The 47,340-nt window shown below is 36.5% G+C and carries 45 protein-coding genes and 1 pseudogene (1 of these 46 cut by a window edge); 30 read left to right on the top strand and 16 right to left on the bottom strand.

The genetic code is table 11. The features are described from left to right. The first annotated feature begins 307 nt into the window (after positions 1-307). Positions 308-526: a hypothetical protein gene (locus tag GJU39_RS12675; protein ID WP_154281167.1), complete on the top strand. Its 219-nt coding sequence runs from the start codon at positions 308-310 to the stop codon at positions 524-526. 103 nt (positions 527-629) lie between these two features. After that, a complete protein-coding gene (locus tag GJU39_RS23580; protein ID WP_209437637.1) occupies positions 630-1,214 on the top strand; it encodes a hypothetical protein in 585 nt (194 codons plus the stop codon). Positions 1,215-1,432: 218 nt separating this feature from the next. On the opposite strand, the gene GJU39_RS12665 is transcribed toward GJU39_RS23580, so the two are convergent. Beyond that, positions 1,433-1,735, bottom strand: a complete 303-nt coding sequence (locus GJU39_RS12665; protein ID WP_154281166.1) for a HigA family addiction module antitoxin — start codon at positions 1,733-1,735, stop codon at positions 1,433-1,435. Positions 1,736-1,810: 75 nt separating this feature from the next. After that, positions 1,811-2,116, bottom strand: coding sequence for a type II toxin-antitoxin system RelE/ParE family toxin (locus GJU39_RS12660; protein WP_154281165.1), 306 nt, complete (start codon positions 2,114-2,116; stop codon positions 1,811-1,813). Positions 2,117-2,447: 331 nt separating this feature from the next. Between GJU39_RS12660 and GJU39_RS12655 the strand changes: the two genes are divergently transcribed. The 3 genes from GJU39_RS12655 (at position 2,448) to GJU39_RS12645 (ending at position 5,412) form a co-directional block, all read left to right on the top strand. Further along, positions 2,448-2,750, top strand: a complete 303-nt coding sequence (locus tag GJU39_RS12655) for an ArsR/SmtB family transcription factor (RefSeq protein WP_154281164.1) — start codon at positions 2,448-2,450, stop codon at positions 2,748-2,750. Between the two features lie 12 nt (positions 2,751-2,762). Continuing rightward, entirely contained in the window at positions 2,763-3,863 is a 1,101-nt protein-coding gene (locus GJU39_RS12650) for an NADH:flavin oxidoreductase (protein WP_154281163.1), read from the top strand. Between the two features lie 658 nt (positions 3,864-4,521). Continuing rightward, entirely contained in the window at positions 4,522-5,412 is an 891-nt protein-coding gene (locus GJU39_RS12645; RefSeq protein ID WP_154281162.1) for a pirin family protein, read from the top strand. 137 nt (positions 5,413-5,549) lie between these two features. Here the strand turns inward: GJU39_RS12645 and GJU39_RS12640 are convergent, their stop codons facing one another. Beyond that, a complete protein-coding gene (locus GJU39_RS12640) occupies positions 5,550-5,948 on the bottom strand; it encodes an HIT family protein (RefSeq protein ID WP_154281161.1) in 399 nt (132 codons plus the stop codon). An 86-nt stretch (positions 5,949-6,034) separates the two neighbouring features. Continuing rightward, complete coding sequence (greA, locus tag GJU39_RS12635) at positions 6,035-6,508, bottom strand: transcription elongation factor GreA (RefSeq protein ID WP_154281160.1); 474 nt, start codon at positions 6,506-6,508, stop codon at positions 6,035-6,037. 269 nt (positions 6,509-6,777) lie between these two features. Here greA and GJU39_RS12630 point away from each other — a divergent pair, with 269 nt between their 5' ends. After that, complete coding sequence (locus GJU39_RS12630) at positions 6,778-8,661, top strand: M1 family metallopeptidase (protein WP_154281159.1); 1,884 nt, start codon at positions 6,778-6,780, stop codon at positions 8,659-8,661. 127 nt (positions 8,662-8,788) lie between these two features. Here GJU39_RS12630 and GJU39_RS12625 read toward each other — a convergent pair whose 3' ends face one another. Together GJU39_RS12625 and GJU39_RS12620 are read right to left on the bottom strand one after the other, a co-directional pair. Beyond that, positions 8,789-9,265, bottom strand: coding sequence for an OsmC family protein (locus tag GJU39_RS12625; RefSeq protein ID WP_154281158.1), 477 nt, complete (start codon positions 9,263-9,265; stop codon positions 8,789-8,791). 142 nt (positions 9,266-9,407) lie between these two features. Then, complete coding sequence (locus GJU39_RS12620; protein ID WP_154281157.1) at positions 9,408-10,331, bottom strand: NAD(P)-dependent oxidoreductase; 924 nt, start codon at positions 10,329-10,331, stop codon at positions 9,408-9,410. A gap of 193 nt (positions 10,332-10,524) precedes the next feature. On the opposite strand from GJU39_RS12620, the gene GJU39_RS12615 reads away from it, so the two are divergent. The 3 genes from GJU39_RS12615 to GJU39_RS12605 all read left to right on the top strand — a co-directional run bounded on the left by GJU39_RS12615 (position 10,525) and on the right by GJU39_RS12605 (position 14,430). Then, positions 10,525-13,011 carry an outer membrane beta-barrel family protein gene (locus GJU39_RS12615; protein WP_154281156.1) on the top strand — a complete coding sequence of 829 codons (2,487 nt, stop codon included), beginning with the start codon at positions 10,525-10,527 and terminating at the stop codon, positions 13,009-13,011. Between the two features lie 80 nt (positions 13,012-13,091). Further along, a complete protein-coding gene (locus tag GJU39_RS12610) occupies positions 13,092-13,646 on the top strand; it encodes an NUDIX domain-containing protein (protein WP_154281155.1) in 555 nt (184 codons plus the stop codon). Positions 13,647-13,677: 31 nt separating this feature from the next. Continuing rightward, complete coding sequence (locus GJU39_RS12605) at positions 13,678-14,430, top strand: lysophospholipid acyltransferase family protein (RefSeq protein WP_154281154.1); 753 nt, start codon at positions 13,678-13,680, stop codon at positions 14,428-14,430. A 97-nt stretch (positions 14,431-14,527) separates the two neighbouring features. On the opposite strand, the gene GJU39_RS12600 is transcribed toward GJU39_RS12605, so the two are convergent. Then, complete coding sequence (locus GJU39_RS12600; protein ID WP_154281153.1) at positions 14,528-15,277, bottom strand: LytR/AlgR family response regulator transcription factor; 750 nt, start codon at positions 15,275-15,277, stop codon at positions 14,528-14,530. A 60-nt stretch (positions 15,278-15,337) separates the two neighbouring features. Then, on the bottom strand, positions 15,338-16,369 hold the full coding sequence (locus tag GJU39_RS12595; RefSeq protein ID WP_154281152.1) for a sensor histidine kinase: 1,032 nt from the start codon (positions 16,367-16,369) through the stop codon (positions 15,338-15,340). A gap of 242 nt (positions 16,370-16,611) precedes the next feature. Here GJU39_RS12595 and GJU39_RS12590 point away from each other — a divergent pair, with 242 nt between their 5' ends. From GJU39_RS12590 to GJU39_RS12575, 4 genes are all read left to right on the top strand, one after another. Beyond that, positions 16,612-16,869: a hypothetical protein gene (locus tag GJU39_RS12590; RefSeq protein ID WP_154281151.1), complete on the top strand. Its 258-nt coding sequence runs from the start codon at positions 16,612-16,614 to the stop codon at positions 16,867-16,869. A 4-nt stretch (positions 16,870-16,873) separates the two neighbouring features. Then, entirely contained in the window at positions 16,874-17,782 is a 909-nt protein-coding gene (locus GJU39_RS12585; protein ID WP_154281150.1) for an ABC transporter ATP-binding protein, read from the top strand. Between the two features lies 1 nt (position 17,783). Continuing rightward, positions 17,784-18,584, top strand: coding sequence for an ABC transporter permease (locus tag GJU39_RS12580; protein WP_154281149.1), 801 nt, complete (start codon positions 17,784-17,786; stop codon positions 18,582-18,584). Between the two features lie 155 nt (positions 18,585-18,739). Then, the gene (locus GJU39_RS12575; RefSeq protein ID WP_154281148.1) at positions 18,740-20,308 is read left to right on the top strand and encodes a M28 family metallopeptidase; all 1,569 of its coding nucleotides are present in this window, start codon (positions 18,740-18,742) and stop codon (positions 20,306-20,308) included. A 105-nt stretch (positions 20,309-20,413) separates the two neighbouring features. Here GJU39_RS12575 and GJU39_RS12570 read toward each other — a convergent pair whose 3' ends face one another. Then, the gene (locus GJU39_RS12570) at positions 20,414-20,644 is read right to left on the bottom strand and encodes a response regulator transcription factor (RefSeq protein ID WP_154281147.1); all 231 of its coding nucleotides are present in this window, start codon (positions 20,642-20,644) and stop codon (positions 20,414-20,416) included. Between the two features lie 180 nt (positions 20,645-20,824). Between GJU39_RS12570 and GJU39_RS12565 the strand changes: the two genes are divergently transcribed. The 8 genes from GJU39_RS12565 to GJU39_RS12530 all read left to right on the top strand — a co-directional run bounded on the left by GJU39_RS12565 (position 20,825) and on the right by GJU39_RS12530 (position 27,149). Next, positions 20,825-21,214, top strand: coding sequence for a hypothetical protein (locus tag GJU39_RS12565; RefSeq protein WP_154281146.1), 390 nt, complete (start codon positions 20,825-20,827; stop codon positions 21,212-21,214). A 3-nt stretch (positions 21,215-21,217) separates the two neighbouring features. Further along, on the top strand, positions 21,218-21,877 hold the full coding sequence (locus GJU39_RS12560) for a hypothetical protein (protein WP_154281145.1): 660 nt from the start codon (positions 21,218-21,220) through the stop codon (positions 21,875-21,877). Between the two features lie 89 nt (positions 21,878-21,966). Beyond that, the gene (locus GJU39_RS12555; RefSeq protein WP_167515683.1) at positions 21,967-22,635 is read left to right on the top strand and encodes a sensor histidine kinase; all 669 of its coding nucleotides are present in this window, start codon (positions 21,967-21,969) and stop codon (positions 22,633-22,635) included. A 3-nt stretch (positions 22,636-22,638) separates the two neighbouring features. Then, positions 22,639-23,280 (top strand): response regulator transcription factor, encoded by a 642-nt coding sequence (locus GJU39_RS12550; protein WP_154281143.1) that lies wholly within the window; start codon positions 22,639-22,641, stop codon positions 23,278-23,280. 112 nt (positions 23,281-23,392) lie between these two features. Further along, a complete protein-coding gene (locus GJU39_RS12545) occupies positions 23,393-23,770 on the top strand; it encodes a BlaI/MecI/CopY family transcriptional regulator (protein ID WP_154281142.1) in 378 nt (125 codons plus the stop codon). Next, complete coding sequence (locus GJU39_RS12540; protein ID WP_154281141.1) at positions 23,767-25,764, top strand: M56 family metallopeptidase; 1,998 nt, start codon at positions 23,767-23,769, stop codon at positions 25,762-25,764. The genes GJU39_RS12545 and GJU39_RS12540 overlap by 4 nt, the downstream gene beginning before the upstream one ends. A gap of 15 nt (positions 25,765-25,779) precedes the next feature. Beyond that, the gene (locus GJU39_RS12535) at positions 25,780-26,400 is read left to right on the top strand and encodes a TonB-dependent receptor plug domain-containing protein (RefSeq protein WP_154281140.1); all 621 of its coding nucleotides are present in this window, start codon (positions 25,780-25,782) and stop codon (positions 26,398-26,400) included. Between the two features lie 29 nt (positions 26,401-26,429). Beyond that, the gene (locus GJU39_RS12530) at positions 26,430-27,149 is read left to right on the top strand and encodes an energy transducer TonB (protein WP_154281139.1); all 720 of its coding nucleotides are present in this window, start codon (positions 26,430-26,432) and stop codon (positions 27,147-27,149) included. Between the two features lie 424 nt (positions 27,150-27,573). Here GJU39_RS12530 and GJU39_RS12525 read toward each other — a convergent pair whose 3' ends face one another. From GJU39_RS12525 to GJU39_RS12515, 3 genes are all read right to left on the bottom strand, one after another. Next, positions 27,574-28,344 (bottom strand): succinate dehydrogenase/fumarate reductase iron-sulfur subunit, encoded by a 771-nt coding sequence (locus tag GJU39_RS12525; RefSeq protein ID WP_154281138.1) that lies wholly within the window; start codon positions 28,342-28,344, stop codon positions 27,574-27,576. A 66-nt stretch (positions 28,345-28,410) separates the two neighbouring features. Then, entirely contained in the window at positions 28,411-30,390 is a 1,980-nt protein-coding gene (locus tag GJU39_RS12520; RefSeq protein WP_154281137.1) for a fumarate reductase/succinate dehydrogenase flavoprotein subunit, read from the bottom strand. Positions 30,391-30,408: 18 nt separating this feature from the next. Next, positions 30,409-31,089 (bottom strand): succinate dehydrogenase cytochrome b subunit, encoded by a 681-nt coding sequence (locus GJU39_RS12515; RefSeq protein WP_154281136.1) that lies wholly within the window; start codon positions 31,087-31,089, stop codon positions 30,409-30,411. 1,199 nt (positions 31,090-32,288) lie between these two features. On the opposite strand from GJU39_RS12515, the pseudogene GJU39_RS24290 reads away from it, so the two are divergent. Next, positions 32,289-32,692 (top strand): annotated as a pseudogene (locus GJU39_RS24290) (GxxExxY protein). A gap of 82 nt (positions 32,693-32,774) precedes the next feature. Here GJU39_RS24290 and GJU39_RS12505 read toward each other — a convergent pair. Together GJU39_RS12505 and meaB are read right to left on the bottom strand one after the other, a co-directional pair. Next, positions 32,775-32,966, bottom strand: coding sequence for a cold-shock protein (locus tag GJU39_RS12505; protein ID WP_010599638.1), 192 nt, complete (start codon positions 32,964-32,966; stop codon positions 32,775-32,777). A 252-nt stretch (positions 32,967-33,218) separates the two neighbouring features. Continuing rightward, positions 33,219-34,136 carry a methylmalonyl Co-A mutase-associated GTPase MeaB gene (gene meaB, locus GJU39_RS12500; RefSeq protein ID WP_154281135.1) on the bottom strand — a complete coding sequence of 306 codons (918 nt, stop codon included), beginning with the start codon at positions 34,134-34,136 and terminating at the stop codon, positions 33,219-33,221. A 153-nt stretch (positions 34,137-34,289) separates the two neighbouring features. Here meaB and GJU39_RS12495 point away from each other — a divergent pair, with 153 nt between their 5' ends. The 8 genes from GJU39_RS12495 to GJU39_RS24285 all read left to right on the top strand — a co-directional run bounded on the left by GJU39_RS12495 (position 34,290) and on the right by GJU39_RS24285 (position 43,431). Next, positions 34,290-35,168, top strand: coding sequence for a glycosyltransferase family protein (locus GJU39_RS12495; RefSeq protein WP_154281134.1), 879 nt, complete (start codon positions 34,290-34,292; stop codon positions 35,166-35,168). Positions 35,169-35,241: 73 nt separating this feature from the next. Next, positions 35,242-36,300, top strand: coding sequence for a glycosyltransferase family 4 protein (locus tag GJU39_RS12490; RefSeq protein ID WP_154281133.1), 1,059 nt, complete (start codon positions 35,242-35,244; stop codon positions 36,298-36,300). 237 nt (positions 36,301-36,537) lie between these two features. After that, entirely contained in the window at positions 36,538-38,370 is a 1,833-nt protein-coding gene (locus tag GJU39_RS12485; RefSeq protein ID WP_154281132.1) for an ABC transporter ATP-binding protein, read from the top strand. Between the two features lie 9 nt (positions 38,371-38,379). Then, positions 38,380-39,543, top strand: a complete 1,164-nt coding sequence (locus tag GJU39_RS12480) for a glycosyltransferase (protein WP_154281131.1) — start codon at positions 38,380-38,382, stop codon at positions 39,541-39,543. Continuing rightward, positions 39,540-40,496: a glycosyltransferase family protein gene (locus tag GJU39_RS12475; protein ID WP_154281130.1), complete on the top strand. Its 957-nt coding sequence runs from the start codon at positions 39,540-39,542 to the stop codon at positions 40,494-40,496. The genes GJU39_RS12480 and GJU39_RS12475 overlap by 4 nt, the downstream gene beginning before the upstream one ends. Positions 40,497-40,912: 416 nt before the next feature. Then, a complete protein-coding gene (locus GJU39_RS12470) occupies positions 40,913-41,845 on the top strand; it encodes a glycosyltransferase family 2 protein (RefSeq protein ID WP_154281129.1) in 933 nt (310 codons plus the stop codon). 7 nt (positions 41,846-41,852) lie between these two features. Beyond that, entirely contained in the window at positions 41,853-43,070 is a 1,218-nt protein-coding gene (locus GJU39_RS12465) for an acyltransferase family protein (protein ID WP_154281128.1), read from the top strand. Between the two features lie 115 nt (positions 43,071-43,185). Continuing rightward, complete coding sequence (locus GJU39_RS24285; RefSeq protein WP_154281169.1) at positions 43,186-43,431, top strand: helix-turn-helix transcriptional regulator; 246 nt, start codon at positions 43,186-43,188, stop codon at positions 43,429-43,431. 30 nt (positions 43,432-43,461) lie between these two features. On the opposite strand, the gene infB is transcribed toward GJU39_RS24285, so the two are convergent. Together infB and nusA are read right to left on the bottom strand one after the other, a co-directional pair. Beyond that, positions 43,462-46,560 (bottom strand): translation initiation factor IF-2, encoded by a 3,099-nt coding sequence (gene infB, locus GJU39_RS12455; protein WP_154281127.1) that lies wholly within the window; start codon positions 46,558-46,560, stop codon positions 43,462-43,464. Between the two features lie 60 nt (positions 46,561-46,620). Further along, a protein-coding gene (gene nusA, locus GJU39_RS12450) for a transcription termination factor NusA (protein ID WP_154281126.1) crosses the window boundary here: on the bottom strand, positions 46,621-47,340 show its 3' portion. The gene runs 525 nt beyond the window's last position; only the last 720 of its 1,245 coding nucleotides appear in the window; the start codon falls outside the window, past its right edge; its stop codon occupies positions 46,621-46,623.

Genomic DNA, 47,340 nt, shown 5'->3' with positions numbered 1-47,340 from the left:
CAAAAAAGGGAGCAGAAAACATAGTTTCTAACTCCCTTTTTTAAACAATTTTATGGGTGGACTTTTTCAGTGCCCTCGGGTGAAATCACCCTTTTTTTAAAGGTGATTTACTTCATCCGGAAATTTTGCATCTGATATAAAAGGTAATTTCAAAAGTGGTTTACAAGTACACTAACCAGTCGTTCATATACTCTATCTTTCAAATGTAGGTCTGGCGATACATTCATGATCAACAATTAAGTTTATGCTTATCAGTTTCGCGAACATTTCTTCATAAACCATGGTTATCATTATAAATTGAAGTATTATGGCAAAAGAGAAAAAGAAAAAAGTGACCAAGAAAAAAGGTGGCAAGAAGAAAGATAAAAAGAAGAAGGGAAGTTCGAAGAAGAACAAGCTTGGCGTAAAAAATTCGCTGGTTAATAATATCAATGCCCGGAAAAAGAAGGGTAAATCCCGCTCAAAAAAGAAATCCAAAGTAAGCAAGAAGGCTTATAAGAAAATGAAAAAAGGCTGGAAAAAATAGCGCATTAAGCTTCCTATAATTTTTAAATCTTCTCTCCGGAGCATGCAAAAACGGTAAAAGTGAAAATCATTATTTTAGGCTATCTTTACACAAAATAAAATCGATGGCGGTATTACATAAAAAAGAAGAAAAAATTCAGGCAGTGCTGGGTAGGTTGCCTAAAAAATATACAGATGAGCAATTTGTTGAAATGTTTATCAGACTTTACTCTAAAGATTGGGGGAAGATTAAATCAGCTTACATCAAACAATCTCAGGATAAAGAACCAGGCTCTATCATTAACATGCCTAAGCCAGAGATCTATTTAAAACAAGTTTTATCCAATTACCTGCAAAATGCAGATGCTCCTAGAGCTATTGAAGTGAAGGAAGAAGTAGTAAAGGTGCCTGAAACTAAAGCAGAAGAGCCAAAAGTACCAGCGAAAAAAGAGGCTAAGGCAAAAGAAGATACTGCTGAACCTAAAAAAACAAAAGCGCCAGCCAGGAAGAAAGCTGGAGCTACAGAAGAGCCAGCTGCAGAAGTAAAGAAAACAAAAGCAGCAAAGAAGAAAGAGGAAACCACGGAAGAGCCGGTTGCTGAAGTAAAAAAAACGAAGGCACCTGCAAAAAAGAAAGCGGAGACGGCAAAGGATTCAGCTGAAATGGAGAAGCCCAAAGCTGCTGCAAAAAAGCCTGCTGCAAAAAAATAAAAATATTTTCACCTCTATATAATAAATCACCCTTTTGGCTGTTTATATAGATGAGAGCGTTAATTTAGATGACGGGGATAGGTCGGTATGATTTATCCCCGTTCTTTTTTACAGGATTTTTGGCATCAGTCATAATCCTCTACAATTAGAAGATATTCTAACCCATTACTCGTATACAGCTACCTTGATTGAATATTTGAGAAAAGTCACTTGCGATATTATGCAAATTCCTTTTCATTTTCTTCCAATTTAGCCTTTTGTAAATCAAAAGCTGTCTGCATCCCGTACCAGTATTCTGCACTGGTTTCTAAAATTTTGCCAATTTTTATGGCAAGTTGTGCGGAAATGTTTCTTTTGCCAACAAAAATCTGGCTTAAGTTATTAGGAAGAATTTCTAAAGCTTTCGCAAAATCTTTCTTTAAGATTTGCCTTGCTTCAATTTCTTCTAATAAAAACTCTCCAGGATGGAAAGCTTCAATCTCAATTTCAGCACCTTTAGAATTAAAGACCTGATTGTTCATATCTCTTAGTATGTTAAACCGCTATGCCCAATGCATAGCGGATTAGTAGTATATTAATCCGTTATACGGATAGTATTAGCTATAATGGTTACTGATTTCCTCAACTTCCATTATTTCAAGACGTTCATCTTTCTTTATTATAAATATAAGCCTGTAAGCTATATTTATCCTGATTGAATACTTACCTAAATATCTTTTTTCTTTAAGCTTTTCGAAGTGTAAAGATTTGATTGCTCTTAAATCTGAAGTACCTTTCGCTTGCTTAATCTGGGCGATGCGTTTTCTGAATGCAATTTCAACATCCTCAGGATACTTTTTCTTCCCAGTGCTTTTGTTCTGTGCAAGTATGGCTAGATATTCATCAACAAACTTAACTTCCATAAATTAAAATTTTCTTTCATATTCATAATTTCGATCTTACTCATTAAGATTTGGTTCATTCCAAAATCTGACACAATCTTAAACATTATTTATTTATGATCAAAATATGATCATTATCTTTTTTTTATAACTATCACGAAATGATAATAATTTGACTTACTTTTCGGCTTCCAAGATACTTATACAGCTATGTATGTTCTTCATCTTTAAACGATCATCATCAACGATGCTTTTCTTATAAATGAGTAGCAAACCAAAATTGTAGAACATCAAATTGTAAACTTAAAAGCTTTAATTGACATATCGGGAAAAGTCGATATATATTTGTGCCATGGATCATGTTGAAATCTTTAAAGCGCTGTCGAACAAAACCCGATTACAAATTTTAAACTGGCTTAAAGAACCTGCTACAAACTTTCCTGAACAACTTAACCCCGATTTCGAAAATGTTGGTGTATGCGTTGGTCAGATTCAAATCAAGGCTGGTTTATCTCAAAGCACCATCTCCGAATACCTTTCTATTCTACAGCGGGCCAATTTGGTCTGTGCTACCCGCGTAGGTCAGTGGACTTACTATAAACGCAGCGAAGAAGGATTGAAACTGCTAAATCAAATTATAAACACAGAATTATAAATACAAAAATATATGAACACAGATAGCTTATTTAAGCCTTTCAGCTTAAAAACATTAAATACAAAAAATAGAATTGTAATGGCACCAATGACGAGATCTTTTTCTCCGGGTGGCGTTCCAACGGATGCTGTTGCTGAATATTATGCAAAAAGAGCAGCCGGACAAGTTGGGCTAATTTTATCTGAAGGCACAGTAATTAACCGTCCGTCTTCCTCTGCTGATCCAAACATTCCACACTTTTATGGTGATCAGGCATTGGCTGGATGGCAAAAAGTAATTAACGATGTTCATGCTGCCGGGGCACAAATGGGTCCGCAGATCTGGCACCAGGGGGTAATGGAAAATCATGCTTCGGGTTGGTTACCTGCTACACCTTTCGAAGGTCCATCTGCTTTACAAAGACCAGGTTTTGAAAACGGCATACCCATGACGGATGCAGCTATTGCTGATACCATTGCAGCTTTTGGACAGGCTGCGGCAGATGCAAAAGCATTAGGCTACGATACGGTAGAAATTCATGGTGCTCACCAATACCTGATTGATCAGTTTTTCTGGGATGCAACCAATACCCGTACAGACATTTACGGTGGCAAAACCTTGTCTGAGCGGACCCGTTTCGCGGTAGAAGTGATTAAAGAAGTTCGTAAACGTGTGGGCGAAGATTTTGCTTTAATTATTCGTTTATCACAATTTAAACCTGCAGCTTACGATTTTAAACTGGCTAAAAATGAATCTGAAATGGAGCAATGGTTAACGCCACTGGTAGATGCAGGCATTGATATTTTACACTGTTCGCAACGCCGTTTCTGGGAACCTGAGTTTGAAGGTTCTGATTTGAACTTTGCAGGCTGGGCGAAGAAAATTACCGGTAAAGCCACAATCACAGTTGGATCTGTTGGCCTGGATGGCGATTTCTTCGGCGCATTCGCCGGGCAAAGTTCTCAACCCAGTTCTTTAGAAGAACTGGTTCGCAGAATGGATCGTGGCGATTTTGATTTAGTTGCAGTTGGCCGTCCGTTATTATCTGATGCAAACTGGGTAGAAAAAATTAAAAATAACCATTTAGATGAGTTGAAAGGTTTCAGCAAAGAAGCCTTAGCCGAACTCGTATAACTCCAATTCTTTGATAATCTTAAAAGCATCTCGATAGAGGTGCTTTTTTAGTATAAGTCCAGTTCACAATAAATTAGATTTTATTTTGATCTGCACTGGCATGCATTCGTTTGCCAACAAACCGATAGTATGAGGATACATCAATATTATCAGCCAAAAATGGCCTCTTTTATTGTGCCAGCTGCATTTATCACTTATCGTATTATTGCGGAACAATTTCGACTGTAAAGAATGGTGCATCGGTTAAGACCAGACAGTTCGGCTTTTAATTCATTCCCTTCAGGCCATACCGCTACAGCCTTTGCAGCTGCGGAGTTTTTAAAGCAGGAATACAAAGATTTATCACCCTGATAGGGTTATGCCGGCTATATGGTTGCCATTGCAACAGGCAATTTGCGCATGTACAATAACAAAAATTGGTTTAGCGATGTTATTGCAGGAGCTGGAATTGGCATTAGCATCCACTAAACTTTCTTATTTGATTTATCCGAAAATAAAAAAACTCTCTAAACCATCTAAACACTTTAATTTAATGGTTATGCCGACATACAATGATAAATTATGTGTCTTTACCTATTCAGCGCGCTTCTAATCATCATATTTTAAGCTATTTTCTAAAATAGAATCCATAATTTCACGGTACTAAATAAGAAACGTCATGTCTAACATTTCACTAATCATCGAAGAAAGACCTGCCAACATTGGCAATTTTATGGTGGGTAGATTACTGCCATTCCGAGAGAAACGAATGGTTGGCCCCTTTACATTTATAGACCACATGGGCCCCGCGGCCCTGAGCGATCATGAGAATTTAGATGTTCCGCCACACCCACACATTGGCTTATCTACACTTACTTTTCTCTTTGAAGGTGAAATTGAACATCGGGATAGTATGGGTACGGATGTAATCATTAAACCTGGCCAGGTAAACTGGATGACATCTGGAAGTGGCATTGTCCACTCAGAACGCACTCCAGCATATTTACGCCAAACCGATAAAATGCTTCACGGACTTCAGATCTGGGTAGCTTTGCCTAAAGCATTGGAACAAATGGAACCCGAATTTTTCCATTTGGAAGAAAGTGATATTCCAAGTTGGGAGCAAGATGGTGTAAGCATCAAATTAATTGCCGGAGAAGCGTTTGGTAAGAAGTCGCCGGTTCCTGTTTACTGCCCGCTTTATTTTATTGAAATAAAAAGCACCAAAAGGCAAAAGCTTAATATTGGTAATGATCTATTTGGCGAAAGTGCCTTGTATATTTTAGAAGGAGGCATTGAAAGCGATGGCCACTTGTTTGAGCCCCGTTTAATTTTAATTGCCAATGATGCCAAACTATGTGAATTTACGATGTTGGAAAACACTACGGTTTACATTTTTGGCGGTGAACCATTTCCGGAAGAAAGATTTATTTACTGGAATTTTGTAGCGTCAGATCAGGCTTTAATCGATACGGCTAAACAAAATTGGCTAGATCAAAAATTTAAACCTGTGCCAGGAGAAACAGAATTTGTGCCTTTGCCAAATCAAAACCCTTATTTAAAGAAATAATATTAGACAATTCCTGAAGCAATTATGATAGTTAATCCTTTTTGAAGATTCACATGAGCCTGTCGAATTGTTTTCTGTAAGTATTATTAAGCGTCCTTCGGCAGGCACAGAATGATAATCTCTTATGGGATGTATAATTATACTTCCAGCAAAGCTTGCTTAATTTTTTCTGCGGCCTCTGCTAATTCTTGCTGGGTAGGGCTCAGTTTCTCTTTGCTAAAGTTCATATCACTTACTGTATTCATTGGAATTAAGTGGATATGCGCGTGTGGCACTTCTAATCCAATTACAGCCACGCCTACTTTTTTACAGGGAAAAGCTATTTTAACGCCAGTCGCCACAATTTTGGCAAACATCCATAGGCCAACGAATAAATCTTCGTCCATATCGAAAATATAATCAACTTCGATTTTTGGAATTACTAAAACGTGGCCAGCGGTTAAAGGCTGAACATCTAAAAAAGCTAAATATTCTACTGTTTCAGCTACAACATGTGCGCTAATTTCTCCGGCAACGATTTTTGAAAATATAGTCATAAAAAAGGTAGAAGGTTAAAAGGTTTGGGTATAAAGTATTGGAAGTGGAAAATAAAGCCTTATGCCCTCTACCTTCCACCTTTACCTTATCTGGAGATTTCTAAAACCTCAAATTGCATTTTACCTGCAGGCACTTCAATCTCCGCGAATTCGCCAACCGATTTACCCAATAAACCTTGTGCAATCGGAGATTTTACAGAGATTTTTCCGGTTTTCAAATCTGCTTCGGTTTCTGCTACCAACTGGTAAGTCATGGTAGCGCCGTTTTTAACATTTTTTATCTTTACGATAGATAATGCCAATACTTTTGATAGATCCATTTTAGATTCATCAATTAAGCGGGCATTCGCTAATGTATTTTTTAATTTTGAGATTTTTGCCTCATGCAAACCCTGTGCTTCTTTTGCCGCATCATATTCTGCATTCTCTGATAAATCACCTTTATCTCTGGCTTCAGCAATTGCTTTAGATATTAGCTGACGCCCTGTGGTTGTTAGATAATGAACTTCCTCTCTTAATTTATCTAATCCCTCTTGTGTATAGTACGTTACCTCTGTCATTGCTCTATTAATTTTTTTTCAAACGCTATAAAAAACAAACAAGACTACATAGTTGGTTCCTACATAGTCTTGCTTCAATTATAACGAAGATAAAATCTGGAAATTACAAAAGCAAATAAAAGATTAAGATTTACCAGATTTTGAAATTTCATCAGGCATTGCTGATTATATTATATCTGAGAAGACACAAAATTAATAGCCAGTAACCAAACACCTCGACCTTCTTAATTCATTCATTATTTATATTTTTAGCAAAATTATTCAGAAAAATGAAAAAATTATTTTCCATCGCCCTGCTCATTGGCCTGGGTGGTTATGCTGTTTCAGCGCAAGAGCTTTATATGCCACGAAATATCAAAGCAGCTTACGAAAAAGGAACGCGATCCATGAGTGGCCAGCCGGGCCCAAATTATTGGCAAAACCATGGAAAGTACAACATGGATATTACGGTAAATGCTGAAACTAAAGTGGTAAGCGGACAAGAAGAAATTATTTACAGTAACAATAGTAACGATACCCTAAAAACACTAGCCATTCGTTTCGTAAATAACTTACATAAGCCAACTGCTCCGCGTAGTGGTTCGGTGAGTGAAGATTTCCTATCAAGTGGTTTAAATATTTCGTCATTTTCTGTGGATGGTGACACTTATAAAATCGACAGCAAAGATTGGGGCACAGTAGAAGGTATCAAATTAAAAAAACCTTTAAAGCCGAAATCAAAAATTACTGTAAAAATTGATTGGGATTACCCATTGTCTAAACAAAGTGGCCGCGAAGGGCAAATTGATCCAAATTCTTTTTTTGTTGCCTACAGCTATCCGAGAATTTCTGTTTATGACGATTATAATGGATGGGATCGCATTCCACATACCGATAGAGCCGAATTTTATAACGACTTTAACGATTATATTTTCTCTGTTAAAGCACCAAAAAATTATGTGGTTTATGCCACTGGTGATTTTTTAAATCCAGATGAAGTTTTACAGCCGGAGATCGCTGCCCGTTTAAAAAAATCATACGATACGGATGAAATTGTTCATATTGCTACAGCAGACGAATTGAAAAACGGAAAAGTAACTACGCAAAAAGACTGGAATACCTGGAAATTTAAAGTAGATCATATTACTGATGTGACTTTTGCCTTAAGCAATCACTATGTCTGGGATGGCGGAAGTGTAGTGGTCGATTCAAAAACCGGCCGGAGGGCAAGTGCACAAGCCGCTTACAGTGCGAGTACCGGAAAGGATTTTCTCAATTCTGTTAAGTACAATATCAACGCTTTATCCTGGTTTTCGAATAACTGGCCAGGCATTCCTTACCCTTATGTAAAAACGATTGCTTTTCAGGGTTTTGCAGATATGGAATATCCAATGATGGTGAACGATTCCAACTTCGGAGATCCTGTTTTTGCACAGTTGGTGCAAGATCATGAAGTGGCACACACTTACTTTCCCTTCTATATGGGCATCAACGAAACGCGTTATGCTTACATGGATGAGGGTTGGGCGACTACATTCGAATATTTAATCGGCATTGCCGAAAATGGCAAAAAAGCTGCAGATGATTTTTATAAAAAATTTCGCGTAGATAAGTACATCAAAGATAAATCTACAGAAGAAGATCAACCTGTTATTTCAATGTCTGATCAGGTTTCTGGTGCGGGTTATGGAAATAATGCTTACGGGAAAGCATCTTTATCTTATCTGGCTTTAAAAGATATGCTGGGCGATGCAACCTTCAAAAAAGCATTGCATCATTACATGAATACCTGGAACGGTAAACATCCTATTCCGTGGGACTATTTTAATTCCATGAATACCGGTTCAGGGCAAAATTTAAACTGGTTTTTCCAGAATTGGTTTTTCACCAATAACTATATCGATTTAAAACTGGAATATAAACGCAGTAAAATGGCCAATGCTCCTGTAGTGGTGAAGAATGTTGGTGGTTTCGCTATTCCGTTTGATTTGGTAATTACCTATCAGGATGGAAAAGAAAATCGCATTCACTATACACCAGAGGTGTGGAAAAACAATCAGAAATCTGCTTCTGTAGTGGTTAAAAACAACGGTAAAGCCATAAAAAGTATTGCGCTGGATGGCGGCATTTTTATGGATGCAACACCAGCAGATAATATGGCTGTTGTAAATTAACACCATTTTAGTTGGCAGTTCAATCAGAACGGCCAACTAAAAACTAAAATTTAACTTGAAGCGCCAACCGTACACTGCTAACTGTAAATTGAAAACCGTACACTGCCAACTGTAAAATTGAAAACTGTTAACTGTTCTCTGCTGTAAAAACGGGTTCATGCTTAACTGGAAAATTCAATGAATTTGCAATGAAACACATTTTATTCGCTTCTGTATGTAATGATTCAGCCAAATCAAGATGTGCTTTATCGGCAATTAAAACTTTAGGATGTAAAGTAACTTCTCTAAATTTCCCGCTACCATCCCCCCGTTCTTCCATTATACCTACCGCTTCATCTTTATAATCAATTACCACAATATTATTTGTAGAACACAGGTGCAAATACCAAAGCATGTGGCAACTGGAGATGGATGACAATAATAAATCCTCTGGATTATACTTAGATTTATCGCCTAAAAAAGCAGAATCTGATGAGCCATTGATATCCGCTTTTCCATTTACAGAAATTACGTAATCGCGATCGTATGAGCGGTAATCCATTGTACCAGAGCCTTTATTGCCCGTCCAGGTAACTGTTGTTGAATATAAATGATCTTTCGGCATGATAAATTTAGTTAGATTTTGTAACCCAATTTAGGAAATTAGGTTTGAATTCTAAGCGGTAACTGCAACTGTTTTTAATTTAGAATGAGAACAGAAATAAATACAATCAGAACTTAATTCTTCAGTCCTAATTCAACAGCAACTACAAAAACCTTTGTAATTTATCGGCCAGTACCTCTGAAATTTTCCGGTACGAATCGAATGTCCAGCCGCCAACATGTGGGGTTAAAATCACCTGATCATTATTCTTCAGTTCATTATACCAAGCTTGTTCGCCCAATGCAGGAAACTTCTCCGTTTGCAGAACATCTAAGCCAGCTCCTAAGATTTTCCCAGCATTGATGCCGTTTAACACCGCCCGGATACTCACAATCTCCCCTCTTGCAGTGTTAATAAAGAAAATAGGTTTCTTAAAATGAAAGAAATATTCATCATCTACCATTAGTTTTGTTTCAGCGGTTAAAGGAACATGTAAACTCAATACATCGCTGTGTTTAACAATTTCCTCCATGCTTACTTCGCGCGCAAAAGCATCGCTAAAACCGGTTTTATACTTATCATAGGCCATTACATCTACCTCAAAGCCCGCAAGTTTTTTAGCAAAACTTTGCCCCATGAAACCGTAGCCAATAATGCCTACTTTTTTACCTTTCAATTCATAACCGCGGTTTCCTTCACGATTCCATATCCCGTTTCTAATCTGCTGATCTGCCTGGCGGAAATTATTCATCAATGATAAAAGCAAGCCGGTAGCGTGTTCACCAACGGCATCACAATTACCTTCCGGCGCATTCATCAGTACAATATTTCTTTCAAGGGCAATCTTGTCATCTATATTATCCAGGCCCGCACCAGCTCTGGCTACAAACTTTAAATTCGGAGCAGCAGCAAAAATTTCAGCGTCGATTCTAAACTTAGTTCGCACGGCAATTCCTACATAATCCTTAATCCTTTCCAGCGTTTGCTGGCGCGTAATCTGAGGTTCGTCATCAACTATATAGCCCATTTCAATAGCCCGTTCTTTAAAAACAGGATGTAGATCATCAACAATTAATATTTTCTTCATGATGAACAAAAGTAACATTTTAATGAAAGGCTTAGACTGCAAACCAGTAATATTTTCAGGCTATTGCCCCTCGAGAGGCTCACAAAAATATTACGCTAAAACGGCTGTAATAAAATAGTTACGCCACTCTAATTAAACTAAGTTGCCGTTACTTTGTCTCCCTTTACAAAACACACACAAATTTTAATTTTTAATGAGACTTTTACAATCACGAACAATACCAATAGTCCTCCTCCTCTTAAGTTTAACTTTTAATCTTTTTGCCCAAACTGGTAACAAAGCGAAAATAACCGGCACGCTGAAAGATGCTAAAACACAAGAAACCATTCCTTTTGCAACTGCCGTTTTAATAGACAAAGCTACTGCTAAGAACGTTGAAATAGCACAAACCGATTTGAACGGGGCATTTGTAATGGCTGATTTACCAAAGGGAAACTTCACTTTTAAAATCAGTTTTGTTGGCTACCAAACCATGGTAAGAGATAACATCGCAATTACCGCAGCAACCGGAACTTTGAATTTTGGCGATATTAAAATGAATGCCGCTAAAGGAAATATTTTAAGTGAAGTAACGGTAACCGGCCAAAAGCAGGGTATGCAAATGGGCATTGACAAAAAAATATTTTCTGTGGATCAAAGTGTAATTAGTGAAGGTGGCTCGGCAACCGATTTATTGCAGAATGTACCTTCAGTTTCTACCGATATGGATGGCAATGTGAGTTTACGCGGTTCTTCGGGCGTTAGGGTTTTAATTGATGGTAAACCTTCCTTAATTGCCGGAGGAAACGTAGCACAGATTTTAGCTTCAATCCCTGCAAGCTCTATTGAAAGTGTGGAAGTCATCACCAATCCATCATCAAAATATGATGCGGAAGGTCAATCGGGAATTATCAACATTGTACTAAAGAAAAATACTAAACTAGGTTTTAATGGTTCAGCAGCGATTACAGCCGGTAACCGCGACAATTATAATGCAAACACCAATTTAAGTTTTCAAAATAGCAAAGTAAATATTTATGGAAACTATAGCTACCGCTATGGAAACCGTGTTGGCGGAGGTTTTCAGGACATCACTTACAAGGCTGACAGTATTATCGGCTTTACTAACCAGGCTACCAGGTCTACTTCTTTAGAAAAAGGGCATAATGCAAAAGCAGGTTTAGATTATTACCTGGCGCCTAAAAGCGTAATCAGCTTTTCGGGTGGTTTTAATTCCAGAGAAAATGAAAGGGATGAGGTGATCAACATTATGCAAACCGGCAAAACACAAAACCCGCTTTTGCAAAGTAACCAAACCAATAAAAATGATGGTTATGGAAATAGCTATGATTTAAACTTAGATTACGTACAGAAATTTAGCAAGCCAAAAGAAGAATTATCGTTCAATTTTGGTTACGCTTATGGTACTAATAACAATGATCAGAATTACATAACCAATACCACCAGTCGTAATGGGGTAGATATTAATGAAACATTGGGGCAACAACGCGTTTTTAATACCGGCGATAATACCAATTATAATATCCAAACGGATTATACCCTTCCTGTAGGCAAAGCAGGTAAAATTGAAGCGGGCTACCGCAGCCAGATCCGCCTGGGAGATAACAATCAGTATGCTGATTTTATTCCTACCAACACCCAGGTTTATATTCAGGACAATAGGCTGATCAATGATTTTAACAGCAAAGATCAGGTACACGCACTTTATTTAAACTATCAAAACCAGATTAAAGATTTTGGGTACCAGGTTGGATTAAGAGGTGAAGATGCACGTTTGGATACTTACTTACAAGGATATACCAATAATGTATTAACAAATAGTGAAGGTAACATTCACTACAAAAGATTGTACCCAAGTATTTTTTTAACACAAAAGTTAAAAGGTGATAATCAGGTGCAATTGAGTTACACACGCCGTGTAAACCGCCCACGACCATGGGATACGAATCCATTTCTGGATGTTTCTGATCCATATAACTACAGAGGTGGTAACCCGAACCTGTTACCTGAAGATGTTCACTCCTTTGAATTGGGTTATAGCAAATACTGGAAAAAAGTAACTTTAACTTCCAGTTTGTATTTCCGCCAAACCAATGATGTTATCCAACGGGTAAGAAGTTCACCAGTTAACGGCATTATTACCTCAACACCTCAAAATTTATCACGTCAGATTAATAGTGGTTTAGAATTAATTGGCCGTTTTGATTTGGTAAAGGCACTTAATTTCACCACCAACGTAAACCTTTACCAGGCTAAATTTGATGGTGATGAAAGATTTAATATTCCTAATAGTAGCGGCTTTAGCTGGAATGCGAACTTGACGGCAAACTTAACCGTGGTAAAAAACCTATCAGTACAGGTTCGTGGAGATTACCGTGCACCCGAAGTTATGGCACAGGGTAAACGGAATGCCATGTATGGAATTGATGGTGGTGCGAAATACGACTTCCCTAATAAAAAAGCATCATTGAGTTTTAATGTGAGGGATATGTTTAACACCAGAAGATGGAGCATGACAACAGAAGATAATTTTACAATTGTTGATTTTGAACGCCAGATGCAGGGAACGATGGGTAATTTAACTTTCTCTTACCGCTTCGGAAAAACAACCTTCAATAATGTGAAGAAACCGAAAAAAGACGATCAGCAGGATAATCGTCCTGATGAAGGATCATTCTAAATAAAAAGGCTTCGAAAAATTCGAAGCCTTTTTTGTTTGCCACTTATTCCATCAGAAAATGATATTCATTATCTTGCGCCATGGAAGATCAAAACCCCTGGAAAACGCTCGAAAGTGAAGTTAAATATGATAATAACTGGATTCGGGTTACCGAGCATCAAGTGATTAATCCATCTGGTGGCACCGGGATATATGGGGAAGTTCATTTCAAAAATTTCGCCATTGGCATTTTACCACTCGATGAAGCGCAAAACACCTGGTTGGTTGGTCAATATCGTTTTCCTTTAAAAGCTTATAGCTGGGAAATTCCCGAAGGCGGTGGTCCCTTTCATGAAGCCCCATTGGACAGCGCCAGACGAGAATTACTGGAAGAAACCGGCCTGAGTGCTAAAAACTGGAAAGAAATTCAGCGCATGCACCTCTCCAATTCGGTAAGCGATGAGCTGAATATTATTTACTTAGCTACAGACCTGATCCAGGGAATAGCAATGCCCGAGGAGACTGAGCAACTTGTGGTTAAAAAATTACCTTTCGAGGATGCTTATCAAATGGTATTAAATGGCGAAATTACCGACTCAGTGAGCGTTGCTGCCATTATGAAAGTAAAGCTGATGATTTTAAACGGCGACATCTAATGATTACCTTTGCTGCATTAATTTTAATCAAATGAGCAAGCTTACCGGATATATTTTAAGTCCTGTTTTTTATTTTTTCTTTGCCTTAACGTTGTGTATTTTCCACCCGATACAATGGGTTTGCTATAGGTTTTTTGGCTACAAAGCACATAAGGTTTCGGTTGATATCCTTAATTTCTTTCTAACCTATTGTCAGGTCTTTTTACTGAATTCGGTTACTTTTAAAAACGACTTCAATCTTCCAACAGACAGGCCAATTATTTTTGCAGCAAATCACCAGAGCATGTATGATATTCCATCACTAATCTGGTTTTTAAGAAAGCACAGTGCAAAGTTTATTTCTAAAATAGAGCTTACCAAGGGCATCCCATCCATCTCTATAAATTTAAGATTAGGCGGTGGCGCAAACATCAACAGAAAAGACAATAAACAAGCAATTTCTGAAATTATTAAGCTTGGTCGCCGGATGAAAGAAAATAATTGGAGTACTGTTATTTTCCCTGAAGGTACCAGAGCAAAAGACGGAAAGGTTAAGACATTTCAGTTTGGTGGAATTGCTACAATATTAAAGGCTGTTCCAAATGCATTGATTGTACCTATTGCAATAGAAAATTCCTGGAAAATTGTTCGTTTTGGAATGTTCCCACTCACCACTGGCCACGCATTAAAATGGACGGTGCTACAACCCATAGAACCTGGCGATAAAACGGCTAACGAAATCACAATAGAAGTGGAAGCCGAAATCAGAAAAGTACTGGAACAGGAAACGGGGAATCTGGGTTAGCGCCACATTGATCAGGATTGGAGTATCAGCTGTCAAGATCAATTACTAGTCTAAACTCCGAACTACAGACTTAAGACTGGAGACTATCGACTAAGGACTAAATATTCTTATTCCCGATTACCCTGAAAAATTCATCACGATAGGTATCTCCAACCGGAATAATTTTCTGATTAATGGTGATTCTGCTTCGTTCAATGCTTTCAATTTTGTCTACCGCTATAATGTAAGATTTGTGCACCCGGATAAACTGACTTTGCGGCAAGGCTTCTTCCATTTTCTTCATACTTTGAAGGGTAATTACGCGTTCAGCTTTCGTAAAAATAGAGATATAGTCTTTTAATCCTTCAATAAAAAGGATATCGTGTAAGTAAATCTTTTGGATTTTATGTTCCGTTTTTACAAAAATATAATCCTGAATGGGGTTTACCGGAGCCGAAAACGGTGCAGGAGTAACAATAGGTTGCGCCACACTTGCCGGTGCTTCAACCGGTTTAAATTGATTGTGAACTTTTTCTACTGCTTTATAAAAACGATCGAAGGCAATTGGCTTCAAAAGATAATCAGAGACATTGAGATCGTAGCTTTCTAAAGCATATTGCGGGTAAGCAGTTGTTAATATATAATGGCACTTGTTACCTGCAATTTTCAAAAACTGGATTCCGGTAAGCTCTGGCATCTGAATATCCAGAAAAACCAGATCAATCCCCCCGGCCTGAACAATCTGCAGAGCTTCTATTGGGTTTTCGCACCTTTTAACGAAGTTTAAGAAAGGTACTTTAGAAATATAATCTTGCAGAATATCGAGCGCTAAAGGCTCATCATCAACAACAATACAGTTTAAGTTCATTTTAAGTTTATAGTTTTAATCAATGATTTTTAAAAAATCCGCTGGTGTTTGGTTCCCGAATTAAATGTCAATCATCAGTTCGCAGGTGTAATGAGTAGCCGAATTTACAACATTTAATTTATATCTCTCCGGATAAACTAACTGTAATCTTCTTTCTACATTGGTGAGGCCCACCCCACCCTGTGCATCTTTATTCTGGTTATTCTTCTTATTAATTACACTGAAATGAAGTATTTTCTGATTGGCAATGATGTTTATTTTAACAGGATGCTCCGGATCATTTACTACACCATGCTTGAAAGCGTTCTCCACAAATGAGATCAACATCAAAGGAACAATCTTTTGATCATCTATCTCGCCGTTTAAAGTAAGTTCAATGTAGGCACCATCTTTAAATCTGATTTTTTGTAACTCAATGTAATTTGTAAGGTAATCAACTTCTTTACTCAACGCAACTGTCGGCGTATTGCTTTCATAAATCATGTAACGCATAATCTCCGAAAGCTTCATAATTGCATCTGCAGTTTTATCTGATTTTTGATAAGCAAGTGAATAAATATTGTTTAATGAATTAAAAAGGAAGTGAGGGTTTAACTGAGACTTTAAAAACTGGAGTTCCATTTCCCGTCGTTCACTTTCCAGGTTACGCTGAATGCGTTCATTTGCAAACCAATCTGCAGCAATTTTGATCAGGCAACTGGAAACAAGAAAAAAACCACATAGAAATAATTGTGCGAAGAAATATTGGTCAGCAGTAATAGTTTTTCGCTTCCCTTCCATCATATACTCCATCATTTCTTTCGGATTCAAAACTGCAATTGCAGTTTTGATAAATGCCGTTACGCCTAGAAGGATGATAAAAATGAAGATATAAAGAAAGTATTTCTTCTTCTTTTTAATAAATTGAGGAATGAGAATCAGGTAATTAATGTAAAAAAGTGAAACATTAATGATTCCGAATAACACAAGCGACAATAGAAAGTGCTTTATATTCTTGGTATCAGAATCAAAAAAGACACTTACTGCAATGATGATTAATATAACTGCCCAGTACAATGCGTGCAATATAATCGGGCCTTTGCTTTTTGTCATTATTCTTCGCTTATCACAAATCGTATTATCCTTCGATTTGTGCATCCAAAGTAAATAAACTTTCCTTTTTAACCCAACACAATCTACCAACTGGCTTTTTTTTTCTACGAACGGTCCAAATGCCAAAATTTATCGACCAACGCCAAAATTACCCGTTGATCTATAATCTTGAACACTTGGTATAATAGATTTTAGCAGCTTGCTTTTCTTCAGTTTCTTTGAATCATCAAAACAAAACAACCATGAAAAATTCATCAGCAATCAACTTCACAAATCAAACAGTAATTACTGATGATGCTTTCACCACCTCTCAAATTAAACTAACTGTTATGAAAAAATTAGCCAATACCTCGCCATTCTTACTTTTATTATTACCGGTTTTTATGATGATCATCTTAACGCTTACCGTTAACACGAATCAAAATGATACGGAGATTGTGGTAAAGCCAGCTAAAACTTCTACTGCTATTGTGAAACAGGCTACAGCTATTTTCAAATAGAATAATGAGCAATTTCGCAATAGAAACCGTCGGTCTAAATTTTAATTTCGGTCGGCAGGCCATTGTTAAAGACCTCTCTCTACAGGTTCCAAAGGGAAGCATTTATGGCTTTCTTGGCCCGAATGGAGCTGGAAAAACCACCACCATAAAAATTCTGCTAAACCTGTTGAAATCGCCTGCCGATCGGGTTTTCATTTTCGGGAAAGAAATTAACAGTAACCGGATCGCCATCCTTAAACGAATCGGGTCCTTAGTAGAGCAACCTGCAATTTATGGTCACCTTAGTGGTAAGGAAAACCTGATTAACCGTTGCTTGCTTCTGGGCATAAAAAAAAGCAAAGCTGATGAAATGTTGGCCTTAGTTGGCTTAACTGACGCAGCAGATAAAAAATCAAGTAAATATTCTCTGGGGATGAAACAACGCCTGGGTATTGGCCTGGCTTTGGTTTCTGATCCTAAATTACTCCTTTTAGATGAACCTACAAATGGTTTAGATCCAAACGGTATCATTGAGATCAGGAACCTGATGATCGAACTCACAACGAAACACAATAAAACAATTTTGGTGTCAAGCCATCTTTTGGCTGAGATAGAAAGAACCGCCACGCATGTTGGCATCATCAACAAAGGGCAATTGCTCTTTCAGGGTACCATTCAGGAGCTTCAGTTACTGAACAAACCTTTGCTTGAAATTGAAGTAAACAACGTAGCGGGCGCTTCAATACTAATTCAGGAAAAAGGATATGAAATTGTGACTAAAACTGATTCAAAAATTAGTGTTCCGTTCGTATCTAAAACAGAAAGCGGCACAATTAATACGTTCCTTATACAAAACGGCTTTACCGTAACCAGCCTTTCACAACAGCGAAAAGATCTGGAAAACCTCTTCCTGGACATTACCAAAACTAATTAACATGCGCTCATTATACATCTCACTTTTATCCGAATTTTATAAATCAAGGAAAACACTCGCCTTTTGGGCTTCTATACTCTTACCGCTCATTATCTGCGGATTAATCAGTTCAGGTTTTTACGGTGGTTCAGAAAAAATCATTAATCAGCATTACCCGTCAATGTTACTTTGGTTACATTATATTGGCGCTGCTTTGGGGGTAATGGGCGTATTAATTCTGCCTTTTTATGTAATTTTTATGGCCTTTTCCGTAAACAACATCGAACATAAAAATGATACCTGGAAAACACTTTTTGCACAGCCTCTGCATAAATTTTCCATTTACGCTGCCAAGTATTTATTTGCGCTGATGCTGATATTTGTATGTCTGCTGTTATTTGGCACCCTCACTTTTGCCTTCGGCCATTTATTGCAATTCCTGATACCTAAATACAATTTTAATCAGTTTGATCCGTCATTGCTTCTGGCAAAGTTTTACCTTAAACTTTTCTTATCCTCATTAGGGATTTTATCCATTCAATTTATATTGAGCCTAATCTGGGGCGACTTTTTAAAGCCCATGGGCATTGGTTTTATTGGTACAATTATGGGTATTATTACAGGCAATGTTGGATGGAAATATGCTTACCTGATTCCTTATAGCCATCCATCACTGGTTTTAAACAGCAGTAAGGCAGTTAAAAAATTAACTAATCTCTCAGATTTTCCAATTTTTACACAAGAGATCTATACCAGTTTGGTTTATGCAGCAGTGCTTTTTATTTTAGGCTATTTCATTGTGATTAAGAAAAGCATCAAATAACCAGATCCTGCACTATTAATGTTGCTCCAGGCCAGTAGAACCAAAACAGCTCACTGTCTATTCTGGCCGAAAGTAGCCGTGTAAAAATATCATGGCAAATAAATAAGCATTGCGATAAAACGTATTTTTAAGCTAAATCAACCAACCTTAAAAATATGATCAAAAGATTTACAACTACGGCAATCGCCATTGGGCTTTGCTTTGCCGGTTTCGCACAAGATACCCCGGATGCAGCCATAGTACAAAAAATAAGAAAAGAAGGGCTTGAGAACTCAAAAGCAATGGACATAGCCTTCAACCTGACAGATGTTGCAGGCCCTCGCCTATCTAACTCACCAGGCTTAAAAAGAGCACAAAACTGGGCCATCAAGCAGCTAAGTGATTGGGGATTGAAGAATGCGCATCTCGAAGCCTGGGGAACTTTCGGTAAGGGCTGGCAAATAGACAAATATTATGCGGCAACAACCCTTCCCTTCTACCACGCCATTATTGCTTCTCCCAAAGCATGGACACCTGGCACCAATGGCCCTATCAGGTCTGAAGTAATTTTAATCAAAGCAGACAGCGTTGCCGATCTGGCAAAATATAAAGGTAAGTTAGCCGGTAAAATTGTGATGATGGATCGAGGAACTGCCTTAACCAGCGGAACGAAAGCAGATTTTTCCAGATATGCGGATAGCACACTAGCACAAATGGCGGCCGCCACTCCAACTGCAAACGCTGGCAGACAACGCCCGGCTGGCGGACCAATGGCCGATCGGATGGCACAGATGATGAAATTACGCCAGGCCCAGGCGGCAATCAGTGCGGCACTTTTAGAAGAAAAAGTTGGTTTAATTTTAACTTATGCCCGAGGCGGACAAGGTACTTTTTTCACCAGTAATGGTGCATCTTATGCATTAGATGCAAAGCCGGTATCTCCGGAATTAGAAGTTGCGGCAGAAGACTACCTGCATATTTTACGCTTATTGCGTGCAGGTAAACCGGTGGAAGTAGAAGCAGATATAAAAACTTCATTCTACGATCAGGATCCTCAGGGTTATAATGTAATTGCAGAAATCCCGGGTACAGATAAAAAATTAAAAGAAGAGGTAGTGATGATTGGCGGTCACTTTGATTCATGGCATGCAGCCACCGGCGCTACTGATAACGCGGCAGGCTCTGCAGTAATGATGGAAGCCGTACGCATTTTAAAAGCGATAGATTTTAAACCAAAACGTACCATTAGAATTGCACTTTGGAGTTCAGAAGAGCAGGGTTTATTCGGATCAAGAGGTTATGTTTCAAAACACTATGGCGATCCTAAAACAATGGTATTAACACCAGATCAAAAGAAAATTTCTGCTTACTATAATTTAGACAACGGAACCGGAAAAATTCGAGGTATCTATCTACAGGGAAATGAAGCCGCCGCACCGGTTTTTAAAAGCTGGTTAACTCCTTTTAATGATTTAGGTGCCACTACCGTAACCATCAATAATACTGGTGGTACGGATCACCAGGCATTTGATGCAGTGGGAATTCCTGGTTTTCAGTTTATACAAGATCCTGCTGATTATAACACCAGAACACACCACAGTAATATGGATACTTATGATCGTTTGGTTGAAGATGATTTAAAGCAATCTTCTACTATTGTTGCTGCTTTTGTTTACCAAACTTCGCAACGCGGTGCACAGATTCCGAGAAAGGAATTACCAAGCCCGCAACCTGCAAGACCTTAAAAAATGCTTCTTTAAACAAAAGCCTGCTTTTTTGATCATTTCTAATCAAAAGGCAGGCTTTGCTGTTTAGTGAGAGATGCGTTAAAGGGAGAGCGTTACTTTTTATTAAAAGGGCAAAATTCTTTGCTTGAAGGCCCATACAATGAGCTGATAGGAATTGCGTAAATCAAGCTTTCTTACCATGTTTCTTCTATGTGTATTTACGGTATGTTCGCTGATAAAGAGCATATCGCCAATTTCTTTACTGTTATAACCGTTCGATAAAAGACGCACAATTTCTACTTCCCGATCAGTGATCAAACTACTGTTTTCCTGAATTGAAATGTTGCTTATCATATCGTTAATTATGTTGTACGGCTTCTATAATTCAAAAGTAACTACCTGTACTGATTTATGAGTAGCATAAATCACCCTAAATAAAAAGGTGTTTTTACGGTATTGAAAATTAGGAAATGCTCTTGCCTGCCAACATCTAAATCACGACTTTAGAGACTTAAATCATATACCACAATTAAAATGGGAGAATTAGACAAATCGACGCCTATCGATAAAGTAATAGCGCAAGAAATGGTTAGTGCTTATGGGGTAGACGCCAAAAGCATCAATGACCAGGCATATACTAAAGCAGTTTGGTTTCCTGCAGACCAAATTCTGGAAATTGCGCAAAAAATTAACGATGGCAAACACGATGGCTTAAGAATATACTTTGCAAAATATATCACTGCATCTGAAGATGAAATACCAGTAAGCCATAGAGGCAGAAATACCGTATTATTAGTGCCTACTTTTGGCGCAAACCAAACCAATAGACTGGGCGCACTCACGGAACTTCATGAAGATGATACAGAGGATATCCAAAATAGAGGAACGCTTTGTCCAACTATGTGTGACGGAGTAGAATTATAATCTATGTTTCTTTTACAACCTATTGTTATTGCCGAAATAATCTGCCTGATTGCAGCAATATTCTTTCTTCTCAAGGACAAGATTTCGTTCTGGAAGGTGAATATTGCCTATCTGGCTATTGCATTATCTGCTGAAGCAAGCGGATCATATCTGTACGCTCAACGGCATCATAACTTATGGTTGTATAATACTTTCGTATTGTTTGAAATTGCGTTTATTTCCTACGGAATGTATTATTGTTTAAAAAAATATATTGATCCAAGGCCAATAATCTATACCGGCCTTGGAATCAGTTACACCGTCTTCGCTATTTTTGCCTTTAAAAATGGTATTCACGCATATAACGATATTTTTAATGACAACACTGTTAGCGTAATGTCTGTAACATTTGTCTTATATTGCCTTTATTATTACTACAAGCTTTTAAATGATGAAGAAACGCTCGATCTCAAATATCATCCTGAATTTTGGTGGGTAAACGGGGTGCTGTTTTATTATTTCGGCGGTACGGCAACAAATCTTTTCTATGGCCTTTTTAATGTTAAGGTATTTGAGCATATTCCACTTCGCCTGTTTATTTACTACATTACCAATATTATCCTTTATAGTAACTGGATTTACAGCTACATATGCAGAGCCAAACAACGCAAATTGCAGTCTTAATTGCAATTACGACACTCATATTTTTATTGATGCCGCTATTTCTGATTCTTTACATCAGGTCGTACGCAAGGCATAAGAAAAATCATAGCTTGGAAAAACAGCACATGCAGCAAAAGTTCGAATCAGAAATTTTGCAAGCCCGGATTGAAGTGCAGGATCAAACCATGCAAACAATTGCCACCGAGCTGCATGATAATATTGGTCAGTTGCTGAGCTTAACTACCTTAACACTTAACTCTGTAAATTTAAATGACAGTGAAAAGGCAGAAAAAAAAATCGGCAATTCCCTCACATTAATCAATAAATCGATCAAAGAGATTCGGGAACTGGCAAAGCTATTGCATGGTGAACAAGTTGTTGAAAATGGAATTGGATATGCGCTTGATCAGGAAATCACCTGGTTGAACAAAACAGGCGCTTATGAAATAGAAAATAATAATGGCCTCATTAGGGTAACAGAAAGATCTCCGGATAAAGACCTTATTATTCTAAGACTTTTACAAGAAATTATTAATAATATTATTAAGCATGCCCAGGCTACGGCGATAACCTTCGATGCCTTTTACAAGGAAAAAGTGCTCCATCTCAATATTAAAGAAAACGGCATTGGTTTTGATTCCGAACAAGCTACGATATCCAAAGCCGGAATGGGATTAAATTCTATCTACAAAAGAATAGAAATGATCAATGGAAAATTAATATTAAATTCGTCGCCAAATAATGGCACAATTATACTAATCGAAATTCCCTATCCCTAAATTATGTCCGCTCAGTCTATCTCTATTGCCATCGTTGATGACCATACGCTTTTCCGCTCAGGTTTGGCAAGTTTATTAGATGAGTTTGATGAAATTGAAATTGTATTTGAGGGAAATAATGGCCTGGATTTACAGCATAAGATTAAAAATCATCCTGATGTACAACTTATTTTAATGGACATTAGCATGCCCATAATGGATGGTTTTGCAGCTACAAAATGGACTAAAGAAAATTATCCTGATGTAAAAATCCTGGCCTTAAGCATGTTGGAAGATGAAAAGGCAATTATCGGCATGTTAAAGGCTGGTGCAGGCGGATACATGTTAAAAGAATCGACTCCAAATGATCTTCTGACTGCCATTAAGGCGATCATTGATAAAGGTTTCTATGTTAATGATTTAGTTTCCGGCCGGTTACTGGTGGCCCTTAAGGATGGCGATACCAAGCCTGTTTTCAGCGCCCGGGAGTTAACATTTCTACAGCATTGCAGCAGCGAACTCACCTACAGAGAAATCGCAGACCTGATGAATGTTAGTCCGCGTACGGTAGACAATTACCGGGAATCCCTTTTCGCTAAATTAAATATCAAATCCCGCACAGGCTTAGTGGTTTACGCCATCAAAAACAAGTTGATTACCATCTAGTTCGTTTAGAAGTAAATCTGTTTATTTTCAAATTTCATTAGGATAACTAAATAATTAGTTATAACTTTAATGATGTCAACTATTGTTGACCCCTATTTATTTGAAAATTATTATGGAAATTAAAGATTTAACAAAAGCCGAAGAACAGATTATGCAGGTGCTGTGGCAATTGGAAAAAGCATTTGTTAAAGATGTTATAGATGAGTTACCAATCCCTAAACCAGCCTACAATACTGTTTCAACAATCATTCGTATTCTGGAAACTAAAGGCTTTATTGGCCATGAAGCTTTCGGAAAAGCGCACCAGTACTACCCTTTAATCAGCAAAGAAGAATACAAACGCCATGCTACAGAGAAACTTCTTGGCAATTACTTCGAAAATTCAGTGGAAAGCATGTTCTCTTTTTTCGTTAAAGAGGAGAAACTGGATTTAAGTGATGTAGATGAAATTTTAAAGATGATCAATAACATTAAACGGAGTCCAAAATGAGTTTTGCCCACTACCTCCTACAGGTAAACCTGTATCTGATTGTATTTTATGGCTTCTATAAATTGCTGTTAGATAAAGAAACCTATTTCATACTGAACCGCATTTATTTAGTGGCAGCCGGCATACTGTCTGCATGCATACCTTTTATCCGCCTCGAGTGGATAACAGAGCAGGAGGCCGCTAAAAATGTTTATACTTCTGTTAATTGGGATACAGTTTTACAACAGGCTACAATAGTTACGGAAGATAAATCTGTTTTAAGCTGGACAAATGCCTTTATTATTATCTATTGCGCCGGTGTTTTATTTTTCCTGGGGAGGTTGGTGTTTAACTTATTAGCAGTTAAAAATTTAATTAATTCAGCCGGATCTGGTTCAGCGTTTTCATTCTTTAGTCAAAAAATTATAGATAAAAACCTGCCATTAGCGGATGTAATTGATGTGCATGAAGATGCCCATATTAAGCAATGGCATACTGTTGATATTTTATTCTTTGAGGTACTGGGCATCTTAACATGGATAAATCCAATTATCTATCTTTATAAAAAATCGATTAAAAATATACACGAATTTTTAGCAGATCAGCAGGCAGCAGCATTTCAGGGCGACAAAGCCGAATATGCGATGTTGATTTTAAGCCAGTCTTTTGGGATCTCTCCAAATAAATTAACGAATGGTTTCTTTGATCAATCACTGATTAAAAAAAGAATTTTCATGCTGCAGAAGGAAAAATCCAAAAAAACAGCAATCATGAAATATGGGGTATTCATTCCACTATTTGCGATTCTAATCGTTTTCTCTTCGGCAACCATTCGAAAAAATAAGGAACTGATGGCCCTCTCAGATAAAATTCCTTTAGAGAGACCTATTGAAGTGGTACAGGATATGGTTGCAAAGACAGATTTGATTAATAAAGAATCTGCTAAAAGTATCATAAGTCCTCCAACAGATAAACTTAACGGAAACTGGAGTCTGTTTTATCGCTTTATGGGAGGATCAATAAAATATCCTTCCGAGGCTCGGAAAAATAACCTCCAGGGAAATACCCAAATCAAGTTTACGCTTCAAAATAACAAAGTAACGAATGTAAGCACTGTTTTAGATTTAGGTGATGGATGTGATGAGGAGGTGATGAAGGCACTATTATCGTATAAAGGTTTTAAAGATTTACCAAATGGAAAATATACGTTAAAGGTGGGATTTAAGCTTTCAAATAATGATGCCCGGATTCAAAATGCAAAAGCTTTAGCATTACCAAATTATCAGAAACTATCAGACATTACGGTGATCAGCTACTCACAACCCCTAACAACAGATAACGCTAATAAAAAATCAGATAAAGTATATGATTTCGTTTCAATCGAGAAACAGCCAGAATTTCCAGGTGGCATAACCCGGTTTTATAAATACCTGGGTGGCAATATTAAGTATCCAAAGATGGCACAGGAGAATAATGTGCAAGGTAAAGTTTTTCTCAGTTTTGTGGTTGAAAAAGATGGTTCATTAACAGATGTCCAAATCACACGGGGTTTAGGAAGTGGGACCGATGAAGAAGCGGTAAGGGTTATAAAAGAATCGCCAAAATGGAACCCAGGAATTGCAGATGGCGAACCTGTGAGGGTAAAGTATAATCTCAATGTTAATTTCAATCTGACATCAGATGAAGAAAAGCTGAAAACAGATCCAACTTCAAAGATGAGCTTACGATCTCCTAAAACCCAGGGAAATTCAGGCGACTTTAATGGTTTATTGATTATTGATGGTGTAAAGGCTGTCGATAATAAGGCGCTAAATACCATTAATCCAAACGACATTGAGTCTATTAACGTATTAAAAAACAATACAGCCATTAATCTCTATGGTTTAAAGGCAAAAGATGGTGTATTGCTTGTCACGACCAAGAAGGTAAAGAGCGGTCTGTTTAGAAAGCCTGATCAAATTGAATTGACAATCGAAAAGAAATCGACTTATGATGATGTAAACAAAAAATTTTAAATTCAACAACATACTATGAAAAAGATGTTATTGATGGCACTTACTTTGGCTCTGGCCTTCCAAAGTAAAGCACAAATAACAGATTCCGTTAAAACATCCCCCTTAATAATTCAGCGAACGCCTAACCAAAAGGCAATGGAACCATTAATTGTAATTGACGGAAACAAACAATATTTAAGAGGTTTAGATGCCGCAAGTGGCATTTCGCCGCAAAACATAGAATCTGTAAATGTTTTGAAAGATAGTTCTGCGACAAAAAAGTATGGTACTGAAGGTCTTAATGGCGTAATTGAAATTAAGACTAAAAATGTACCTGTGGGAATTTATAACAAAGAAATAGACAGTAACAGATTGAACATTAATGCAACAGTAAACGGTTTTAAATTTCAGCCAGGCGCGAAATCTACCATTATAAAAAGGAACTTACTCGAAAAAGATTGGGATCCAAAAGCCAAGCCCTTATATGTTTTAAACGGGCAAGAGGTTAAAAGCATCGATGCAATAGACCCCAATAACGTAGAATCAGTTACTGTTTTGAAAGATTCAGCCGCTACTTCCGTTTATAAGGAAAAAGGAAAAAATGGCGTGGTCATTATCACTACTAAAGTTAGTATGCCGAATCCAGAAAAGAATTAATTAATCCTTAACATATTTTAACCATCATTATGAGAAAGCTATTTTTAGCTCTAACAGGCATCGCCTTGCTTAGTATTTCGGCGCAAGCACAAAAAGTTTATGACTTTGTATCTGTAGAAAAACAACCCATGTACCCGGGTGGCATCGCTAATTTTTATAAATACTTAGGTAGTGAAATAAAATATTCTGAAATCGCGGTAAAAAATAAAACTGAAGGAAAAGTATTTGCTTCTTTCATAGTAGAAAAAGACGGTAAATTAACTGACGTGCAAATTACCCGAGGTTTGAGTAAAGAAACAGATGCTGAAGCGAAGCGTGTATTGGAGAAATCTCCAAAGTGGGAGCCTGGCATAGCTATTGGTCAACCAGTTAGAGTAAGGTACAACATCAATGTAAACTTTAACCTGAATAATAGAGGTACTGATCAAAAAGCAAACCTTACCAAGCCAATGCACAGGTATCCGGAATATCCAGGAGGACAAACCAAAATGTATGCTTATTTAGCAAAGAACCTAAAATATCCAGCTCAGGCAAAAAAAGATGGGACACAAGGAAAAGTTTACCTTTCATTTAATGTGCAGAAAGATGGGACATTAACAGATATTAAAGTAATGAAAGGGCTTTCTACAGAAACAGACAATGAAGCCTTACGCGTAGTAAAATTCTCACCAAGATGGAATCCAGGCCTTAACAACGGCCGACCAGTTACAACAAAATATCAAATGGCTATCAACTTTACCCTGAGCTAAACATATTAGAAAATTAACAAACTCGAAACCATAAACCACAAAACCCCTGCTAAAAATAGCCGGGGTTTTATGTTTTCTCTCCTGTCTCGGAAGACTAAATTTATAAATTATTTAATGTATATACAAATTTTACAAAATATAATTTTTGAAAAAGAAAATTTTTGATATGCTGACATAAGATTATTATCAAATCAACAACTTATATTTTGTTGGCTTTAAATTTTAGATGTTTTGATTAACGCCCTATGCGTTTCAATATATTTCAGAACCACATTATGAACGTTCCCACATATCTATTATCACAAGTGGTAAGGTATTTGGATCTTTTGAGAACTGACGAGCACTTTTTTTAAAAACAAAAAAAGCCCCAAACTAGGTCTGAGGCTCAAGATTCAGCAGTTAAGCTGAATGCACAGTATATTTTTTAAAGTGCTTCTTCTGATAAGAATTTTGCACTTCCGAAATCACGGTTCATAAGCGCAATGTTCTCCAGTGAAATACCTTTAGGGCATTCGGCTTCACAAGCGCCGGTATTGGTACAGTTCCCAAAACCTTCGGCATCCATCTGGGCAACCATGCTTTGTACACGACGGTAACGCTCTGGCTGGCCTTGAGGTAACCGGGCCAATTGTGAAATCTTAGCTGAGGCAAATAACATTGCCGATGCATTTTTACAAGTTGCCACACAGGCACCACAACCAATACAAGCTGCTGCTTCGAAAGCTGCATCTGCCTGCATTTTTGGAATAGGTAAACTGTTTGCATCTTGTGCATTACCTGTGTTTACTGAAATAAATCCTCCTGCTGCTATAATCCTGTCAAATGCAGAACGATCAACCGTTAAATCTTTTACTACAGGGAAAGCCGCTGCTCTCCAGGGTTCAACAACAATGGTATCACCATCTTTGAAAGAACGCATGTGTAACTGGCAAGTTGTAACCAGGTCTTTTGGTCCGTGCGGACGACCGTTGATGAACATGGAACACATTCCGCAGATCCCTTCACGGCAATCGTGATCAAATACTACCGGCTCTTCACCTTTAGTGATTAAGTCTTCGTTCAAAACATCGAACATCTCCAGGAAAGACATATCTGGAGAAATACCGGCTAATTTATAATCCACCAAAGCACCTTCGGTTTTGTTATTTTTTTGACGCCAAACTTTTAGCGTTAAGTTCATATTTCCTGTACTCATGATATTGAGATTTAGGCGGGGAGCATGGTGCATTGAGCTTTGAAACTCTATACAATATGCGCTCTGCTATTTATAACTTCTTTGTGCTACTTTAATATTTTCAAACTTCAGTTCTTCTTTGTGAAGTTCGAATTTTACACCTTCTTTAAATTCCCAGGCTGCTACGTATGCATAATTTTCATCATCACGTAAAGCTTCACCTTCTTCAGTTTGATATTCTTCACGGAAGTGACCACCACAACTTTCATTACGGTTTAATGCATCAATACACATCAGCTCACCTAGTTCAATGAAATCTGCAACACGACCGGCTTTTTCCAGTTCTGTATTCAACTCATCAGCAGATCCCGGTACACGAACATTGCTCCAGAATTCAGCACGTAATGCCCTGATTTCTTCAATAGCCTCCTTCAAACCTTTCTCACTCCGGGCCATACCACATTTCTCCCACATAATGTGGCCTAAACGTTTGTGGAAATGATCTACAGATTTCGTTCCTTTAATATTAACTAAAGTATTTAAAATATCTTTCGCTCTTTGCTCAGCTTCTACAAATGCAGGATGATCCGTTGAAATCGCTTTTACAGAAATTTCTTTCGATAAATAAGCCCCAATTGTATACGGTAAAACGAAATAACCATCAGCCAAACCTTGCATTAAAGCAGATGCACCTAAACGGTTTGCACCATGATCTGAGAAATTCGCCTCTCCAGTACAATATAAACCTTCAACGTTAGTCATTAAGTTATAATCAACCCAAAGCCCGCCCATGGTATAGTGAACTGCAGGATATATACGCATTGGTGTTTCGTAAGGGTTTTCTCCCGTAATCTGCGCATACATGTCAAAAAGGTTACCATATTTCGCCTTAACTACTTCAGTACCCAAACGCATACAGGTTTCTTTATCAGGATTATGAATCCCGGACTTAGATGCTTCTATTTTACCGTAACGTTCTGTATTTGCTTTGAAATCAAGATAAACAGCCAATTTAGACTTACCTACACCGTAACCTGCATCACAACGTTCTTTCGCTGCGCGAGATGCCACATCACGTGGAACCAGGTTACCAAAAGCAGGGTAACGACGCTCTAAGTAATAATCTCTTTCATCTTCAGGGATCTCTGAAGCTTTACGATCATCATCTTTCTTTTTAGGTACCCAAATCCGTCCATCGTTACGTAACGACTCAGACATCAGTGTTAATTTAGACTGATGATCACCAGAAACCGGGATACAGGTAGGGTGAATTTGTGTATAGCAAGGATTTGCAAAGTAAGCACCTTGTTTGTGTGCTTTCCAGGCTGCCGTTACGTTACTGCCCATTGCATTGGTAGAAAGATAGAATACGTTTCCATAACCACCTGTTCCTAATACCACTGCATGACCGAAATGACGTTCGATTTCACCAGTAATTAGATTGCGGGCGATGATACCACGGGCTTTACCATCAATCTTAACAACTTCAAGCATTTCATGGCGGGTATACATTTCTACTTTACCCATACCTATCTGGCGTTCTAAAGCAGAATAAGCGCCTAATAATAACTGCTGACCAGTTTGACCCGCAGCATAGAAAGTACGTTGAACTTGTGTACCACCGAATGAACGGTTATCTAACAAGCCCCCATATTCACGCGCTAAAGGAACACCTTGGGCAACACATTGATCGATAATATTTACACTTACCTCAGCCAAACGATGCACATTGGCTTCGCGGGAACGATAATCGCCGCCTTTAATCGTATCATAAAATAAACGATAAGTACTATCGCCATCATTTTGATAATTTTTTGCTGCGTTGATTCCACCCTGAGCTGCAATAGAATGCGCCCTACGTGGTGAATCCTGGAAACAAAAACATTTAACTTTATAACCCATTTCGGCTAGAGTAGCTGCAGCCGAAGCGCCTGCTAAACCTGAACCAACAATAATTATTTCAATAGTTCTTTTGTTCGATGGATTAACCAACGGCACAGAAGACTTAAATTTTGTCCATTTACTGGTTAATTCGCCTTCTGGTATATTTGAATTAATATCTGACATATCTCTTTTGTGCTAAAACTAATTAATTAAACCGGTGTAAACTGCAATTGGCATCAATGCGAACAGAATTGAAATGATGATTGAATACCAAACACTAGCTCCCTTAATGATACCGTTATATTTGGAGTGATTCCAACCCATTGTCTGGAAAGCCGAAGCGAAACCATGCAATAAGTGATAGCACAGAGAAAACATAGATAGAATGTAAATGACTACGCGTACCGGATCCTGAAATTTTTCTTTCATCACTGCATACAAATCCTCATGTCCGTTTGCATCAACTGTTGGGATTCCGGTAAAACGGGAAACGACCCAAAAATCTTTCAAATGAATCACTAAAAAGATGAGTAATAATGTACCCAACAGGCCCATAGAACGGCTATACCATTTACTGTTTGCCTGTCCATCATTCACCGCATACCTAACTGGCCTTGCTTTACGATTTTCCAATGTCAACCTCAAAGCCTGGAAAATGTGCACCAATAATCCGATAAACAAAACGATCTCACCAGCTCTGATAATCCAGTTGGTTGCCATAAAGTGAGCACCAACGTTGAAGGTTAAACCACCATCGTTAATAAAAATTAATGCGTTAATACCGCAGTGTACAATTAAAAAAAGTATCAGGAATATACCTGTAATACCCATAATGAATTTCTTTCCTATTGATGAAGAAAGAGCATTTCCGAAACCACTCATTTGATTAGGATTTATATCTAAATTTCTTGCAAAAGTATCTAATTATGAGTTCAGTTTATAAATGATTATGACAAAAGGGCGATAAAACATTTATTTAGAAACATTCTAAGTCAGAAACGAAATAAATTGAAAGAATTACTCACTTTTTAAAGGTTTTGCGAAAGGTATTCTAGATATATAACTTTCATAACATGCGTCCTTAACGGTAAAAAGTCACTGATTATACTGTGCGCAGGTTTTAATTCCTTAATGGTTAAATAACTTCAAAAACTCTTTATTTAGCCTAAATATTGAAACATTAAGGCATTAAGTTGTACAATTGCGTTTTGGTATTTTGATGCATTAAAAAGTCCTTAATGGTTAAATAAACTTCAAAACTCTTTATTTAGCCTAAATATTGAAACATTAAGGCATTAAGTTTTACAATTGCATTTTGGTATTTTATTACATTAAATGTCCTTATCTCCTTAATGGTTAATAAACTTCAAAATTCTTTACTCACCATAAAAAATTGAAACATTAAGGCATTAAGTTGTACAATTGCGTTTTCGTATTTCATTACATTAAAAATGTCCTTATCTCCTTAATGGTTAAATAAACTTCAAAATTCTTTACTCACCATAAAAAATTGAAACATTAAGGCATTAAGTTGTACAATTGCGTTTTCGTATTTCATTACATTAAAAATGTCCTTATCTCCTTAATGGTTAAATAACTTCAAAATTCTTTACTTAGCCTAAATATTGAGACATTAAGGCATTAAGTTTTTACAATTGCATTCTCGTATTTTATTACATTAAAAATGTCCTTATCTCCTTAATGGTTAAATAAACTTCAAAATTCTTTACTCACATAAAAATTTGAAACATTAAGGCATTAAGTTTTACAATTGCATTTTGGTATTTTATTACGTTAAAAATATCTTTATCTCCTTAATGGTTAAATAAACTTCAAAATTCTTTACTCACCATAAAAAATTGAAGCATTAAGGCATTAAGTTTTACAATTGCATTTTGGTATTTTATTACATTAAATGTCCTTATCTCCTTAATGGTTAAAACCTTTTAATCATAACATATTGATCTTTAATTTTAAATCATTTATACCAACCAACCTAAAATTGACGATATTTATTTTTATAATAATCATGAAAATCATCCCTATGGTATCAATTATTAATAATTATAACCTTAGAAACGATGACAAAAAAGGAAGTGAAACAATTGTCTTATGACATAATTGGCTACGCCATTCGCGTGCACAAGTACTTAGGCCCTGGCCTACTGGAAAGCGTATACGAAAAATGCTTAAGTTATGAATTAGAAAAGAATGGACATCAAGAAAAAAACAAGCATTAGTACCTGTTGAATATGATGACCTGCTAATCAACGTTGACCTCAGAGTCGATCTTTTGGTAGATGATTGCATTGTTGTAGAACTGAAAACTGTTGAACAATTACTACCTATTCATGAAGCGCAGATTTTAACGTATATGAAATTATTAAATGCTCCACAAGGCCTGCTGATAAACTTCTTTACGGATAATATTACCAAATCCCTCAAACCATTTGTTAATGAATATTACAAAATTCTAGCCGATTAATCACTTTTATTCAAAATTTTGGACATAAAAAAAGTCCCGATTTGCATCGGGACTTTTTAACGATTTATGTGTTCGAGTTTTCTTAAGCTACTTTAACATTTACCGCGTTAAGGCCTTTTCTACCTTCTTCTACATCGTAGTTTACGGTATCATTCTCGCGAATGTTGTCGATTAAGCCTGAAGCATGAACAAAAATTTCGGCATCGCCATTAGATGGAGTGATAAATCCGAAACCTTTAGTTTCATTAAAAAATTTTACTGTTCCTTGTTGCATTATATTGTATTTTAATTTGTACCAAAGATAACAGTTAAATAACTATAAATCAATTTTTTATTTGAAAAATTTAAATAATAGCTAAATGCACTGTCTTACTGGCTGTTAAGCTATATTTTAACTTAAAATAAAAAATAAAATGTTCGAATTCCCTAGAAATCTAATCATTAACCTCAATCAGAACCACGGTTTTGCATCGTTTTTTATGCTAAAATCATCAACTTACTTCCCCACTATAGCAAATAAAAACAATCAGTGCTTCGCATTAATCATACAAGTAGCGGCAAATGCTTCTGCAAAGCGATAGATATTAAAGTCTTCTTGAAGCAAGGCTTCCTTTATACCAGCCCTAAGTTTAGGTTTATCAACTGCCTGCATTTTATGATTTTGAATAATCTTCCAGGCCTTTTCTGCAAAAAGAAATTCTTTCCGTTGATTGGTGTTTACAATCGGCTTTACAATCCAATCACATAGTGCTTCTACTCCAAGATCTTTATCCGCAACGGTTTTTAAAATCGGAATTGATTTCACTCCTTGGTGTACAATTTTCTTTAAATTATTTGCAAAAGTATCTGCTCCATCACGATCTGCCTTATTCACCACAAAGCAATCCGCAATTTCCATTAGTCCAGACTTAATATTTTGCACTTCATCTCCAGATTCAGGCACCAGAACTACAATGGTTTTATCCGCGAGTCCGGCTATCTCTACTTCCGACTGCCCTACTCCAACGGTTTCTATGAATATCAGATCAAAATTTGATGCCTTTAATACATCAACCATTTCTATCGTTTTAGCAGAAATACCGCCCAGAGCGCCCCGGGTTGCCAAAGAGCGGATAAAAACATTCGGATGGTTAAACTGACTGGCCATCCTTATTCTATCACCCAGCAAAGCGCCAAAGTTAAATGGCGAAGTTGGGTCGATTGCTAAAATGGCGATTCTTTTATTCTGTTGTGTAAAAAAATTAGTAATCGCACTTACTAAAGTACTTTTCCCGGCTCCCGGCGGACCAGTAATACCAATCACAGGCGTACCAGAGCGACTATCCAGATTCTTCAGAATGGAGTCTGCAGGCGATATATCGTTCTCCACAAGGGTTAGCGTTCTGGCCAGAACCTTGTAATTACCTTGTTTAACTTCGCTTAAAATGGATAGAGGGGTATTCATCAATAAAACTATCTTTGTACAAATTAACAAAATTATAAGCCACAAAGCGCAATAATAAAGACTGAATGAAACCATCATGATTTACCAAAACCCGCAGGGAACTTATCAACAAATCATGATAGCTTCATTACCGCTAAAAACACATTTAAACAGATGAAAGTTACGGGGTTTACCTTTTTAAGAAATGTAATTGTAAACGACTATCCTGCAAAAGAGGCGATACGATCTGTTCTTCCTTTATGCAATGAGTTTGTAGTGGCGCTCGGAAATTCTACCGATGAAACCGCTGAATTGGTAAAAAGCATTGATCCTAAAAAAATACGAATTATTGATACCATTTGGGATGAATCCATTCGCGAAGGCGGGCGGGTTTTTGCAGACGAAACCAATAAAGCAATTGCAGCCATTTCAAAGGATACCGACTGGATGATTTACATTCAGGGTGATGAGGCGATTCATGAAGATTATCTTCCCTTGATTAAAAATGAAATGGAAGCTGAACTCAAAAACGACAACATTGAAGCGTTACTATTAAAATATAAACACTTTTACGCGTCGTATGATTACCTCGCAGAGTCACGCCGTTGGTACCGTAGAGAAGTTAGAATCTTAAAAAATTTGCCCGGCATTCATTCTTATCGTGATGCGCAAGGCTTTAGAATTGACAACAGAAAGCTTAAAGTTAAATTAATTGATGCTTATATTTATCACTACGGTTGGGTGAAACCGCCCAAGGGTTTACAGGGAAAGGTTCGTAATTTTAATCAATTTTATCAAACCGAAGAATGGATTGAGGAAAATTTTCCTGTTCAGGAAACGTTTGATATGCATAATGCAGATCGATTAGTGCATTTTAAAGGCACACATCCGAAAGTGATGAAAGAAAGAATTGCCGCTGCAAACTGGAAATTTGAAAAAGATTTAACCAGGGAAACCCCTAAAATGAATTTCAGAAGAAAGTTGCTGCAAAAAATTGAAGATTTAACCGGATTGCGTTTGTTTGAATACCGAAACTACAAAATTGTGAAGTAAGTTATAAAAGATCAATATTAGTCATTTTTAAAAAGTGTTACCTTTATATAGGCTCATCAAGTAAACTATTAGAATGTCAAAACCTTCAGTTTTAGTAACTTTTGATTCAATGAAAGACGCCAATTGTGGCTACTTTTCTTTTGGAAAGGGGCTTGGAGACGCACTGATTCAAGAAAATCATGGAAAATTTACGCTTAAATATTATCTATTTAAAAAAACGCAATATTTATTTAATGGGCTAGTTGATATTATTTACCTAACCAAACTTGACAGATTATTTTTTAGGCAAAAGAATGATTTCGATGTAGTACATCTTTCTGATCAAACTTGCAGATTGAGGCCAAACAGGGTTAATGCCAAGAAAATCATGACTATTCATGATATGAATAAGGTGCATTTAAAATTCAGCAGACCGCATAGAATTAAAGTTTATTTGAAAAAACTAGGCAAACTCATTTCGCAGTGCGATAATATAGTTTGTATTTCTGAGTTTGTAGCCAACGACGTTAAACATTATTTCCCTGAAGCCTCAAACAAAATCAGTGTAATTTACAATGGCGCCGATAAATTGATTTCTGATGAAAATCATCAGCCTGCTTTTAAACCAGGAAAGAAGTTTTTATTCACTATTGGCTTGCTATCAGTTCAAAAAGGATTTCATTTATTGCCAGCTTTATTAAAGGATAATGATTTTGAACTGGTAATTGCCGGAAGAGAAACACCACATAAAGAGCGTATTTTAGAAGAGGCAAAAAAATACAATTGTCAAAACAGGGTACACATTATAGGACAGATCAGTGATGAAGATAAGGCATGGTATTATAAAAACTGTAGCGCTTTCTTATTTCCTTCAATAGCTGAAGGTTTTGGTCTTCCTGTAATTGAAGCCATGCATTTTGGCAAACCAGTATTCTTATCAAAATTCACTTCACTCCCCGAAGTAGGTGGTGATGTTGCTTATTACTTTGACAGTTTTGAGCCTGAACACATGCAGGATGTATTTAAAAAAGGGCTGATTGATTTTACTCAAAATGATCGAAATAAAGAGGCGATTGTCCAGGCTGAAAAATTTTCTTGGAAAATAACAGCAAACCAGTATTTAGATCTATATCAAGAAATACTTCATAAATAATTTTTCATATCAGAAACCTTTCAATTGTTGCAGTTAAATCCTAGTGCTCAATTATTGTATAAATCACTCGTAAACGGCATATACCGCCATTCTAAAACTAAGAATTGTAATTTTAATTATCTAAGATTTCTATCATCTTATTGATCTATATGAAAAACCGTACATTTGCCTGAATCTTATTATATTTTTTTTACGGCTAGGTACTTCCCTTAGTTCCGTTATATTATACAATACATAATGAAAACTTATTTTCGTTTATTATCATTTGCCAAGCCCATAGAAAAGTTTGCAATCCCTTATGTTATTGCAACCTTATTATCTATTCTTTTCGGTACATTAAATCTTGCATTGCTTTCTCCTTTGTTTGAAACGCTATTGAGTGACAAAAATGCACCAAAAACAGAAACATTAACAGACAAGGCTATTTCATCGTTTGACATCCTTGGTAAATTTAGAAATTTTGTGAATGAATCAATCTCACTTAATGGTGAATCAAAAACATTAGGCTATGTATGTATCGTAATTGTAATTTCAGTTCTATTATCAAATCTTTTTAAATACTTCTCTCAGCGTTACATGGAAGATTTAAGGGTACATACGCTATTAAATCTCCGTAAAACTGTATTCAACAATGTGATGAATATGCACGTTGGTTTTTTTAATAATGAACGCAAGGGCGATATCATTTCCAAGGTGGCTTCTGATGTTCAAGTGGTACAATTCACCGTTACTAATACTTTACAGGTTGTTTTTAAAGAGCCGGTAACCTTAATTGTTTATGTTTTTCTGCTATTTAATATTTCAGCGAAACTGACTTTCTTTTCACTATTAGTAATTCCAGTATCAGCTTTTATCATTAGTAAAATAGTTAAAAGGTTAAAACAACAAGCTAAAGAAGCTCACGAGTCTTTTGCCAAAATGATTGGTTTTTTAGACGAAGCGCTTAGTGGGGTTAAAATCATAAAAGCTTTCAATTCAACAGAACGGATAAAGGATAAGTTCGACAACGAAAACATATATTATTCCAATTTAAACCGTAAAATGGTTAGACGACAGCAATTAGGCTCTCCTGTATCAGAATTTTTAGGCGTATTAATGGTGGCAGCAATTGTTTGGTATGGAGGATCTCTTATTATAAATAAGGAGAGCAACGCGCTCTCTGCCTCAGACTTTATTGCCTATATCGCTATTTTTTCTCAGGTTATGCGCCCTGCAAAAGCATTAACAGATTCATTTAGTGGAATACACTCAGGTATTGCAGCCGGTGAACGCGTTTTAGACCTTATTGACACCAAACCAGCTCTAGTAAATAAAAATAACGCAGAAGTATTGGCTGATTTCAGTAATGTACTAACTTTTGAAAATGTTTCATTCTTTTATGGCGATAAGCAGGTATTAAATAACATTAATATCAATATAGAAAAAGGACAAACTCTGGCTCTTGTAGGCCCCTCTGGAGGCGGAAAAAGCACATTAATGGACCTAATCCCTCGTTTTCATGATCCAAAATCAGGAACGATCAAAATTGATGGTCACGATTATAGAGACCTTACTGTAGAAAGTATCAGGGCACAAATGGGAACAGTTAACCAGGAATCGTTTCTGTTTAACGACAGTATTTTTAATAATATTGCCTTTGCTAAACCAGATGCCACCGAGGAGGAAGTTATTGCAGCAGCGAAAATTGCCAATGCACACGATTTTATTTTGAACACAGAGAACGGTTATCAAACTAATGTTGGCGATAGAGGCAATAAATTATCAGGTGGGCAAAAGCAACGGGTTTGTATTGCCAGAGCAGTTTTAGCCAACCCGCCAATCATGCTTTTAGATGAAGCTACCTCAGCATTAGATACAGAGTCTGAAAAATTAGTGCAGGATGCTTTAAATAATTTAATGAAAAACCGCACCTCAATCGTTATTGCGCACCGCTTAAGTACGATACAACATGCCGATAAAATCGTTGTAATTGACAAAGGTGAAGTGATAGAAAGTGGAAGCCATAATGAGTTGATGACTAAAAATGGATTATATAGGCGTTTAATTGACATGCAGGCCTTTAACGACTAAATATTTTAGATGAAGAAAATACTGTTTTTTATGCCTGATAATCCGCTAAAAAAAAATGCAGGGAATAGAACCAGGGCTTTAAGTATGTTAAGTTACTTTAAATCAAGAGATTTTGAAATTGATTTTGTAAGTGAGTATTTTACTGGACGCTGGAATGAGGCAGACATTAAAGCATTTGAGCAAGCCGGCCTGGCCAATAATACTTATGTAATTAAAAAAAAACCTTCCAAAAAAAATATATTATATTATCTTCTTTTTTATAAGCTGCCAAATTTTTTCTATCAAAATAAGGCATGGTTTTTTCCACTTCAATTCCCAGAATTGGTAACCATAAGATTTAAGAGGGCTTTCAAAAAAATTTTAAATAAAAACAATTACGATTACATTTATATTAACTATGCCAGTTGGGCTACACTGGTAGAAAACAATCATTTTACAAAAAAATTAATAAAAATAATTGATACACACGACTTTATAACAGCTCAGCATCAAAAGAAAAATAATATTGGTCAGTCTTTTAAAGAAGAAATCAGGAGAATCTCTTTATTTGATATTGCTTTAACTATATCTGTGGAAGAACAGTATATCTTTGGTCAATTCTGTAAAAACAGAGTTGCGTTAGCTCCAATGATGATGGATAAACCAGAAAAACTTCATCCTATCAAAGAAAAGTCGTTTGATTTGATCTATGTAGCAAGTGATAATGTACATAATCAAAAGTCTGCCAATTGGTTTTTTAAAGAGGTATACCCATTGTTACCAACTAATATACAAATTTGCATTATCGGACAGATAAACGAGCATCTTTCTATAAAGGCATCTAATATTGTTTCTGTAATTTTTGCAGAAGATTTATCAATCTATTACCAAAATGCTAAAGTAGCACTATGCCCTATGTTAACAGGTACCGGAACTAAGATAAAAGTGGTAGAAGCGCTCTCTTATGGCCTACCTGTAGTTTGCAATACCAGAGGGATTGATGGGTTGATTAATAAGACCAATAATGGTTGTTTGGTTAGTGATAGTCCTGAAGGATTTAAAAATAATATCATCATATTATTAACTGATAAGTTAGCCTACGAGAAACAAAGCAGAGAAGCAGTAGATACCTTTAGCACTAATTACGAAAAAGAATATTGCTATAAAAATCTTGATAAACTATTTTTAAAATGACCTTATTTTTTACAGTAGTTACTTCTAATTATTTGCCATTTGCAGTATCCTTATTAGATTCAGCTAAATCATATCATCCAGAATTTGAGTTTTGCATATGTCTTGCAGATTACCTGAGCAGTGAGGAAATTGATGTGAATAATCTTATGAAAAAATATCCAATCCTTCAACTTCACGAACTGGGTGTTGAAGAGTTTGATTTTATTACTCAAAACTACAATCCCATGCAGTTGGCAAATTGTTCTAAAGTACTTTTTGCAAAGCATTTTTTGAACCAAAAACACATCGATCAGGTTATTTTCTGTGATTCTGATACTTACTTTTTTGGAAAGCTACCATCTAGCACAATTAATGGCGGTGAAATTGTAATCACCCCTCATTTTACACATCCACCAGATGTTAATATGAAACGCCAGGAACTAGAAATATTAAATGCAGGATTGTATAATGGCGGCTTTTTTAAGCTAAAAAAATCATCAGAAACTGATCAATACATTACTTGGTTAAGAGAACGTTCTGTTAAAGAGTGTATATACGATTTTAAAAGGGGATTCTATGGCGAACAATTATGGTTAAATCTTGTTCCCCTATATTTTAAAAATGTATTTATAGAAAATAACACCGGAATAAATGTAGCTTATTGGAACCTACATGAGCGAAAAATTTCTAATATAGATGGGCAATTTTTCGTGAACGAAACTACTCCACTTTGTTTTTTCCATTATAGTGGTTGGAATTACAATAATCCATCAGAAATCTCTACCTGGGCTTTATTTACTGCTAAAATGCGTCCTGATTTAAAACAAATATTAGAAAAATATTATATTACCTTAAAACAAAATGAATACGAGCTTTATATTAATAAACCAAATTATTATACAAGCAAAAATAATACACAAAAAAAATCCTTTTTTAAAAATTTAAAAAGTAGGTTTTTTAAAGCTAAAGTTTAATTTTTAAAAATTAAATCGGTATGACAATGGATTTAATTTCAATTTATCCTTTGTAAAAGTTCCTCGAATAGAGGCAATTGTTGGTTTTTACTGAATCTATAAATTCATTTTTACGACTACCCTCAATTAGGAAAAATAGCACAGAACTTTTTTTCAATTAACTATTTTGCGAACCAATACAGCATTATAAATTCACATTATCTATTTCGACCATTATCCTTTTTAAAATTATTCATATCAAATTTAACGCTAGCTGTCGTTTCACATTCGTTAACAATTTATTTTTAAGTTAGGCAATAATCATAAAAGCCGTATGTTTGTGGATAGAATATGCTTGCCAGAGCTAGTAGATTTAATCTCATCAATGAGAGATTTACTAATTTTTTTACTCAATTAAGGCATTAAAGCAAAATGACATGAAGAGTATGCCACTACATAACCCACTTGTCTCCATTGCCCTTTGCACATACAATGGAGAACAATATCTAAATCAACAAATAGAAAGTATTATCAACCAAACATATAATAATGTTGAAATCATTATTATTGATGATTGCTCTACTGATAGTACATTTGAATTATTACGGATGCTCACTAAAGACATTAAGAATGTTAGGTTAGAGCAAAACCAGCAAAACCTTGGCTTTATTAAAAATTTCGAAAAAGCTATTAGCTATTGTAACGGTGAATACATTGCAATTAGTGATCAGGATGATATTTGGATTCTGAATAAAATTGAGATATTATTGAAACATATTGGTAATCATGGTCTAATATTTCATGATTCCTTGATCATAGATGAACGAGGGGAACAAATAAACGATTTAAAACTTTCTGATATGTCTAAAATATATAAAGGTGATTCTAATCTATATTTTTTAGTAAATAATTGTATCCCTGGACATGCCAGCATGTTTAGAAAAGATATAATTGCTTATGCAATGCCTTTTGATAAAAGATTTTTTCATGATTGGTGGCTTGCATTCGTTGCAGCCAGCGTTAGTTCTATAACATATATACCAGAAACTCTGGTAAAGTACAGACAACACAATAATAACGTAACTGATATATTATTTAAACGCAGTAAAAATGAACAATCCAGAGATATTTATTCCAACTACAACCTCGAGTGGATAGAATATTTATCAAAGTTTATTCATTTAAAGAATGTTAAAGAAATCCGGTTTATTTATAAAGTTCTGTCAGACTATAGAAAAGGAATTAAGGGCTTGCCATTTATAAAATTTTTAGTTAATTATCATATAAAACTTTTCAACCTAGAGAAGAAATCTTATTTAAGTAGACTCAATTTGGCGCGGAAATTATATTCGGCAAAATCAATTAAATAAGATCACAATGATGAAGTTTAGTTCATCATCCTTACAAAGAGCTAACATTATTAATGTTTCTGAGAAAAGAGTCTTTAAAAAAAGAATTTATAATTTTAAACAGCGCCTTCAAGAGTTAATTACACAGAAGATTAAAGAAATGCAATCAACAATACAAAAGGAAAAAGCTAATTACGATTTTATTGATTCACTGAGGTTTATCGCAATCATTACAATTGTGATAGAACACAGTTATATGTGGCCACCCTCCATTTATTTTCAAACAAGAGGGGAACAACTTATACAGACTATTACCATGGAGTTATTCAAGTTTGGAACAATTACCTTTTATATACTTGCGGGTTTTTTGATTGGTGATAAGATTCATACAACGACGTCGTTAAATTACCTTAAAAGAAGATTTGATGGAACATTTAAACCGTGGCTATTTTGGATTATCATATTTCTTATTTTAATATATGCTGATATCACTGTAATTTATTTCAAAGGAGGCGATGCACCTGCTTTTGAGAAACCATTCGAATTTTTCTGGGGACGGATACAATACATTATAGCAGATACAAGCTTTTGGTTTATCCTTAATTTTCTGGGAAGCATTTCTATTCTTCTGATTTTCAGAAAATATCTTTATCAATATTGGCTTGGGATATTGTTAGGTTTTTGCTCTATCTTTTATTCGATTAATATTTACTTCGAATGGATTCCAAGCAGACACACAACAGCCATTTTAGGTTTTGTAGTTTATTTGTGGTTGGGTGTAATTATGAACAAATATTTTCAAGCCTTTAATTCTTTCATAAAAAAATCAAATGTTTGGCTTTTAGTTTTTCTTACCGCAATAACATTTGGTTTTTCATGTTTAGAAAGTCTGTTTATTATGGATTATTCAAGATTAAAAACTGATCCTTACAATACTTTAAGGTTTACAAATATCATTTACTCTCTTGCAGCATTTCTACTTTTATATAAAATTGGCAATATTAAATGGATAAAAAATCTAAATCCCAGAAGCTCAACTTATGGCATACATTTAGTCCATTATATAATTATTGTACAAATATTACCTTTGATTTTTAAGCCATTACATATTACTCCTGAAGGAAAATCTTCATTCGATCTTGTTGTAATCCAATATGGAAGATTTTTATTTACCTATGTTGTTAGCTATATTTTAGTTTACCTAATTAATAAAATAGATAGGATAAAATGGATTGTTGGGCAATGATTTAGACTATAATTTAAATTGTAATTTATTATGTCTGTGATTTAAATCATGATCGAATTAACACAAATACTTTAGACTTGAACTTAGAAAGAAATAACAGCCAGAAAACTTCTGACTGCTATTTAAAATTGTATTCTATCGGGATGAGCGCCAGTATACGCAACAATACGTTGCCAATATAATAGGAATAAGCAGAGTAGCTTACCGCAGATGGGAGAATAATGAGGTTGATTTTGCCTTATCGCAGTTAAAGAAAATTGCCGAGTTATATGAAGTTCCTATTCACGAAATCATTCTACATTCAAAATTTAATAGAAATCAAATAATTTCAATACCACAAAAAGGGCATCAATATTATTGATGCCCTTAGTATTTTATTTAATAGCTAATATTACAATTTTCTTGCTACTTCTACTTGTTCGTAAGCTTCTACGATATCGCCCACTTCGATGTTATTAAAGTTCTGGATATTAAGACCACATTCATAACCTTTTACAACCTCTTTAACGTCATCTTTGAAGCGTTTTAACGATGCCAGTTCACCTGTATAAACTACAACACCATCTCTAACGATACGGATCTGGCTTTTACGGGTAATCTTACCATCTAATACCATACAACCTGCAATGGTACCCACTTTAGTAATTTTGAAAGTCTCACGAATCTCCACGTTAGCCACAATTTTCTCCTCAAATTCCGGATCCAACATACCTTCCATTGCAGATTTGATCTCGTTGATCGCATCGTAGATGATAGAATATAAACGGATATCGATTTGCTCTTGCTCTGCCAATTTACGTGCACCTGTCGATGGACGAACCTGGAAACCAATGATAATTGCATCTGAAGCAGAGGCCAGCAATACATCAGACTCTGAAATCTGACCAACACCTTTACTAATGACGTTGATTTGGATTTGCTCAGTCGATAGTTTCAATAATGAATCGGCCAATGCCTCAATTGAACCATCCACATCACCTTTAACAATGATATTAAGTTCTTTGAAGTTACCGATTGCCAAACGACGACCAATCTCATCAAGGGTAATGTGTTTCTGCGTACGTAAACCTTGTTCACGCTGTAATTGCATACGTTTGTTGGCAATATCACGTGCTTCAGTTTCGCTTTCAAGCGCATTAAAACGGTCACCTGCTGTAGGAGCACCCTGCATACCTAAAACCTGTACTGGTTGTGAAGGACCTGCTGATTCTACTTTAGCACCACGTTCATTGGTTAACGCTTTAACACGTCCGCTAAAACTACCTGCCAAGATTGGATCTCCAACTCTCAACGTACCGGCCTGAACCAATACCGTAGTTACAATACCACGACCTTTATCTAATGCAGATTCAATTACTGAACCTGTTGCTCTCTTATTTGGATTGGCTTTAAGTTCTAACAACTCCGCTTCCAACAATACTTTATCTAAAAGCAAATCTACGTTTAAGCCACTTTTGCTGGAGATCTCCTGTGATTGATATTTACCACCCCAATCTTCAACCAAAATATTCATTACTGATAACTGCTCACGTACTTTATCTGCATTGGCACCTGGTTTATCTACTTTCGTAAAAGCAAATACCAATGGAACGCCTGCTGCCTGTGCGTGATTAATTGCTTCTTTTGTTTGAGGCATCACCGCATCATCTGCTGCTACCACAATAATTGCAATATCGGCAACTTTAGCACCACGGGCACGCATTGCGGTAAAGGCTTCGTGACCAGGTGTATCTAAGAATGTTACTTTTTTTCCTGTTGGCGTAGTTACCATGTAAGCACCAATGTGCTGTGTAATACCACCTGCCTCACCAGCAACTACATTCGCTTTACGGATATAATCCAGCAATGAAGTTTTACCGTGATCTACGTGACCCATAATCGTAACGACAGGGGCTCTTTCGATCAAATCTTCTGCTGCATCTTCTTCCTCAATTACATTTTCCTCATCTTCATCTGGTTTAACGAATTGAATTTCGTATCCAAACTCATCAGCAACAATAGTTAAGGTTTCAGCATCTAAACGCTGATTAATGGAAACAAACATACCCAGACTCATACATGTACCAATAATTTTGGTTACCTGTACATCCATCATGCTTGCTAATTCATTAGCGGTAACAAATTCTGTTACCTTTAATATTCTCGATTGCGATTCTAGTTCGTTTGCTGCTTCTTCTGCATTATATGCTACATCATCACGTTTCTGACGACGCAATTTGGCACGTTGAGCAAATTTACCAGACTTACCAGCCCCACTTAAACGAGCAAGTGTTGCTTTGATCTGATCTTGAATTTCTTTTTCAGTAGGCTCTTCTTTAGGTCCGCTTGGTGTAGCATTTCTATTTTGAAAACCTGGTCTGTTGTTGTTATTTCTATTTCCCTGATATGGTGTACCACCTTGGCCGGCAGGCCTGTTACCCTGGTATGGCGTACCACCACCCGGCCTGTTACCCTGATAAGGTGTACGAGGTGTACCTGACGCACCTGGCTGAGCCTGACCTGCAGGATTTTGTCCTTGCTGACCTTGACCACCACCACCGTGCTGACCTGGTTGTCCCGGCGCTCCGGGAGTTTTTTTACGTTTACGTTTACGTTTTGCGGCTTCACTATCGCTGGATGATGCCACAGGACCGTTTCTTCTATCCGGTGTAGTTGGTAAAACAATTTTACCAATAATATTCGGACCAGTTAATTTAACTGTACGGGCTTTAATTACTTCAGGCTCGTTAGTTGCCGGTTTTACTTCTGCTGGTTTCACCTCCGCTGGTTTTTCTTCAGCTTTTGGTTGTTCTACAGGTTTTACTGGCTCTGGTGCTTTTGCAACTGGCGCAGGCGCAGGTGCCGGAGCCGCTGGGGTTTCCTCTTTCTTAACCTCAACTGGTTTTTGTTCCACTTTTGGTTGCTCTACAGGTTTCGTCGGTTCTGGTGCTTTTGCTGCCGGAGCAGGTGGAGATACGGGAGCAGCAGGAGCTTCTTCTTTCTTAGCAGGACGCGTTTTAGCATTAAGATCATTTAAATCAATCTTTCCTACAATTTTCACACCTGGCAATCCGCCTTCTTCCGCTTTATCTTCTGCCTTTGTTGCTGCAACTGGCGCTGCTGCCGCAGGAGTTGGTGCCGGAGTTTCTACCTTAGGGGTCTCTACAGCCTTAGGTTTTTCTACCGGAGGAGTTGATGTTTGAGTATTCTTAATCAGAACCTCTTCATTTTTCTCAAAATCGGTATTTTTCTTCGGCGCTTCTACTGGCTTTTCAGTCTCAGGCTCGTCACGACGTATTTTACCAATCACTATTTGCTTGGCTTCTTCTCTTACGATCTTATCTCCCTGATACTCTTTCAATAAGGCACTATACATGTCTCCCGTAAGTTTAAACATAGGGCTCTTCTCGGCAGAGAATCCCTTTTTGTTTAAAAACTCAACGGCCGTACCCATGCCTATATTAAGTTCCTTAATAGCTTTAATTAAAATGATTGGTTTGTCGTCTGACATTTAGCTCCTGTTATTTTTTAATATAATACAAAAGTAGTGTTTATTTGGCAATTACACCACTTATTCAAATTCTGACTGTAAAATCTGAACCACTTCTTTAATGGTTTCTTCTTCTAAGTCTGTGCGTTTTACCAAATCTTCTACTGTAAGTGCCAAAACACTCTTAGCAGTATCGCACCCGATAGCCTTTAATTCATCAATAATCCAGCTATCAATCTCATCTGAGAATTCTTCCAAATCCACATCCTCGTCACTCTCTTCTCCAGCCTCACGGTAAACATCAATCTCATAACCAGTTAATTTACCAGCTAGTTTTATGTTATGTCCGCCACGTCCGATTGCCAATGAAACCTGATCAGGTTTTAAATAAACCGATGCATGTTTAGTTTCATCATCCAATTTAATTGAAGTGATTTTTGCCGGGCTTAAAGCACGTGTGATATATAATGAGATATTATTTGTGAAATTAATCACATCAATATTTTCGTTTTTCAATTCGCGAACGATGCCATGGATACGAGATCCTTTCATTCCTACACAAGCACCTACCGGATCAATACGGTCGTCGTAAGATTCTACAGCAACTTTTGCACGTTCTCCTGGTTCACGAACAATTTTCTTAATGGTAATTAAACCGTCGAAAATTTCCGGAACCTCCAGTTCGAACAAACGTTGTAAAAACTCAGGTGCCGTTCTTGAAATAATAATTTTTGGGTTCGCATTAATCATTTCTACTTTGGAGATTACCGCTCTCACAGAATCGCCTTTTTTGAAATAATC

Origin of the sequence: Pedobacter petrophilus (genome assembly GCF_009674725.1) — a bacterium.
Taxonomy (GTDB): Bacteria; Bacteroidota; Bacteroidia; order Sphingobacteriales; family Sphingobacteriaceae; genus Pedobacter; species Pedobacter petrophilus.
This window is presented reverse-complemented; position numbering and strand designations above follow the sequence as displayed.

Excerpts from the sequence above, each read along its gene's own strand:
- GJU39_RS12675 (WP_154281167.1), top strand. The coding sequence starts at position 308 with ATGGCAAAAGAGAAAAAGAAAAAAGTGACCAAGAAAAAAGGTGGCAAG.
- GJU39_RS23580 (WP_209437637.1), top strand. The coding sequence starts at position 630 with ATGGCGGTATTACATAAAAAAGAAGAAAAAATTCAGGCAGTGCTGGGT.
- GJU39_RS12665 (WP_154281166.1), bottom strand. The coding sequence starts at position 1,735 with ATGAACAATCAGGTCTTTAATTCTAAAGGTGCTGAAATTGAGATTGAA.
- GJU39_RS12660 (WP_154281165.1), bottom strand. The coding sequence starts at position 2,116 with ATGGAAGTTAAGTTTGTTGATGAATATCTAGCCATACTTGCACAGAAC.
- GJU39_RS12655 (WP_154281164.1), top strand. The coding sequence starts at position 2,448 with ATGGATCATGTTGAAATCTTTAAAGCGCTGTCGAACAAAACCCGATTA.
- GJU39_RS12650 (WP_154281163.1), top strand. The coding sequence starts at position 2,763 with ATGAACACAGATAGCTTATTTAAGCCTTTCAGCTTAAAAACATTAAAT.
- GJU39_RS12645 (WP_154281162.1), top strand. The coding sequence starts at position 4,522 with ATGTCTAACATTTCACTAATCATCGAAGAAAGACCTGCCAACATTGGC.
- GJU39_RS12640 (WP_154281161.1), bottom strand. The coding sequence starts at position 5,948 with ATGACTATATTTTCAAAAATCGTTGCCGGAGAAATTAGCGCACATGTT.
- greA (WP_154281160.1), bottom strand. The coding sequence starts at position 6,508 with ATGACAGAGGTAACGTACTATACACAAGAGGGATTAGATAAATTAAGA.
- GJU39_RS12630 (WP_154281159.1), top strand. The coding sequence starts at position 6,778 with ATGAAAAAATTATTTTCCATCGCCCTGCTCATTGGCCTGGGTGGTTAT.
- GJU39_RS12625 (WP_154281158.1), bottom strand. The coding sequence starts at position 9,265 with ATGCCGAAAGATCATTTATATTCAACAACAGTTACCTGGACGGGCAAT.
- GJU39_RS12620 (WP_154281157.1), bottom strand. The coding sequence starts at position 10,331 with ATGAAGAAAATATTAATTGTTGATGATCTACATCCTGTTTTTAAAGAA.
- GJU39_RS12615 (WP_154281156.1), top strand. The coding sequence starts at position 10,525 with ATGAGACTTTTACAATCACGAACAATACCAATAGTCCTCCTCCTCTTA.
- GJU39_RS12610 (WP_154281155.1), top strand. The coding sequence starts at position 13,092 with ATGGAAGATCAAAACCCCTGGAAAACGCTCGAAAGTGAAGTTAAATAT.
- GJU39_RS12605 (WP_154281154.1), top strand. The coding sequence starts at position 13,678 with ATGAGCAAGCTTACCGGATATATTTTAAGTCCTGTTTTTTATTTTTTC.
- GJU39_RS12600 (WP_154281153.1), bottom strand. The coding sequence starts at position 15,277 with ATGAACTTAAACTGTATTGTTGTTGATGATGAGCCTTTAGCGCTCGAT.
- GJU39_RS12595 (WP_154281152.1), bottom strand. The coding sequence starts at position 16,369 with ATGACAAAAAGCAAAGGCCCGATTATATTGCACGCATTGTACTGGGCA.
- GJU39_RS12590 (WP_154281151.1), top strand. The coding sequence starts at position 16,612 with ATGAAAAATTCATCAGCAATCAACTTCACAAATCAAACAGTAATTACT.
- GJU39_RS12585 (WP_154281150.1), top strand. The coding sequence starts at position 16,874 with ATGAGCAATTTCGCAATAGAAACCGTCGGTCTAAATTTTAATTTCGGT.
- GJU39_RS12580 (WP_154281149.1), top strand. The coding sequence starts at position 17,784 with ATGCGCTCATTATACATCTCACTTTTATCCGAATTTTATAAATCAAGG.
- GJU39_RS12575 (WP_154281148.1), top strand. The coding sequence starts at position 18,740 with ATGATCAAAAGATTTACAACTACGGCAATCGCCATTGGGCTTTGCTTT.
- GJU39_RS12570 (WP_154281147.1), bottom strand. The coding sequence starts at position 20,644 with ATGATAAGCAACATTTCAATTCAGGAAAACAGTAGTTTGATCACTGAT.
- GJU39_RS12565 (WP_154281146.1), top strand. The coding sequence starts at position 20,825 with ATGGGAGAATTAGACAAATCGACGCCTATCGATAAAGTAATAGCGCAA.
- GJU39_RS12560 (WP_154281145.1), top strand. The coding sequence starts at position 21,218 with ATGTTTCTTTTACAACCTATTGTTATTGCCGAAATAATCTGCCTGATT.
- GJU39_RS12550 (WP_154281143.1), top strand. The coding sequence starts at position 22,639 with ATGTCCGCTCAGTCTATCTCTATTGCCATCGTTGATGACCATACGCTT.
- GJU39_RS12545 (WP_154281142.1), top strand. The coding sequence starts at position 23,393 with ATGGAAATTAAAGATTTAACAAAAGCCGAAGAACAGATTATGCAGGTG.
- GJU39_RS12540 (WP_154281141.1), top strand. The coding sequence starts at position 23,767 with ATGAGTTTTGCCCACTACCTCCTACAGGTAAACCTGTATCTGATTGTA.
- GJU39_RS12535 (WP_154281140.1), top strand. The coding sequence starts at position 25,780 with ATGAAAAAGATGTTATTGATGGCACTTACTTTGGCTCTGGCCTTCCAA.
- GJU39_RS12530 (WP_154281139.1), top strand. The coding sequence starts at position 26,430 with ATGAGAAAGCTATTTTTAGCTCTAACAGGCATCGCCTTGCTTAGTATT.
- GJU39_RS12525 (WP_154281138.1), bottom strand. The coding sequence starts at position 28,344 with ATGAGTACAGGAAATATGAACTTAACGCTAAAAGTTTGGCGTCAAAAA.
- GJU39_RS12520 (WP_154281137.1), bottom strand. The coding sequence starts at position 30,390 with ATGTCAGATATTAATTCAAATATACCAGAAGGCGAATTAACCAGTAAA.
- GJU39_RS12515 (WP_154281136.1), bottom strand. The coding sequence starts at position 31,089 with ATGAGTGGTTTCGGAAATGCTCTTTCTTCATCAATAGGAAAGAAATTC.
- GJU39_RS12505 (WP_010599638.1), bottom strand. The coding sequence starts at position 32,966 with ATGCAACAAGGAACAGTAAAATTTTTTAATGAAACTAAAGGTTTCGGA.
- meaB (WP_154281135.1), bottom strand. The coding sequence starts at position 34,136 with ATGAATACCCCTCTATCCATTTTAAGCGAAGTTAAACAAGGTAATTAC.
- GJU39_RS12495 (WP_154281134.1), top strand. The coding sequence starts at position 34,290 with ATGAAAGTTACGGGGTTTACCTTTTTAAGAAATGTAATTGTAAACGAC.
- GJU39_RS12490 (WP_154281133.1), top strand. The coding sequence starts at position 35,242 with ATGTCAAAACCTTCAGTTTTAGTAACTTTTGATTCAATGAAAGACGCC.
- GJU39_RS12485 (WP_154281132.1), top strand. The coding sequence starts at position 36,538 with ATGAAAACTTATTTTCGTTTATTATCATTTGCCAAGCCCATAGAAAAG.
- GJU39_RS12480 (WP_154281131.1), top strand. The coding sequence starts at position 38,380 with ATGAAGAAAATACTGTTTTTTATGCCTGATAATCCGCTAAAAAAAAAT.
- GJU39_RS12475 (WP_154281130.1), top strand. The coding sequence starts at position 39,540 with ATGACCTTATTTTTTACAGTAGTTACTTCTAATTATTTGCCATTTGCA.
- GJU39_RS12470 (WP_154281129.1), top strand. The coding sequence starts at position 40,913 with ATGAAGAGTATGCCACTACATAACCCACTTGTCTCCATTGCCCTTTGC.
- GJU39_RS12465 (WP_154281128.1), top strand. The coding sequence starts at position 41,853 with ATGATGAAGTTTAGTTCATCATCCTTACAAAGAGCTAACATTATTAAT.
- infB (WP_154281127.1), bottom strand. The coding sequence starts at position 46,560 with ATGTCAGACGACAAACCAATCATTTTAATTAAAGCTATTAAGGAACTT.